The organism is Streptomyces sp. NPDC049597 (assembly GCF_040675505.1).
Lineage (GTDB): Bacteria > Actinomycetota > Actinomycetes > Streptomycetales > Streptomycetaceae > Streptomyces.
Window position 1 is genome coordinate 1 of the sequence record NZ_JBFAOY010000027.1, and the last position, 56761, is coordinate 56761.

Genomic DNA, 56761 nt, shown 5'->3' on the forward strand with positions numbered 1-56761 from the left:
GGTTGATAGGCCGGATATGGAAGCCAGGTAACTGGTGGAGTTGACCGGTACTAATAGGCCGAGGGCTTGTCCTCAGTTGCTCGCGTCCACTGTGTCAGTTCTGAAGTAACGAACTCGCCTTGCCGGCTGGTAGTTCGGACATCTTCATAGAGTTTCGGTGGTCATTGCGTTAGGGAAACGCCCGGTTACATTCCGAACCCGGAAGCTAAGCCTTTCAGCGCCGATGGTACTGCAGGGGGGACCCTGTGGGAGAGTAGGACGCCGCCGAACAATCATTGTGGGAAAGCCCCGGAACACAGTTCCGGGGCTTTCCTGCGTTCACGGTCCTGCGCAGACCAGGTCCGGGTCCGACCCCTGTGCTCAGAGCCGGAGCGACTGCCGGTAAGGTCGGGGAGCATCGTTGGTACGTTTCCCACAGGAGGCCCCCGGGTGGAGGTCCAGGAGACCCGCGTCCAGACGGAGCGGGTGCTCACCATCCCCAACATCCTCAGCATGGCGCGGCTGGTCGGGGTGCCGCTCTTCCTGTGGCTGATTCTTCGCCCCGAGTTCGGCGGGCCCAAGAGCGACGGCTGGGCATTGCTGGTTCTGATGCTGAGCGGAGTGAGCGACTATCTCGACGGGAAGCTCGCCCGCCGGTGGAACCAGATCAGCAGCCTGGGCCGCATCCTCGATCCCGCCGCCGACCGGCTCTACATCCTGTCCACTCTCGTGGGCCTGACCTGGCGCGAGATTCTCCCGATCTGGTTGAGTGCTGCACTTCTCGCTCGGGAACTGATGCTGCTGGTGATGGTGTACATCCTTCGCAGGCACGGTTATCCGCCGCCGCAGGTGAACTTCCTGGGCAAGGCGGCCACCTTCAACCTCATGTATGCCTTCCCCTTGCTGCTCCTGAGTGACGGAACGGGATGGCTTGCGTCACTGGCTGCGATTTTCGGATGGGCGTTCGCCGGATGGGGTACAACTCTCTATTGGTGGGCAGGGATCCTCTATGTGGTTCAGGTCCGCCGACTCGTCAAGGCGGACGCAGAGGCCGATTGACCCCGAGGACACGGTGACCGGCAGTGTCGCCGGCCGTGGATGCACCTGAAGGTTGTTGCGCGGGTGAAGTCGGCTGGACCGTCATCTCTTCAAGGAGGACGCTTCCGACATGAAGGCCGTCGTGATGGCTGGTGGCGAAGGAACGCGACTTCGCCCCATGACCTCGAGCATGCCCAAGCCGCTCCTGCCGGTGGCCAACCGGCCGATCATGGAGCACGTGCTGCGGCTGCTCAAGCGGCACGGGCTCACCGAGACCGTCGTTACCGTGCAGTTTCTCGCCTCACTCGTCAGGAACTACTTCGGTGACGGCGAAGAGCTCGGAATGGAGCTCACCTATGCCAACGAGGAGAAGCCACTCGGCACCGCGGGGAGTGTGAAGAATGCCGAGGAAGCGCTGAAGGATGATGCGTTCCTCGTCATTTCCGGTGACGCCCTCACCGATTTCGATCTCACCGATCTGATTTCCTTCCACAAGGCGAAGGGTGCCCTTGTCACCGTCTGTCTGACACGGGTGCCCAACCCTCTGGAATTCGGCATCACCATCGTCGACGAGGAGGGAAAGGTCGAGCGGTTCCTCGAGAAGCCGACGTGGGGGCAGGTCTTCTCGGACACCGTGAACACGGGCATCTACGTCATGGAGCCCGAGGTCTTCGACTACGTCGAGGCCGATGTGCCCGTGGACTGGTCGGGAGACGTCTTCCCGCAGCTCATGAAGGAAGGCAAGCCGATCTACGGCTATGTCGCCGAGGGCTACTGGGAGGATGTCGGCACGCACGAGAGCTATGTGAAGGCGCAGGCCGACGTTCTCGAGCGGAAGGTCGACGTCGAGCTCGACGGGTTCGAGATCTCTCCCGGCGTGTGGGTCGCCGAAGGAGCCGAGGTGCATCCCGACGCGGTGCTGCGGGGGCCTCTGTACATCGGCGACTACGCCAAGGTCGAAGCCGGAGCCGAGATCCGCGAGCACACCGTCGTGGGCTCCAACGTCGTCGTGAAGTCCGGGGCGTTCCTCCACAAGGCCGTGGTCCACGACAACGTCTACATCGGGCAGCAGGCCAACCTGCGAGGCTGCGTCATCGGCAAGAACACCGACGTCATGCGCGCCGCGCGCATCGAGGACGGCGCGGTGATCGGTGACGAATGCCTGGTGGGTGAAGAATCGATCGTCCAGGGCAATGTGCGGGTCTATCCGTTCAAGACCATCGAGGCCGGCGCGTTCGTCAACACCTCGGTCATCTGGGAGTCCCGCGGGCAGGCGCATCTGTTCGGCGCCAGGGGCGTCACCGGCATCCTGAACGTGGAGATCACCCCGGAGCTCGCGGTGCGCCTCGCCGGGGCGTACGCGACGACGCTCAAGAAGGGCGCCACCGTCACCACGGCCCGTGACCACTCCCGTGGTGCCCGTGCCCTGAAGCGGGCGGTCATCTCCGCGCTCCAGGCCAGCGCCATCGACGTCCGGGACCTGGAGAACGTGCCGTTGCCCGTGGCGCGGCAGCAGACGGCCAGGGGCAGTGCCGGCGGCATCATGATCCGCACGTCCCCGGGCGTGCCGGACTCCGTCGACATCATGTTCTTCGACGAGCGCGGAGCCGACCTGTCCCAGGGCGGCCAGCGGAAGCTGGACCGGGTGTACGCGCGCCAGGAGTACCGTCGTGCGTTCCCCGGCGAGATCGGTGACCTGCACTTCCCGTCGAGCGTGTTCGACTCGTACACGGGCTCCCTGCTGCGCAACGTGGACACGTCGGGGATCGCCGAGTCCGGGCTCAAGGTGGTCATCGACGCGTCCAACGGCAGCGCCGGCCTCGTTCTGCCGAGCCTCCTCGGCCGCCTCGGTGTCGACGCGTTGACGATCAACCCGGGTCTGGACGAGTCCCGGCCGACCGAGTCCGCGGACGCCCGCAGATCGGGGTTGGTGCGGCTCGGTGAGATCGTCGCCTCGGCGAGGGCCGCGTTCGGTGTCCGCTTCGACCCCGTCGGTGAGCGGCTGTCCCTCGTCGACGAGCGCGGGCGGATCGTCGAGGACGACCGGGCGCTGCTGGTCCTGCTGGACCTCGTGGCCGCCGAGCGGCGCAGCGGCCGGGTCGCCCTGCCGGTGACCACCACGAGGATCGCCGAGCAGGTCGCGGCGTACCACGGGACCCAGGTGGAGTGGACGACGACGTCGCCGGACGACCTGACCCGTGTGGGCCGGGAGGAGACCACGATCTTCGGCGGTGACGGCCGCGGCGGCTTCATCGTGCCGGAGTTCAGCAGTGTCTTCGACGGGGCTGCCGCGTTCGTGCGGCTCGTGGGGCTGGTGGCCCGTACGCAGCTCACGCTGAGCCAGATCGATGCCCGGATCCCGCGGGCGCACGTGCTCAAGCGGGATCTGGCCACGCCCTGGGCCGTCAAGGGTCTGGTGATGCGCCGGGTCGTCGAGGCCGCCGGCGATCGACATGTCGACACCACGGACGGGGTGCGCGTCGTGGAGGCCGACGGACGCTGGGTGATGGTCCTGCCCGACCCGGCCGAGGCGGTCACCCATCTGTGGGCGGAGGGCCCCGACGACGCCTCGGCGCAGGCCCTGCTCGACGAATGGGCGTCGGTCGTGGACAGCGCGGGTCGGTGAGGCACCCGCCGGTGTGCCGCCCGCCTTTCCGGGGCGGTGCCCGGCACACCGGTGGGGCCATTCGGCGGTAGCGGCTGCGACATGCGACGATGTGCGGCATGTCGCAGCAGCCCCCCGTTCGGAGCACAGGTTCTCCGCCCGCGCGTCCCGATGCGTCGATGTCGCTGCTGACGAACGTGATGGAGCACAGCCTCGACGACGGGTACGCGGAAGCGACCGCGCGCCGGGCCGAGGGCGGGGGTCTGCCCCGCACGCTGCGCGCCAAGCTCGGGCTCGCCGCCGGCCTGGTGCTGGCGGCCGCCGTGGTCACCGTGGGGGCCGCCGAGGCGCGTGTGTCGGCGCCGGTGCTGGCGAAGGAGCGCGAGGAGCTGATCGACCGCGTCCAGGCGCAGACCCAGTCCGTGGACGAGCTGGAGGAGAGCGTCGACGCGCTCCGCGACGACGTCCAGGAGCGCCAGCGCAGGGCCCTCAACACCCAGGGCGGCGACCAGGGCGCGCTCGTGGGTCTGCTGGCCGGCGCCACCGAGGTGTCCGGGCCGGGCGTGAAGCTCGTCGTGGACGATGCGAAGGACACCGACCAGGGCGGTGACGGGCCGCGTGAGAGCAGCGGGTTCTCCGACACGGGCCGGGTCCGCGACCGCGACATGCAGCGCGTCGTCAACGGGCTGTGGGAGTCGGGAGCCGAGGCCGTGGCCATCAACGGGCAGCGACTGACGGCCCTGTCGGCGATCCGCGCGGCGGGCGACGCCATACTGGTCGACAACAGGCCGCTGGTGCCGCCGTACACGGTGCTCGCGGTGGGGGACGGGAACAAGCTGAGCACCGCGTTCCAGGACAGTGCCGACGGCCAGTACCTGCACGCGTTGAAGGAGAACTTCGGTATCCGCTCCAGCATTTCCGACGAGCAGTCGGTGCGGTTGCCCGCGGCCCCCAGCTTGATCGTACGTACAGCAGAGCCGATGACCGCCGACGCCGACCGGGGCAGTGGGCCGGGGACGGCTGACACAGGGAAGGGCACATCGTGATCGCCGTACTGGGCCTCGTCGTCGGAGTCGTGGTCGGACTGTTGATCCGGCCCGAGGTGCCGGCGGTAGTCGAGCCTTACCTTCCGATCGCGGTCGTCGCCGCCCTGGACGCGGTGTTCGGCGGTCTGCGGGCCATGCTCGACGGGATCTTCGTCGACAAGGTCTTCGTCGTCTCCTTCCTGTCGAACGTGGTGGTGGCCGCTCTGATCGTCTTTCTCGGCGACAAGCTCGGCGTCGGTGCGCAGTTGTCCACCGGCGTGGTCGTCGTCCTCGGTATCCGGATCTTCTCCAACGCCGCCGCGATCCGCCGGCATGTCTTCCGGGCGTGACGAACATGAACAGCGAAGAGAAGCCCCACCGCAGCTCGCCGGAGCCCAGGCGCGAGCCGCTGCCGCCGCTCGCCCCGCCGCCGGCGCAGCAGCCGGAGTCGCCCGCGGACGAGGGTCCCTCGCAGACGGGACGGCAGCGGCTGAGTGCCGCCGTATGGCCGCCTCGGGTGACGCGCGCCCAACTCATCGTCGCGCTGCTGCTGTTCGTACTCGGTCTGGGCCTGGCCATCCAGGTGCGTTCGAACAGCGACGAGAGCGCGTTGCGCGGGGCGCGCCAGGAGGACCTGGTGCGCATCCTCGACGAGCTCGACAACCGGTCGCAGCGCCTGGAGGACGAGAAGCAGCGCCTGGAGGACCAGCGCACCGAGCTGGAGAACAGCTCCGACCAGGCCGAGGAGGCGCGCAAGCAGACGCTCCAGAAGGAGCAGCAGCTCGGGATCCTCGCCGGCACGGTGGCCGCGCAGGGTCCTGGCATCACGCTGACCATCGGGGATCCGGCGGGCACGGTGGAGCCCGACATGCTCCTCGACGCGATCCAGGAGCTGCGGGCCGCCGGCGCGGAGGCGATCCAGGTCAACGGGGTCCGGGTCGTCGCGGACACGTTCTTCTCCGGCACGGCGGGCGACATAGAGGTCGACGGCAAGCGCGTCAGCCCGCCGTACACCTTCAAGGTCATCGGCAAGCCGCAGGACCTGGAGCCCGCGCTGAACATCCCCGGTGGTGTGGTGCAGACGCTGGAGAAGGAGCAGGCCACGGCGACCGTGGAGCGTTCGGAGAAGATCATCGTCGACGCCTTGCGACCGGCGGAGCGGCCTGACTACGCTCGGTCGTCATCGCAGTGAAACGGGGGAGCATGAGGTCTGCCGGGGCAGGGCGGAGGATTGCAGGGGGGCGACGCACCGGATCAGCGGTGCGTGGTGGAAACTGTCCGGTGGTCACGGACGTTGTGAAGATGTCCGGGTCGGCAGGTGTGTTGGTACAGGGTTCGTCCTGCCCCACGGGCGGGTCTATTTCGGTCAAGGGGAAACGCCCGTGAAGTTGTTTGGGAAGTTGTTCGGCAAGAGCGCACGTGAGGACGGCAACGCCCGTCATCGCGCGCCGCGCCACGGCCAGAGCGAGGAGCAGGGCGCCGAGCGGCCGCTGTTCCGCGACGAGGTCGCCGGTGGCGACAATTCGGGCGGACAGGGCGCGTCGTCTGTTGACCCTGCCGGTGCCGGGCGCATAGGTTTCGGGGAACCATCAACCTCAAGTACGGGTGGAGGGTTTGCCCCCGATCCGTATGCGACCAATCCCCACGCGGGACAACCGCGGCAGGAGGATCCCTCCATGGCGGGTCTGCCGGTTTGTACGAGGTGCGGCCACCGGAACACCGAGGCCGGTCGGTTCTGCTCCAACTGCGGTGCGCCGCTTCGCGGTGGTGCTCCGGCCGAGCGCGCCTCCGAGACGACGTCGACCATCTCGATCTCCGGGATCGAGGCGTACGACTCCGAGGTCACCGGGCAGACCGCCCTGCCCTCGCTGTCGCCCGAGGCTCAGGCGGCGGTCGACGCCCTGCCGCTCGGCTCCGCCCTCCTGGTGGTGCGCCGCGGTCCGAACTCGGGCAGCCGCTTCCTGCTGGACGGCGACCTGACGACCGCGGGGCGGCACCCGCAGAGCGACATCTTCCTCGACGACGTGACGGTCTCGCGCCGCCATGTGGAGTTCCGCCGAGGTCCGGACGGCAGTTTCAGCGTCTCCGACGTCGGCAGCCTCAACGGCACGTACGTGAACCGCGAGCGGATCGACTCGGTGGTCCTGGCGAACGGTGACGAGGTCCAGATCGGCAAGTACCGGCTGGTGTTCTACGCGAGCCAGCGGGGCGTGTGACCGTTCCCCCCGCTCCGCCGGGGGGACTCCCACAGGGAAGGTACATGCTGCGTACACCGACGGGCGGTGCCGGACACGGCGCTGCCGGCCCGGGCGACCGGCTGATGAGCATCGGCGCGGTGCTGGCTCGGCTGCGCGACGAGTTCCCCGAGGTGACGATCTCCAAGATCCGTTTCCTGGAGGCCGAGGGGCTCGTCGAGCCGAGCCGGTCCCCGTCCGGGTACCGCAAGTTCAGTGCCCAGGACGTCGAGCGCCTGGCCCTCGTCCTGCGCATGCAGCGCGACCACTACCTCCCCCTCAAGGTCATCCGTGAGCAGCTGGACGCCCTCGAGCGGGGCGAGCAGATCCAGCTGCCCGTCCAGGGGGCGCAGCGCGAGCTGTTCGAGGGCGGTGAGGGGGCCGAGAGCGGCCGCCGTACCGCCCGGCGGCTCGGCCGGGCCGAGCTCCTGGCCGCCGCCGAGGTGGCCGAGGAGGATCTGGCCGAGTGGGAGTCGTACGGGCTGCTCACGGCCGACGCGAGCGGCGGTTACGACGCCGAGTCGGTGACGGTGGCCAGGCTCGTCTGCGAGCTCGGCAGATTCGGGCTCGAGCCGCGCCATCTGCGGGCGATGAAGGCGTCCGCCGACCGGGACGCCGGGCTGGTCGAACAGATCGTCGCACCGCTGCGCAGACACCGTAATCCGCAGACGAGAGCGCATGCGGAGGCCACCACGAGAGAGCTGGCCGCGCTGTCCGTGAGACTGCACGCTGCCCTGGTCCAGAGCGCTCTCGGAGTGCGGCTCCACTGATCTTGGCCCAGCCCGACTACCCAAACCTCGTCCGCACGTCCTAGGGTTGCTGTGTGAACGAGCTCGACGTTGTGGGTGTCCGGGTCGAAATGCCCTCGAACCAACCGATCGTGCTCCTGCGTGAAGTGGGAGGCGATCGGTACCTCCCCATCTGGATCGGACCGGGGGAGGCGACCGCGATCGCCTTCGCGCAGCAGGGGATGGCCCCCGCCAGACCCTTGACGCACGACCTGTTCAAGGACGTCCTCGATGCGGTGGGCCAGGAGCTCACCGAGGTCCGCATCACCGACCTGCGCGAGGGCGTGTTCTACGCGGAACTGGTCTTCGCCAGCGGTGTCGAGGTGAGCGCCAGGCCGTCCGACGCCATAGCGCTCGCCCTGCGCACGGGGACCCCGATCTACGGCAGTGACGGTGTGCTCGACGACGCGGGGATCGCCATCCCGGACGAGCAGGAGGACGAGGTGGAGAAGTTCCGCGAGTTCCTCGACCAGATCTCGCCCGAGGACTTCGGTTCCAGCAGCCAGTGAGGCCGTCACGGGCGGTGAGCACCCGACCGTACGGCATCGGCGCATTCGAGTAGCCTTTCCCCGGATCGGGGCACGAGAAACCACTCTCAGGGTGATTATCACTCGGCGTGCCGAGTGTGGCGATCGTTGACGCACCCCTGGTGACTCCCTACCTTCGAGGTGGCAGGTCAAGGACGGAGGTCGGCGTGAGAAGCAGCGGCGACAGTACGGCTGGGGGCGGCCCCGGAATCAGTCCGGTGGAAGGCGGGCCGTATCCGCTGCACGACAGCGCGGCCGATCCCTCGGCGGACACCATCGGATACCGCGGACCGACCGCGTGCGCGGCGGCGGGGATCACCTATCGGCAGCTCGACTACTGGGCGCGTACGGGCCTGGTGGAGCCGAGCGTGCGGCCGGCGTACGGATCCGGCACCCAGCGGCTCTACAGCTTCCGGGACGTGGTCGTCCTCAAGATCGTGAAGCGGTTCCTGGACACCGGCGTCGCGCTGCAGAACATCCGCGCCGCCGTCCAGCATCTGCGTGCCCGGGGCTTTCGCGACCTCGAGCGGATGACGCTGATGAGCGACGGGGCGACGGTGTACGAGTGCTCGTCGCCCGACGAGGTCGTCGACCTGCTCCAGGGCGGTCAGGGCGTCTTCGGGATCGCGGTGGGCGTCGTGTGGCGGGACGTCGAGACGGCCCTGTCGCAGTTGCACGGAGAACGCGTCGACACGGGCGAGACCCTGATCGGCAACAACCCCGCCGACGAGCTGGCGAGGCGCAGGCGCGACCGCGCGGGGTGATGCGGCGGTCCGGCGGACCGGGACGGACAGGCGTCGTCGCGCTGCTCGTGCGGCGACGTTGTCAGTGGCGTAGGGCAGCATCGATGGTGTGAGATCCGCGCCGACGATCCTGCATCTGGACATGGATGCCTTCTACGCCGCCGCCGAGCAGGCGGCGAAGCCTTCGTTGCGCGGGAAGGCCGTGGTGGTCGGGGGGCTGGGGCCGCGCGGAGTGGTCGCCACCGCGTCGTACGAGGCGAGGCGTTTCGGCGTGCACTCGGCGATGCCGATGGCGCAGGCCAGACGGCTCGCACCGAACGCGGCGTACCTCGTGCCCCGATTCACCCTCTACCGCTCGGTCAGCGAGCAGGTCATGGAGCTGCTGGGGCGGCTGTCGCCGCTCATGGAGCCGCTCAGCCTGGACGAGGCCTTCGTCGACCTGGAGGCCGGCGGTGCCGCCGACGACTCGGCCTCGGCCCGTGCGACGGGAGAGCGGCTGCGGGCCGACATCCGGGCGGTGACGGGGCTGACCGCGTCCGTCGGCCTGGCCGGCTCCAAGATGCTGGCCAAGATCGCCTCCGAGCAGGCGAAGCCGGACGGACTCGTCCTCATAGAGCCCGGCTCCGAAAGAGAGCTGCTCGGGCCCCTGTCCGTGCGGACACTGCCCGGCGTCGGTCCCGCCACGGGCGAACATCTCCGACGGGCGGGGATGACCACGGTCGCCGACCTCGCGGAGGCGGGCGAGGACGAGCTCGTACGCCTGCTGGGCAGGGCACACGGCACCGCGCTGTTCCGGATGGCGCTCGGGCACGACGACCGGCCCGTGGTCGCCGAGCGGGACGCGAAGTCGGTGTCGGTGGAGGACACCTTCGACGTGGACCTGCACGACCGGGTGCGGGTGCGGATCGAGGTGGAGCGGCTCGCCGAGCGCTGTGTGCAGCGGCTGCGGGCGGGCAGGCACTCCGGCCGGACGATCGTCCTCAAGGTCCGGCGCTACGACTTCTCCACGCTCACGCGCTCGGAGACGCTCAGGGGGCCGACCGACGACCCGGCCGTGGTGCGCGAGGCCGCAGGCCGCCTGCTGGAGTCCGTGGACACCACGGGCGGCGTCCGGCTGCTCGGGGTCGGGGTCACGGGGCTGGCCGACTACACGCAGGAGGACCTTTTCGCGCAGGCCGCGGCCGAGGAGGCCGCGGCCTCGGCCGCGTCGTCGGGCGAGGCCGGTGAGCCGCCGGAAGGGGCCGAGCGCGAGGAGGCGCCGGTGGAGCCCGGGCCGGCCGGGCCCTCCGCTCGGCACTGGTCCGCAGGGCAGGACGTCCGGCATGCCGTGTACGGGGCGGGCTGGGTGCAGGGCAGTGGCGTGGGGCGCGTGACCGTGCGCTTCGAGGAGCCGGGGTCGCCGCCGGGCCGGGTGCGCACGTTCCGTGTGGACGACGAGGACCTCCAGCCGTCGGACCCGCTGCCGCTGGTACCGGCGGTCTCTTCGCGGACCGAGGCGTCGGGGGAGGAGACGGCTGCCCCGGGGGAGCCGGAGGCGGTCGCCTCGGGGGAGGCGGGGGCCGAGGGGCCCGGAAGAGACGCGGCCGATTCGGGTGGGGCGGGCGGTGGGCCCCTTCACGTGATCGCTCGGCCGGGGCCTGAGGCACCGGGTGAGCCTTCCCCGGGACCGGCGGAGGGGAGCGCGTCAGGTCGGGGCGGCGACGAGCACCCGGTCGCGCCGAGCGCGTGACGGCCGGGGAGCTCCGCGGATCGCGGGGCTCCCCGGGAGCGGAGGGCACTCACCGGGCAGGGCGGTGCGGGCGCTCGCGTAGGAGTGCCATGGCTCGCGGGCTGCCCGGCGGGGGGCTGAGGGGGCTTCGGGAGGTACCGGTGCCGGTGCTCCTGACGGGTCACGGCGGCACGGCGTCGATGCGGGATGTCGCGGCTCGTGGCAGGCCCGGAGAGGGCGCAGGTGGGAGGGGAGGCGGCGTTCAGTCCTCCTGGCCCGTGACCTTGCCGAAGGAGCGGTCACCGGCGGACGGGGCAGGCGTCGGAGGAGCGGAGAGGTCGAGTCCGTAGTGGTGGTAGAGCTGAAGCTCCTGCTCCGGGGAGAGATGGCGGCCGACACCGAAGTCGGGTGCGTCCTTGATCAGGGCGCGCTCGTAGGGGACGTGGAGTGCGTTGTCGACGACTTCGCTCGGCTCCAGGGGCACGAAGGCGTCCCGGCTGAACAGTCCCGTGCGTACGGCGGCCCACTCGGGCTCGCCCGTGGCGTCGTCCAGGTAGACCTCGTCGACGGTGCCGATCTTGTGGCCGTCGCGGTCGAACGCCTTACGGCCTATGAGGCTGCGCGGATCGATATCGGTCTGCACGGTCCCTCCAATGGGTCGCACTGCTCTACAGTCACTACAAAAGTGCACATCTCGGGTGACGGCCACTTGAAGGTTCGTCATAGGAACGCGCTGGTACCCTGGCAATCGGCTGTTGACCCTGTGCGGGAGAGTCCACCGGTGATCCCACCGGCGGCGCCGAAGGAGCAAATCCTCCCCGGAATCTCTCAGGCCCCTGTACCGCACGGACGAGGTCACTCTGGAAAGCAGGGCGGGCGTCGGACGGCATCCGCTCTCACCGACGGTGAAAGCCGGCGCGTCGAGCCATGGCGCCCGGTGAAGCTCTCAGGTTCGAGATGACAGAGGGGGAGGCCGTCCGGGCATCCGCGCCGCGGTGCCCCTCGCAGGTCGCATAAGACCAGGAGGCCTCCCACATGACCACCAACCGCATTCCGCTCTCCCAGCTGGAGCGAGGCACACCCTTCGAGCAGCGACACATCGGCCCCGACGCCGCTGCCCAGGCGAAGATGCTCGCGCAGGTGGGGTACGGATCGCTCGACGAGCTGACCGCCGCGGCGGTGCCGGATGTGATCAAGAGCGCCGAGGCGCTGAACCTCCCCGACGCCCGCACCGAGGCCGACGTCCTCGCCGAGCTGCGTTCGCTCGCCGACCGCAACCAGGTGCTCGCGCCCATGATCGGCCTCGGCTACTACGGCACCTTCACGCCGCCGGTCATCCTGCGCAACGTCATGGAGAACCCGGCCTGGTACACCGCCTACACGCCCTACCAGCCGGAGATCTCCCAGGGACGGCTCGAGGCCCTCCTGAACTTCCAGACCGTCGTCGCCGACCTCACCGGCCTGCCCACCTCCGGCGCCTCCCTGCTGGACGAGGGCACCGCGGCCGCCGAGGCCATGTCGCTCGCCCGCCGGGTCGGCAAGGTCAAGAACGGCGTCTTCCTCGTCGACGCCGACGTCCTGCCGCAGACCATCGCCGTGATCGAGACCCGCGCCGAGCCCACCGGCGTCGAGGTCGTCACCGCCGACCTCAGCGAGGGCATCCCCGCCGAGATCGCCGAGCGCGGCGTCTTCGGCGTGCTGCTCCAGTACCCGGGCGCCTCCGGTGCCGTACGGGACCTGAAGCCGGTCATCGAGCAGGCGCACGGGATCGGCGCGATCGTCACCGTCGCCGCCGACCTGCTGGCGCTCACCCTGCTGACCTCGCCCGGCGCGCTCGGCGCGGACATCGCCGTCGGCACGACCCAGCGCTTCGGCGTCCCGATGGGCTTCGGCGGCCCGCACGCGGGCTACATGGCGGTGCGCGACACGTTCGCCCGCAGCCTGCCCGGGCGCCTCGTCGGCGTCTCCGTGGACGCGGACGGCAACAAGGCCTACCGGCTCGCGCTCCAGACCCGTGAGCAGCACATCCGCCGTGAGAAGGCCACCAGCAACATCTGCACCGCTCAGGTGCTGCTCGCCGTCATGGCGGGCATGTACGCCGTCTACCACGGCCCCGACGGTCTGCGCGCCATCGCGGAGCGCACCCACCGCTACGCCACCGTCCTGGCCGACGGGCTGCGGGCCGGCGGCGTCGAGGTCGTGCACGGCACCTTCTTCGACACGCTCACGCTGCGCGTGCCCGGCAAGGCCGCCGACGTCGTCGCGGCCGCGCGTGAGGGCGGCGTCAACCTGCACCTCGTGGACGCCGACCACGTCTCCGTCGCCTGTGACGAGACCACCGGCCGTGACCAGCTGACGGCCGTGTGGTCCGCCTTCGGGGTCCAGGGCGACGTCGAGGCGCTGGACGCGGCGAGCACCGACGGCCTGCCGGCCGCGCTGCTGCGCTCCGACGCCTACCTGACCCACCCGGTCTTCCACCAGCACCGCTCCGAGACCGCGATGCTGCGCTACCTGCGCAGGCTCGCCGACCGCGACTACGCGCTGGACCGCGGCATGATCCCGCTCGGCTCCTGCACGATGAAGCTGAACGCGACGACGGAGATGGAGCCGGTCACCTGGCCGGAGTTCGGCCAGATCCACCCCTTCGCGCCCGTCGAGCAGGCCGAGGGCTACCTGACGCTCATCCACGAGCTGGAGGAGCGTCTCGCCGAGGTCACCGGCTACGACAAGGTCTCGATCCAGCCCAACGCCGGGTCCCAGGGCGAGCTGGCCGGTCTGCTCGCCGTGCGCGCGTACCACCGCGCCAACGGCGACGAGCAGCGCACCGTGTGCCTGATCCCGTCCTCCGCGCACGGCACCAACGCCGCCAGCGCCGTGATGGCCGGCATGAAGGTCGTCGTCGTGAAGACCGCCGACGACGGCGAGGTGGACGTCGAGGACCTGCGCGCCAAGATCGAGCAGTACCGCGACCAGCTCTCCGTGCTGATGATCACCTACCCGTCGACGCACGGCGTGTTCGAGGAGCACGTGGCCGACATCTGCGCCCAGGTGCACGACGCGGGTGGCCAGGTCTACGTGGACGGCGCCAACCTCAACGCACTGGTCGGCCTCGCCAAGCCGGGCAGGTTCGGCGGCGACGTCTCGCACCTGAACCTGCACAAGACCTTCTGCATCCCGCACGGCGGCGGTGGTCCGGGCGTCGGCCCGGTCGGCGTGCGGGCGCACCTCGCGCCGTACCTGCCGAACCACCCGCTGCAGCCGTCCGCGGGCCCCGAGACCGGCGTCGGCCCGATCTCGGCCGCCCCGTGGGGCTCGGCGGGCATCCTGCCCATCTCCTGGGCCTACGTCCGTCTGATGGGCGGCGAGGGTCTCAAGCGGGCCACGCAGGTGGCCGTTCTCGCGGCGAACTACATCGCCAGGCGCCTGGAGCCGCACTACCCGGTGCTGTACACGGGCCCCGCGGGTCTGGTCGCCCACGAGTGCATCGTGGACCTGCGGCCGCTGTCCAAGGCGACCGGTGTGAGCGTCGACGACATCGCCAAGCGTCTGATCGACTACGGCTTCCACGCGCCGACCATGTCGTTCCCGGTGGCCGGCACGCTGATGATCGAGCCGACGGAGAGCGAGGACCTGGCCGAGCTCGACCGCTTCTGCGACACGATGATCGCGATCCGTGCCGAGATCGAGAAGGTGGCGTCGGGCCAGTGGCCCGCGGACGACAACCCGCTGTGCAACGCCCCGCACACCGCGGCGGCGCTCGGTGGCGAGTGGAACCACGCCTACAGCCGTGACGAGGCGGTCTTCCCGGCGGGTGTGAGCGCTGCGGACAAGTACTGGCCGCCGGTCCGCCGTATCGACGGCGCATTCGGCGACCGCAACCTGGTCTGCTCCTGCCCGCCGCTGGACGAGTACGACAACTGACGTCCCGCGCACATGGATCGGGGCCGGTACGGAGGACTCTCCGGCCGGCCCCTGTTCGTGTCGGTGACCGGCTAGGCGGCCGTCATCACCTGGCCGGTCTCACTCGGCCGGTGCGGGGCGATGATCTGCCCGTCGGGCAGCAGTTCGCCGGTGTCCTCGAAGAGGAGCACACCGTTGCACAGGAGGCTCCAGCCCTGCTCCGGGTGGTGCGCCACCAGGCGTGCCGCCTCCCGGTCGGCTGAGTCGGGCGTGGGGCAGGCTGGCTTGTGCTGGCACATGGATGGGTTCTTTCGCTGCGATGTGGTGAATGTCCTGCGGCTCGATGAGCTGTTCATGGCCGCCCCCGTATCTGTCGGTCGGTCCCAGTGTTCCCCCACGGGCGTCGTTCCGCAGGGATTTCACAGCAGCTCTTCCTACTGATTCATGACGCATCACCCGCGCGAGCGGTTCAGCACAACCCGCCTGTCCTTTCGGGTGGTTCGCAGTGACCCGGCAGGGCTAGTCCGGCCGGGCCATGCGCTGCTCAGCAGTACGCCCCGCGACCGGCCGGTCGCGGGGCGTACGGGAGGCGTGCCGGGTCAGGCGGCCGGTGAGTCGAGCAGGGGCTGCGGTGTCAGCCGCAGGGTCAGCACGGGCAGTAGATCGGCGACCTGGTGCGGCCGGTGAGCCGCGATGCCGGGCGGGGCCGGTGCCAGCGGCACCAGAACGTCGGTCGGCTGAGGAGTGCCGGCGGACGCGTCGGCCTTGATGTCGCGGTGCAGCCAGAGCGTGAGCATGTACAGCTCCGGTACGGACAGCAGCCGCGGCTGGAAAGGTCCTCCCATCGCCTCTGCCTGGCGCAGCGCACGTTCCGTGGAACCGAGATAGGGCCCCTCGAAGAAGTGGGAGAAGGCCCAGCCGTTCGGCGTCAGCCTGGTGTCCGCCGCGGCGACCGCGCGATCGCCGTTGCGGATCAGGAAACGCCAGCCGGTGAGCCGGGTGTACGGGGCCCCGGCGGTCGGGACGACACGGTCCAGGACGTGGACCGGAAGCGGCAGTTCGGGGCTCAGAGGTCCCTGGACGGACCGCAGAGCGGGGGTCGGCGCCTCACGGACGGCCGTGGGGGAACCGAGTGCTGCGAGAACGCTGCGCAGGGCGGGCGCGGGGGCCGGGGGAACATGCAGCGGCATGATGGGTCGCCTCTCACTCAAGAGACACGGTGATGCGGGGAGATGCAGACGGCACTGTCGGCGTACGGGCCGCGCGGGGCCGGAAAGACCACCTGGCGCCGAATCCCGGCCCATCCGCAGAGTTTATACGACCCGTGTTCATTGATTGTTTCCGCTAGCCGTCGCGAAGATTTTTCGCAAGGTGAATACCGGACCGTCCGGGCGTGGGTTTCCGGCGTGTTCTCCGGGGAGCGGGGACGTGGCCTGCGGTTTCCTTCGCGGCGTGGTAGGCCGAATCCGTACGGTGTTTCTGCCCCGGCCCGGATCCGGAAAGTGACCGTCGCAACACACCGCGGGAAGTGCCCGGTGAATGTGCCCCGTGCGTACCTGCTCCAGCCTATCCGGAGCGGACCTGCCGCGCGGGCGTTACGGATCAAAGAGTCTGGGCATTATCGTCCGTGACGCGAGCGGCCCACGCTGCGTGGCTGCCCACTCGAGGAGGGACGCTTCGATGGGGGAGAAGATCGTGGCAGGCGGGTTCGACCTGTCCGATCGTCAACGGTACCGGCGCAAGCTCCAGCAGTGCCTCGCGGGACTGGGGCGGCTGCTGGCGGAGAAGAGGTTCGACCGGCCCAGGAATCTCATGGGGCTGGAGATAGAGCTGAATCTCGCGGATGCGGACGGGGTGCCGAGGATGATGAATGCGGAAGTACTCTCCCGCATCTCGAGTCCTGATTTCCAGACCGAACTGGGAATGTTCAATCTGGAAGTGAACATCGTCCCGCACCGGCTGGACGGGCACGTTTTCGATCAGTTGGCAGAGGAGTTGCGGACCGGTCTGGGATATGCCGACCGCAGGGCCGCTGAAGTGGGCTCCGGGCTGGTGATGATCGGAATTCTGCCCACCTTGCGGCAGCAGGATCTCATCTCCGCCAATCTCTCCGACGTCGACCGCTACACCCTGCTCAACGATCAGATCGTCGCCGCACGGGGCGAGGAGTTCACGCTCGACATCGAGGGCGTCGAGAGGCTGACCTGCACCTCGTCGTCGATAGCCCCGGAATCGGCCTGCACGTCGGTCCAGCTGCACCTGCAGGTGACACCCGCCCGGTTCGCCGATGTGTGGAACGCGGCGCAGGCTGTCGCGGCCGTCCAGGTCGCCGTCGGCGCCAACTCGCCCTTCCTGTTCGGCAGGGAGCTGTGGCGCGAGTCGCGGCCGCCGCTGTTCCAGCAGGCCACCGACACCCGTCCGCCCGAACTCCAGGCGCAGGGAGTGCGGCCGCGCACGTGGTTCGGCGAGCGCTGGGTGAACTCCGCGTACGACCTCTTCGAGGAGAACCTGCGCTATTTCCCCGCGTTGCTGCCGATCTGCGACGACGAGGACCCCCTGCGGGTGCTCGACGACGGCGGGGTCCCCCGTCTCCAGGAGCTCGTCCTGCACAACGGCACCGTGTACCGGTGGAACAGGCCGGTGTACGCCGTCGTCGACGGCGTGCCGCACCTGCGTGTGGAGAACCGCGTCCTGCCCGCCGGCCCCACCGTCGCCGACGTCGTCGCGAACGCGGCCTTCTACTACGGACTGGTGCGGGCACTGGCCGAGGAGACGCGGCCCGTGTGGACCCGGCTGCCCTTCGCGGCCGCCCATGAGAACTTCGAGGCCGCCTGCCGGCACGGCATCGACGCCGAACTGCTGTGGCCGCGCCCCGGCCGCGGCGGAGGCGTCACCCGCGTGCCCGTCACCAAGCTCGTGCGCGACGAACTGCTCCCGCTCGCCGCGGCCGGTCTCGACGCGTGGAACATCGAGCCCGCCGACCGCGACCGGTACCTCGGCATCATCGAGGAACGGTGCAGGCGGCGCACGAACGGCGCCTCGTGGCAGGCGGACACCTTCCACCGGGCACTGGAGGCCGGACTCGAACGGGACGCGGCGCTCGCGGCGACCACGCGCCGCTACTGCGAGCTGATGCGCGCGGGGGAGCCGGTGCACACCTGGCCGGTGGGATTCCCCGGCGCGGGCTCGTGAGCCTGCCCGGCGTCAGTCGGCCGTGCCGTCCTTCTGCGCCACTGCCATGATCGCCTTGAGGATCACCGCCGTGATGTCCGCGGGGTCGCTGACCTCGTAGCCCATGCCGCCCGTCGCCCTGGCGATCTCGTCCAGCTCCTGCAGGTCCGCCTCCGCGCCGATGGCGATGGCGATCATGGGGACCGGGGTGTTGGGATTGCTCAGCTGGTTCAGCTCGGAGACCAGGTTGCTGCGCGTGATGCTGAACCGGTCCTGGTTCGAGCCGTCGGTGAGCACCACGAGCGCGTTGAACTTGTCCTTCACATACGTGTCCTGGGCCTTCCTGTAGACCGCGAGCGTGGTGTCGTACAGGCCGGTCGCCCCGTTGGGGACGGCGGCGAGGCCGGCGAAGGCCTCGGAGAGCCGGGCGCGCTGTGTGCCCGGCCTTCCCGCCGGACCGAGCGGGTCCGTGGGCACGACCTCGCGGTAGTCGTTCGGGCCGTCGAGCCCCGTCGCGAACTCCCACAGCCCCATCTCGTCCTTGGACGTGAACTGGTCGAGCGCCTTCTGCAGTGCCGCCCTGGTGACGTCGATCCGGGTCCGGCCGCCCCGCCCCGGCACCGGCGTCTGCATCGACCCCGAGACGTCGACGACCGTCGTGAGCCGGGCGCTCTGCACGGTGATGGTCCACATGCCGAGCGTCTGCTGGACCGCGTCCGCCGGGAGGGGCTCGGCCGCCGTGCCCTCGGCCGCGAACGGCTGCGGAGCCCGGCCGCCCGCCGCGCGGACCAGCCCCGCGTCCGCGGGCCTGTCCGGCACCCGGAACCCCTGCCGCGCGAGCGCCGTGCGCGAGCGCGGCTCGTCCAGCAGCGCCATGAAGCGGGTGGCAGCCCGGCTCTCGTCAGTGGACAGGTCGGTCTCGTCGACGAGTTCGTAGGGGTAGTCCAGCATCGGGCTGCCGTCCTCGGGATAGAACAGCCGCAGGTCGGGGATGCCTTCGCCGGCCGACGCGTTGTACGCGAAGGCGGCCTGCTCCGTGAGGAACACGGCCTGGTTGCGGGCCGGATCGCCGGCGGCCTCGCCCGCGTCCGCTCGTGCCAGGGTGCTCGCGGCCTCCGTGTCCGTGGCCGACACCCGCTGGGACAGCAGCCTGGCCGTCGCCGCGACGCCGGTGTCCGCCTCCGGGTCCGTTCGCTGCGCGGAGCGGGACACGCTCGTGAGCGCGAGCAGCCCGGTGGCGCTGCGGGCCGGATCGGCCGAGCCGAGGCGGACGTCGTCCGTCGCCGTCGCGGCGTCCGTGAGCTCGGACCAGGTGTACGTCTTGTGCGGCCAGCCCAGTTGTGCGCCGGCCGACGGCACGGTGGCCAGGGTCACGGGTGTGCGGGCGACGTTGCCGGCGGGCGTGAGCGGTACGCCGTCGCCTGTGCTGCGGACGCGTTCGGCCCAGACCTCGGAGTCCGGAAGCCAGACCTCGTAGTCGGGGCTGTTCGACCCCGTCGCGAGCAGGTCCGCCACCTCGTGGTTCTCGCGGGAGACGACGTGCACGTCCATGCACTGGCCGTCGGACCTGATGCCCTCGTCGCGGGCCCGTGCGGCGATCTCCTCGACCACGGGGGCGATGTCCGGGGACGCGGCCACATCGATCCTGACGGCGGAGTCCCGGCAGGAACCCGCGAAGGAGAGCAGCCCGCTCTGCACGGCCGCCCCGCTCCCGGCTGCGACGCCGAGCACGAGAGCGGTGGCGACGACGGTCGTACGACGGCGCACGCGTGGACGGGACCTGCCTCCCTCCGTCGCCTCGGCGTCGGGCAAGCTGTGGTGTCCCATGCGGTGGTGCCCCTCCTTGTGCCGGTGTGCAAGGAAAAAGGGGACCGCGTCATCGTGATGACGTGTGTCCCCCGGCCTGTCGCGCGCGATCTTCGTACCTGCATTCGAGACATTAGCGGGGCGGGGACGGGGACGAGACGGGATTGGCGAACTGGAGGCAGTTGTGCAGGCGGAGCCCGGAGGCGTGACCGGATCTCTTCCCCACGAGGGCGCGTCGCGGAAGATCTTGCGGTCCGAGACGGTGCTGGTCCTCGCGCTGTCGCTGGGCGCGAGCGCGGTCTCGTCCCTGATCAGCTTCGTCGGATCGCTGACGAAGCCAGGGGGGCTCAAGGACCAGGCCGCGATGCTGAACCAGTCGGCCGCACCGGGGCGGCCGTGGCTCGATCTCGCCTGGCAGCTCTTCGGCATCACCACCGCTCTGGTGCCCGTGCTGCTCGTCGCGCACTTCCTGCTCCGGGAGCGTGCCGGACTCGGGGCGATCGGCTTCGACCGGAGCCGCCCGTGGTCGGACCTGGGCAGGGGCGCACTCGTGGCGGCGGGTATCGGAAGCGCCGGACTGGCCTTCTACCTCGTGGCGCGCGCGGCCGGGTTCAATCTCACCGTCGTACCGGAATCGCTGCCGGACGTCTGGTGGAAGTACCCGGTGCTGGTCCTGTCGGCGATCCAGAACTCCGTTTTGGAGGAAGTGATCGTCGTCGGCTATCTGCTGCGCCGGCTCGGGCAGTTGGGATGGACGCCGACGGCGGCGCTGGTGGCGAGTTCGCTGCTGCGCGGCTCGTACCACCTCTACCAGGGGGTCGGCGGGTTCGTCGGCAACATGGTGATGGGTGTGGTCTTCGTGCTCCTGTACCGCCGCTGGGGCCGGGTCGGGCCTTTGGTGGTGGCCCACGCGCTGCTCGACATCGTGGCGTTCGTGGGCTACGGGCTGCTGGCCGGCCACGTGTGCTGGCTGCCCACGCCGACAGGCAGCGAGAGCTGCTGACCCGGGGGGCGTACGGCACCGGCCGCACGCCCCCGCGTCGGGTCAGGGCGCCGTCAGCAGCTCCCCGTCGATGACGGTCACGGCACGGCCGGTGAGCAGTGTGCGCTCGCCGCGGAGCGCGGTGCGGACCAGGCCGGAACGGGCGGACGCCTGCAAGCCGGTCAGTTCGTCGCGGCCCTTGCGTGCGGACCAGAACGGTGCGAGCGCGGTGTGCGCGCTGCCCGTGACCGGGTCCTCGTCGATGCCGAGGCGGGGGAAGAAGCCGCGCGACACGAAGTCGTATCCCGCCGACGGGTCCGCGGCGGCCGCGGTCGCGATGACGCCCCGCCCGGAGTGCGTCACCAGGGCCGCGAAGTCCGGGGTCAGGGAGCGGACCGTCGCCTCGTCGGACAGCTCCACCAGCAGGTCGCCGACGTGTTCGCCGGTGTCGTGTGCGGACAGGACCTCGGCGCCGAGTGCCTTGGCGACGCCGTCGGGAACGGGGACGGGGGTGAGCGGCGCGGTGGGGAAGTCGAGCGTGATGGCTCCGTCCTCGTGGGCGGTCGCGGTCAGGATGCCGCAGCGTGCGCTGAAGCGCACGGTGCCGCTCGCGGTGCCGGTGCTGTGCAGGACGTGGGCGGTGGCGAGGGTGGCGTGTCCGCACATGTCGACCTCGGCGACCGGCGTGAACCAGCGCAGCGCCCAGTCGGCCTCGCCCCCGCCGGGCAGCGGGTGGGCGAAGGCGGTCTCGGAGAGATTCACCTCCTCGGCCACGTCCTGGAGCCATGCGTCGTCGGGGAATCCGCCGGAGTCGAGCAGCAGGACTCCGGCGGGGTTGCCGGCGAAGGGACGGTCGGTGAAGGCGTCGACGATTCGAATCCGCATGCCGTGACCGTAGAGCCCGCGTAAAGCCGCAGGCCAAGGCCAATCCGACAGAGCTGGACCTGACGGGCATTGCCATGCGCCAGTTATCGATATATCGTTGAAGCATCGCGACAGGTCAACGATGGAAGGAGCGTAGCGATGCGTTCACATGGACACGGTCAGGAAGGCGAACACGGCCGAGGTCGTGGGCACTGCGGGCCCGGCCATCAGGGTCGGGGTGAATGGGAGGGCCGGCGCGCGGCGTTCGGGCCCTGGGGGCCTCCGTTCGGCGGACCCTTCGGTGGCGGACGCGGGCGCGGCGGCGGCCGGGGGAGGGCGCGGCGCGGTGATGTGCGCGCCTCGATCCTGGCGCTGCTCAGGGACCGGCCGATGCACGGCTACGAGATGATCCAGGAGATCGGCGAGCGCAGCGGCGGGGCGTGGAGGCCCAGCCCCGGCTCGGTCTACCCGACGCTCCAGCTGCTCGAGGACGAGGGGCTGATCGTCTCCGAGAGCGAGGGCGGCAAGAAGCTGTTCACGCTCACGGACTCCGGCCGCGCCGAGGCCGAGACGGGGCCCGAGGCCCCGTGGGAGCAGGTCGGGCGCGGCGTCGACTGGGACACGGTCAACGAGATCCGCCAGGCCGGCTTCGGGCTGATGGAGGCGTTCGGCCAGGTCTGGAAGACGGGCAGCGCCGAGCAGCGGCAGAAGGCCGTGGCGGTCATCAACGATGCCCGCAAGAAGCTCTACCTGATCCTCGCCGACGAGCACTGAGCCGCCCGCCGGCATCGAGGGGCCCCGCGCCGCGGGGCCCCTCGCACGTGCTCAGGCGACCAGTCCGCCCAGTTTGCGCAGCGACTCGTTGAGCGCCGCCGTGGCCGAGTCCCTCAGCTTGCCGGCCATCAGGGAGACCGCCGCGCCCGTGAACTCGCCGTCGATGCGCACCGTCGTCGCCGAGCCGTCCGGGACGAGTTCGTAGCGGGTGCCGACGTCGACGGACATCGGCCCCTTGCCCCTGATGGCGAGCACGCGTTCCGTCTCCAGCTCCTCGACCGTCCAGGTCACCTCCGCGGGGAAGCCCATCAGCTTCATGTTCTCGGTGAACGTGGCCCCCCTCTCCAGCGGTTCGGGGCCGCCCCTCGGGAAGCTGGTGTGCGTGGCGTTCCAGCGGCCGTACGAGGCGAAGTCCGTCAGCTGGGCCCAGACCTTCGCCGTCGGCGCCTCGATACGTGCCTCCGCGCTGACCTCGGCCATGCGGCCACCCCTTCCAGTCGGGTTACGGTGCCGCGGAACGTAGCTCCGGGGGCGTGAACATTCAAGACTGACGGATCGTCAGATCGGGTTGCCCGGCCGGGACGAGGCGGCGCGCCGCCGGAGGGGCGGTTGTCGCGATCTCATCCGTAAGGAGGAGAAACGGGCAGGGGGTGCCCGACCTCCGTGGGATGCGCACATGCTCCCCGGCGGGGACGCTCCGGCCGTCGGCTCCTGATGAGGTGGGACCTGTGCAAAGCCCCATGCCGCGGGTGCCTCCGCAGCCCGCCACCGCCCGTTGCGAGATCGAGGCCTCGCTCACTGTCGAGCCGGCCTCCGTGGTCGCGGGCGCGCGCCGCAGGGCGGTGCGCGACGGTGACCGGCAGATCGACACGGCCCATCTGCTGCACTCGCTGCTGGAGTCGGACGCGGAGGCGCGCACGGCGGTCGGTGACGGGGCGCAGGTCGCCCGCGTCCTGGGCTACCTCGTGCAGCGCACCATCGGCTACGGGCTGCGCTGGCAGGGGTCGGTCGAGGACTCCGGGGCGCGCCGCCCGGCGCAGGCGGCCGCCGTGCCCGGCTGGTCTCCGTCGGCCGGAGCCGTCATGACGGGCGCCCTGGCCCGGGCGCAGATGCGCGGCGATCTGCGGGCCCGGGGCATCGACGTGCTCGCCCTCGTCGTCATCGATCCCGAGTGCCGCGCGGTCGAGGTCCTGCGCCGTGCGGGCATCGACCCGGTGCAGGTCGGCCAGCGGATCGCGGCAGCGTCTCGACATGCGTCACGGGGGTGACGGTCCTGACGCGCGCTGACATGATGGCCCGATGCGCACGTCTTCGGGAAGAAGCGCCGGCCTGGGCATCGCCCTCGGGTCGGCCTTCGCGTTCGGTGGGTCAGGAGTCGCGGCCAAGCCGCTGATCGAGGCGGGGCTCGACCCGCTTCATGTGGTGTGGCTGCGGGTGGCGGGCTCCGCCCTCGTCATGCTGCCGCTGGCCTGGCGTCATCGCGCCCTCGTGCTGCGCAGGCCGGCGCTGCTCGCCGGCTTCGGCCTGCTGGCCGTCGCGGGCGTGCAGGCCTGTTACTTCGCGGCGATCTCCCGCATTCCCGTGGGCGTCGCGCTCCTCATCGAGTACCTGGCGCCGGCCCTCGTGCTCGGCTGGGTCCGCTTCGTGCAGCGGCGTCCGGTCACCCGCGCCGCGGTCGTGGGCGTCGTCCTCGCGGCCGCGGGACTGGCCTGCGTCGTGGAGGTCTGGGCCGGGCTGAGCTTCGACGCCCTCGGTCTGCTGCTCGCGCTCGGCGCGGCCTGCTGCCAGGTCGGCTACTTCGTCCTGTCCGACCAGGGCGGCGACAGCGACGACGCGCCCGACCCGCTCGGCGTCATCGCCTACGGCCTCCTCATCGGCGCGGCCGTGCTCACCCTCGTCACCAGGCCCTGGGGCATGGACTGGTCACTGCTGGCGGGCAGCGCAGGCATGAACGGCACCCAGGTGCCCGCGGCGCTGCTGCTCGGCTGGATCGTGCTGATCGCGACCGTGCTCGCCTACGTCACGGGCGTCGTCTCGGTCCGCATGCTCTCCCCGCAGGTGGCCGGTGTCGTGGCCTGCCTGGAGGCGGTCATCGCGACCGTACTGGCGTGGGTGCTGCTCGGCGAGCACCTGTCCGCCCCGCAGATCGCCGGCGGCGCCGTGGTGCTGATCGGTGCGTTCATCGCCCAGTCGCAGGCGCCCAAGGCGCCGTCGGGGCCGGTCGCCGAGGGCGGACGGGACGCCGTCCGCGGCGGCGGGCACGTCGAGGAGTTGTCCGCAGGACACCCTGCGCCGTAATGTGGCGATCATGCATTCGACCGTACTTCCGCCGCCTGCCGCTTAGCGCGGGCGGCCGTTTCCCGACGAGGACCGGGCTCGGGGTGCTCCCGAGCGGTTCGCCGCTGCCCGCGTGACGGAGCCGAGCGACCCCATCCCCTGTCCTCCACACGGAGAAGTCACGTGTCGAATTCCTCAGCAGCTCCCATCGGCGTTCCCGTCGGACGGAGCCTCGTCTATCTCGTCTTCGCCGGCGTCGCCTGGGGCACCGCCGGCGCGGCGGCCTCCCTCGTCTTCGCGGTGAGCGACCTCGGTCCTCTCTCCCTGTCCTTCTGGCGCTGCGCGGGCGGACTCCTGCTGCTCCTCGGCGTCCTGGCCGTACGTGCCCGCAGGCGTGCGGCGGCCCCCGTGCGCGGTGCCGTCGCCGAGTCCCGCGGGCGGAAATACCTGCGCATCGTCGGTACCGGTGTCGGCCTGACCCTCTTCCAGAGCGCGTACTTCGCAGCCGTGGAGGCGACCGGTCTCGCCGTGGGCACGGTCGTCACGCTCGGCGCCGGCCCCGTTCTCATCGCCGTCGGCGCCCGGCTCACCATGGGCGAGCGCCTCGGGCGCGGCGGCACGCTCGCGGTGGCCGGCGCGCTCACCGGGCTCGGCGTGCTGGTGCTCGGCGGCGAGGGCGGCACGGTACGGCCCGTCGGCGTCGCGCTGGCCGTGCTGGCCGCCGCCGGGTACGCGGCGATCACCCTGCTGACCCGGTGGCTGGGCCGGGAGGGCGGAGGCGGCGACTCGCTGTCGACGACGGCGTGGGCGTTCGCGATCGGCGCGGCCGGCCTGCTGCCCATGGCGTTCGCCGAGGGGCTGCTGCCGCACACCGCGGACCCCGTCCGCGTGGTGTGGCTGCTCGTCTACGTCGCCGCCGTTCCCACGGCGCTCGCGTACGCGCTGTACTTCGCGGGCGCGGCCGTGGTCCGCGCCGCCACCGTCTCCGTGATCATGCTGCTGGAGCCGGTCAGCGCGGCCGTCATCGCGGTGACACTGCTCGGCGAGCGCCTGACGGCGGCGACGGTCGTCGGCACCCTGCTCCTGCTGACCGCCGTGGCCGGGCTCGCGGTGGCCGAGGCGCGCGTCGCCGCCGTCCGCAGGCGGGCGATGGCCACGGTGTGAGCGGCGGGGCGGGGCGGCCCGGCCCCGCCCCCTCCCGCCGTGCCGTGCGGGTCAGCCGAGCGCGGTCAGGTAGTCCGGCAGGGCCACCGACTCCGCGAGGTCCGCCGACGGGACGGGTGCGCCGTACACCGGAGCCACCGGGAGGACACCGGCCCAGTGCGGGAGCGCCATGTCCTCGGGCTCGTCGTTCGGGCCGCCCGCGCGGGACTTGGCGGACACCTCGGCGAGGTCGACACGGATCACGGCCGTCGCCGCCAGCTCCTTGGCGTTCGCCGGCCGCGAGTCCGCGGAGCGGCCCGCGACCACGTGGTCGACCAGGGCGTCGAGGGCCATGCGCTTCTCGTCCTCGTCGGTGACCTGGTACGCCGTGCCGTGGATCACCGCCGACCGGTAGTTGACGGAGTGGTGGAAGGCGGAGCGGGCCAGCACCAGGCCGTCGATGTGGGTGACCGTCAGGCACACGTCCAGGCCCGGGTCCTCCTGGCCCGCCATCCGCAGCGGCCGCGAACCGGTCGAACCGTGGACGTACAGCGTCTCGCCGACGCGCGCGTACAGCGTCGGGAGCACGACCGGCGCGCCGTCCCGGACGAAGCCGAGGTGGCAGACGTAGCCGCTGTCGAGTATCGAGTGGACGAGCTCGCGGTCGTACGAGGCCCGGTCCCGGCCCCGCGTGGGAACCGTGCGGCCGGTCGGCTCGTACGCGGGGGCGGTGTCCGGCTCGGCGGTGTGCGACATTGCGGAACTCCATTGCACTAGTGCATAATGTGTTTTGTGCTAGGAGACTATCGGATCACTGGGCGGCGTGCATCGGAGATTGCCGCGAGCGTCGAGCGCGCGGTGGGTGCGGGCGACCTCCAGCCGGGGCAACTGCTGCCCCCCATGCGGGAGTTGGCGACCGACCTCGGGGTCAATCCCAATACCGTGGCCGCCGCCTACCGCACCCTGCGCGAGCGCGGCGTCATCGAGACCGCCGGCCGCCGGGGGAGCCGAGTGCGCCCGCGCCCCGCGAGTACGCCCCGCAACGCCATCCGGGTCGAGGCGCCGCCCGGCGTGCGCGACCTCAGCGCGGGCAATCCCGACACCGCCCTCCTGCCGCCGCTCGACGAGGCGCTGGCCGTGGCCGCCCGTCATCACGCGGAGCGCCCGACGCTCTACGGTGACGGGCCGCTCGACGCCGAGTTCGCGCGCCTCGCCAGGGCCTGCCTCGACGCCGACGGCGTCCCCCACGGGTCGCTCGCCGCCACCTCCGGCGCACTGGACGCCATCGAGCGCGTGCTGGCCGCCCACCTGAGGCCCGGAGACACGGTCGCGGTCGAGGATCCGGGGTGGGGAAGTGTGCTCGACCTGGTCCCCGCCCTCGGGCTCAAGGCGCTGCCCGTCGGCCTCGACGACGACGGGCCGATCCCCGCCGACGTCGAACACGCCCTCGCGGCCGGGGCCCGCGCCGTCGTCGTCACCGACCGGGCGCAGAATCCCACCGGCGCGGTCCTGACGGCCGAGCGGGCGGCGGAACTGCGGTCCGTCCTCGGCCGGTTCCCGCACGTCCTCCTCGTCGAGGACGACCACGGGCACGCCATCGTCGACCAGCCGCTCCACCCACTGGCCGGCGCCACCACGCACTGGGCGTTCGTGCGCTCGGTGGCCAAGGCGTACGGACCGGACCTGCGCGTCGCGGTCCTCACCGGTGACCCGGTCACCGTCGACCGGGTGCTGGGGCGCCTCGGGCTCGGCCCGGGCTGGGTCAGCACGCTGCTGCAGCGTGCGGTCGCCCACCTGTGGGCGTCGGGGGCGGTCGACGCCCCGGCCGTGGCCCGCGCGTACGGCGAACGGCGCGAAGCCCTGATCGGGGCGCTGGCTCGCCGTGGTGTCCCGGCGTACGGGCGCAGCGGGATGAACGTGTGGGTACCCGTCCCCGACGAGACCGGTGCGGTGACGCGGCTCCTGAACGCCGGATGGGCCGTGGCACCTGGGGCCCGGTTCCGGATGTCCGCGGCGCCGGGCGTGCGCATCACGGTCTCCGCGCTCACGCGGGCGGACATCGAGCCGATCGCCGAGGCGGTGGCCGCGGCGATCGGCCCGGTGCCGACGCGCAGTTACGGCTGAGCGGCGCGAGAGGGGGTGGCGGCGGGCGAGGCGGCTTTGGGTGCGACGCCGGCGGGCGTGGCCGGTGATGCGGGTTCCGGTGCGACGCCGGCCGGGGCCGGTGAGACCCCTTCGCGGCCCGCGTCCGCGGCGGTACGCGCGCTCCTGCCCCGGCTCTGCGTGAGTGCTGCCCCCGCCAGCACGATCAGCGCGCCGACGGGCGTGTTCCAGGCGAGCTGTTCGCCCAGCAGCGTCACACCCGCCGCGGTGGCGATGACCGGGATGAAGTACGTGACCATCTGCGCCGTGGTCGGACCCACCTCGGCGACCAGCCCGTACTGCATCAGCAGCGCAAGTCCCGTCCCCAGCGCGCCGAGTGCGACGACGGCGAGCAGCGGAACGAGCGGGAACGAGGCCGGCATGCTCGTGAACAGCGGGGTGACAACGCCCAGTTGGACGGTGGCGAGCCCGAGCTGAGCGCCGGTGAGCGACAGATGGGAGTGGCTCGACCCCGCGAGCGTGCGGCGCACGTAGATCCAGCCGACCGGGTAGCTGAGGGAGGCGAGCAGCGCCATCGCCGTGCCGCGGACGTCGAGGCCCGAGAAGCCCTGCCAGGCGCCGAGGACCGTCAGCACACCGAGGAACCCGATGCCCAGTCCCGCCACCCGCCGCCGGGTCGGCCGGTCCTCGGACAGCGCGACCAGGGACAGCACCATGCCCCACAGCGGCGACGTGGCGTTGCAGATGCCCGCGAGCGTCGAGGGGATCGTCAGCTCGGAGTAGGCGAAGAGAGAGAAGGGCAGCGCGTTGAGGAGGAACGCCGCGACCGTGAGGTGGCCCCAGGTGCGCACTCCGCGCGGCAGCCGGTCCCGCCGGAACGCCATGGCCACGGCCAGGACGGCGGTGCCGAAGAAGAGCCTGCCGAAGGTGACCTGGAACGGCGCGTACGCCCCGGTGCCGACCTTGATCAGGAGGAAGCTGAAACCCCAGACCGTCGAGAGCACCGCGAACCGGATGCGCCAGTCGACGGTGCGGCGGCGGGTCACGACGGAGGGACGGGACGGACGGGCGCGGCCGGACGATGCCGGAGCCGGGGCAGCGGTGGTCATGTACTCAACGATCCCGGCTACGACCCCTTAGAACAAGCGAGAAATGTTGGACCGTTTCGCTTAGCATCACTTACATGTTGAACCTGGAGCGCCTGCGTACCCTCGACGCCCTCGCCCGGCACGGTTCCGTGAGCGGCGCCGCCGACGGACTGCACGTGACGACCTCGGCCGTCTCCCAGCAGATGGCGAAGCTGGAGCGGGAGGTCGGCCAGCAACTGCTGGCCAAGAACGGGCGCGGGGTGCGCCTGACCGACGCCGGCCGGCTCCTCGCCGACCACGCCGCGCGCATCCTGTCCCAGGTGGAGCTGGCGCAGTCCGACATCGAGGCGCAGCGCGGACAGGTCGTGGGGGAGGTGAGGCTCGGGGCCTTCCCCACCGCCGCCCGCGGCCTGTTCCCCGCCGCCGTCGCCGCGCTCCGCGGCGACCACCCCGACCTGCGGGTGCGGACCCGCGAGCTGGAGCCCGAACTGGGCATCCGCGCGGTCATCCGCGGGGACCTCGATCTCGCGGTCGTCCTGGACTGGAGCAACAAGCGCCTGCCCGTGCCCGGCGGTCTCAGCCAGGCCCGGCTGCTCGACGACGTGCCCGATGTCGCCATGCCGGCCGGCCACCCCCTCGCGGACCGCGACGAGGTGGACCTGGAGGAGTTCGCGGACGACGAGTGGGTCTCCTGGCCCGAGGGGGAGTTCTGCCACGACTGGCTGGTGTTCACCCTGCGTGCCAAGGGGTTCGAGCCCCGGATCGCCCACCTCGCGGGCGAACACCACACCCAACTGGCGCTCATCGCGGCCGGTCTCGGTGTGTGCGTCGCCCCCCGGCTCGGCCGGGGGCCCGTGCCCGAGGGCGTCGCGCTCGTCCCCGTACGGCAGAGGATGCGCCGCCACGTGTACGCGGTGTGGCGCACCGACGCCGACCGCAGGCCGTCCATCAGGGCGGCCGTCGACGCGCTGCGTACGGCCGCGGGGTCAGAGGGCTGACAGTTTCCTGAAGTCCCAGGAGGCGATCGTGTCGGGCGTCAGTCGCAGCCAGGCGTGCCGGCCGTCGTGAGGCATCGCCTCCAGGCCGAAGTTCTTGCGGGCGAACAGGGCCTCCGGCGCCCGCAGTTCGCGGCAGTCCACGCCCGTTCGCGGGGCCTCGCCGACGAACACGGCGGTGCCCGCGAGCTCGACGCCCCTGAGCTCCCCGTACTCCTCGCCGTCGTCGACCACCGCGGCGATGCGCGGGTCGCGGCGCAGGTCGGCCCAGCGGCGGCTGCGGGTCAGCGAGTACAGCCACAGCGACGTGCCGTCCCAGGCGAACCACAGGGCGCTCACGTGCGGGCGGCCGTCCGCCGAGACGGTGGCCACCCGGCAGGTGCGCCGCTCGGCGAGGAAGGCGTCCAGCTCCTCGGGCGTCATCATGATGCGCCGGCCGCGGCGCTGGGTGACGGCCATCGACGCTACCCCTCCCATGCGCTGACGGTATGTCAGAAGCATGGCCGCACTTCCTCCCTCGCGCAATGGCGGCTACTCTCGCGCGCCCCGGCACAGCGAGGAAGGGACACACACGATGGCGTCCAGGGAAGAGCCCGCCGGTCAGCTGGACCCCGCCACCACCGTGCTGCTCACCGTCGAGTGCCAGGAAGGCGTCGTCGGAGCCGGGGGAGCACTGCCCGAACTGGCCGCGCAGGCCCGCTCCTCAGGCGCGCTCCACAACATCGCACGGCTGGTGGACGCGGCGCACGAGGCGGACGTGCAGGTGATGCACGCCGTCGCGGAGCGGCGGCCCGACGGGCGCGGGGCCAACGGCAACGCCCGGCTGTTCCGGTCCGCGGCCCGGCTCCCGGTCCAGCAGCACTGCGGCTCGGCCGCGGTCCGCGTCGCGTCGCCGATCGCCGTGGCGGACGAGGACATCGTCGTGCGCAGGCTGCACGGCCTGTCTCCCGTGGCGGGCACCGGGGTCGATCCGATACTGCGCAACCTCGGCTGCCGCACCCTGCTCGTCACCGGCGTCTCGGCCAACATCGCCGTCCCCGCCGCCGTGTTCGACGCCGTCAATCTCGGCTACACCGTCGCCGTGGTGGCGGACGCCATCGCGGGGGTGCCCGCCGAGTACACCCCCGCGATGATCCGCAACACGCTGTCCCTGGTGGCGACGATCGTGACCACCGACACCGTGCTGGGTTGCTGGAAGCGGCCGCGCCGGACCCTGCGCGCCTGACCGCGCGCACGCCCCGGGCCCGGCCCGGCCCGCCTCCCACGCGTGACCCCTGAGGCGGTTCCGGCGCCTGACCCCGTACACCGGAACCGGCCCATCACGCGAGCTTGATGGAGTCCCCTTCCACGGTGATCTCCGCCGGGGGCAGCGGCGAGGTCGCGGGACCCGCCTTGACGCTGCCGTCCGACGCGTCGAACGCGCTGTTGTGGCAGGGGCATGTGATGACTCCGTCCGCCACGTCCTTGACCGCGCAGCCCTGATGCGTGCACTTGGACGAGAACGCCTTGAACTCGCCCGCCTTGGGCTGCGTGATCACCACGTCCCCGACGACCTTCCCGCCGCCCTCCGGGATCTCGGTGGTCCGCGCGACCACCGAACCGCCGCCCGAACCGCCCGTCGTCCCGCCGCTCTGGCCGGCGGGCTTGTCGGACACCGACCCGGCCGAGTCGTCCGAACCGCCGCAGGCGGTCAGGGCGACGGCGAGACCGGCGCCGCCCGCCGCGGCGACGACGGTACGGCGCGCCACGGTCCGTGCGGTCCCCTGCGATCCGGTCATGTTGGCTCCCTCTCCACGGCCGGCCCTCTTCCGGCCGGTTCGTGATGGTGTACGGGCCACGTGCCGTCGATGTTCACCCCTTCCCCGGATTTTCCCGGGCGAATGCTCTGCGCGGTCACCGTGCGGCGGAACGTCACACCCGTGTCCGGGAGCGTGGCTTCTCAGCTCTTGACCGCACCCAGCGTGAGTCCCGCGACGATGCGGCGCTGGAGGAGGAGCGTGAGCAGCACGACGGGAATCGAGTAGACCGTGGCCAGCGCCGTCATCGACCCCCACTGCAGTCCGAACTGCGTCTGGAACCCGGCGATGACCAACGGAGTGGTCTGCGCCGTGACCCCGGTGAGGAGGAGCGCGAACAGGAACTCGTTCCACGAGGCCAGGAAGGCGAAGATCGCTGTGACGGCCAGGCCGCCGGAGACCACGGGCACGACCACGCGCAGCATCGCTTCGAGCCGGTTGCAGCCGTCGACCTCGGCGGCCTCCTCCAGTTCGCCGGGAACGGCTTCGAGGAAACTCGTCATGAGCCAGATCGACAGCGGCAGCGACACGGTGGTGTGAGCCAGCGCCAGCCCGAAGGGGGTGTCGGTCAGATGGAGCGTCTTCATCATGCCGACGAGCGGCACGCCGATGGCGACCGGCGGCACCATCCTCGTCACCAGCGCGGCGAGTATGAAGACCCGCCCGCTCGGGGTCCTGAACCGCGTGACGGCGTATGCGGCCGGAACCGCGAGGACCAGGGAGAGCACCGTGCTGATGGTCGCGGTGCTGATGCTGTTGACGAACGAGGCGAGAACACCGGACTCGGCGAAGGCGTATCTGTAGTTCTCCCAGCTCCAGGTGCTCGGCACAAGCGTCGGGGGAACCGAGATCGCCTCGCTCGGGCTCTTGAACGACGTGAGGACGAGATAGGCGAAGGGGAACGCGTACAGCACGATGAGTGCGGTCAGCAGGGCCCACAGCAGCGTGCGGGCCGATGGCCGCCGGGCGTCAGGGCTGCTCATGCTCACCCTTTCCCGGGCGCCAGATCGTGGCGACCGCGACCAGAGCGACGGCGAGCATCGCCAGGAGATAGAGGGTTCCCATGGCCGAGGCGAGTCCGGGATCGCCGAAACGGACCATCGTCCGGTAGATCAGCAGGCTCAGCGTCTGCGACGCGTTCTCGGGCCCGCCGTTGGTCTGGATGAGGATGACGTCGAAGGCGCGGGCCGCGTCGATTCCCCGGACGACGAGGGCCACGGCGATCACGGGACGCAGGAGCGGCAGGGTGATCCGCAGGAGCATCTGCACGGGGTTCGCCCCGTCGAGACGGGCCGCTTCGAGGACGTCGCCCGGAAGGTTCTGCAGACCGGCGAAGAGGACGAGTGCCATGAAGGAGGTGGTCAGCCAGATGTCGGGAAGGGCGACCGAGAACAGGACGATGTCGGGATCGCTGAGCCAGCCGATGGCATCAGGGTCGTCGATGAGGCCGAGCCCGGTGAGCAGCTCGTTCACGATGCCGAAGTTGTCGATCATCAGGAAGCGCCACAGCAGACCGGCCACGACCGGCGCGATCATGAGCGGGTAGAGGAACACCGTGCGCAGGACCCGCGAGCGCCGGCCGAGGGCATGGAACAGGAGGGCCGCCGCCAGGCCGAGCACGAACTCGGCGCCGACGACGAGGAGTGTGTAGAGCACGGTGCGCACCGATGCGCCGACGAACTCGGCGGATGAGAAGGCCTCGCGGTAGTTGTCCACTCCGGTGAAGCGGCGTTCACCCGCCATCGGGGAGATGTCGTAGAAGCTGTCGACGACCAGGCTCGCCAGCGGCCAGAGGACGAACGCCGCGAGGAAGACACCGGCCGGCGCCATGAGCACGAGGGCGAATCCGCGGTCGGTGAGCCGCACGGCACGGGGCCGTGGACGACCGGGATCGCCGGGGGTGTGCCCGCAGCGGGGCAGGCCGGTCCGGCCACGCTCGCGGCTAACCGACGAGACGCTCGACATCGGAGCGGGCCCCCTTCAGCAGCGCCTCGTAGTCGGCTCCGGGGGTCAGCGACTTCTGGATCGTGGGGACGAGCACCGTGTCGACGATCTGCTGCCACTTCGGGGTCGTGGGGCGCGAGCGTGTGGCGGGTGAGGACAGGGTCTGCACCAGCGGCGTGAAGTGCTCGTGACCGGGCTTGTCCTGGTACTCCTCGAACGCGGAGACGCGGGCGGCGAGTCCGAGCGAGGACTGGATGCCGAGCGCGTTGTTGTCGTAGCAGAACTGGACGAACTCCGTCGCCAGGTCGGCCTTCCTGGTCGCCTGCGGCACGGACAGATACCAGGGCCCCGGTACGCCCGCGATGCCCGCGGCACCGGCGATCATGGGGGCCGCCCCCACCTTCCCGTGGACCGGCGAGTCCTTGGGAACCAGCGGGAAGGCATGCGCCCAGAACCGCATCATCGCCGTCCTGCCCTGGTTGAACAGGTTCTGCGCGCCGCCCCAGTCGAGCTGCTTGGCACCGGGGGGAGCGACCTTGGCCCTGTTGCTGAGATCGCTGTGGAAACGAAGGGCGTCCAGGTGCTGTTGGTTGTCGACGATCACCTTGCCCTGGTCGTCGAGAACCGCCCCGGGCGATCCTGCCTGCAGGACATGGGAGAGCCATTCGGTCTCGACCGCGCCCTTCACGTCCGTGCCGTACAGGGGGTTCCTTCCCTTGGTGTCGCGGGTGAAGAACTCCGCCGCGTCGGTGAACTGGTCCCAATTCGTGGGCGGGGCGAGCGGATAGCCGTACCTCTTCAAGAAGGCGGCCTGCTCCTTGGAGTCCTCGAACAGATCCTTCCGGTAGAACAGGATCTCGGAGTTGGTCCAGGCCGGCATGCCGAGATACCGTCCCTTCACCTGCGCCCCTTGGACGAGGGAGGGAAACAGGTCCTTCTTCACCGCCTCGGTGAACAGGTCGTCGAGAGGGCGCAGAACGCCTTCTGCGAACGCGGGAAGCCAGATCGCGTCGAGGGCCGCGACGTCGAAGCTCACCGCTCCCGAACTGAACTCGCCGAGCAGCCGGTTGAACAGTCCGTCGTAGGGGAGCTCGACGAACGTCACCGAGGTGCCGGTCTTCTTCTCGAACAGCTCGGCGATCTTCAGCAGTTCCTGCTTGCCACCGGCTTCGCACAGCACGCGCAGTGAGCCCGGGCCGCCCGGCGAATCGGCCGCGGTGCCGCCGGCGCCGCAGCCGGTCGCCGTCAGCAGACCGAGCCCGGCCAGACCTCCCAGCTTCAGAACGTTCCGGCGCGGCAGCCCCGCGGCACCGGGTGCTGGACTCCACTTGTTCATGACGTGCTCCAGTTCGGGGTGAACGACATTGCTGGGAATTCGGAACGGTGGGACGAACGGGGAACCGGGGGCGGAGAGTCCCTCCACCTTCCTCAGGCACAGGCCGCCGGAATCCGGTATTTCCGGACCCCGTGCCATGGGGCGACGCGGAATGCGTCGAGGAGCGCTGCTGTGCCGAGGGCACAGGGAAACGCCGTACGAGTGCTGTGCGGGAATGCGGCGAGACGGAGACAAGGGTGTGCCTGCCGGCCGGCGGTCCGCGGCCGGCCGCCGGGCAGAGCCTGCCCGCCCGTCACCGCAAGGCGATCACTTCGACGGATGCACGGCTCAGGGGTGGGAGCCGCACGAGCGGCGAATGCGCAGACGGGGCTCGGCAAGGATCCTGGAGAGCGCCCGGTCGGGCTCGGCGATACGTGCGAAGAGCAGCTCCGCCGCGGTCCGCCCGATCTCCTCGATCGGCTGTGCGGCGACGGTGAGCGGAGGTTCCAGAAGGTCGAACAGGGGAAGGTCGTCGAAGCCCACCAGTGCGATGTCCTGCGGGATGCGCACGTCACGCTCGCGCAGGGCACGCACCACTGCCTCCGACAGGAGGTTGTTCCCGCAGAACAGCGCCGTGGGTCGTTCGTCGCCGTCCATGTCCAGCAGTTCGGCGACCACACGCCGGCCCAGGTCGAGAGTCCGCGCCACCCCGATCGCGTCCTGCGGTTTGCCCTCACAAACCGTCAGGCGCGCACCGGAGCGGCCCTCCAGCGCCTCCCGGCATCCGGCCAGCCGCTCCCGGGTGGGGGTCGCCGTGGTGGTGCCGACGACTGCCGCGATGTGCCGGTGACCGTGATCCAGGAGGTGGTCGACCAGAGCGCGGGCTCCGGCCCGGTGGTCGACCGTCACCGAGTCGAACAGGTCCCCCGACACCCACCGGTCCACGGTCACCGTCGGGGTGCTCGTGTCGACCAGCTTCCCGAGTGACGCCGGGTCCTCGGTGGAAGGCGCGATGATCACACCTGCCACACTTTCGGCAATCATCAGGTCGAGGTAGAGATCCTCCTGCTCGAGGCGCTCCGCGGTGTTGCACAGCAGCACCGCGTAGCCCCGGTCGGCGGCGACGGCCTCCACGGCCCGCGCCACCGACGCGAAGAACGGGTTCTCCACATCCGAGATCAGCAGGCCGACGGCGTCTGCCCGTTGGGTCCGCAGGGCACGTGCCGCCTTGTTCGGACGGTAGCCGAGTTCCGCGGCGCTCGCCCGCACCCGCTCGGCCAACTCCTCCCTCACGAAGTCCCGTCCGGCCAGGACCCGGGACACCGTGGCAGTCGACACGCCGGCGTGCCGGGCGATCTCCTGGTAGGTGATCCGGGCCATGGAAGGCTCCTGAAATGGATTACGTAATGGATTACTCGACTGGCTCGGCACAGGTATAGCGGCGGCTCGACGAGGGCGTCAAGGTTGCTGCCAGGACGGTCTTGTGACGATACGTCAGCCCGTTGGCAATGCCGTCCGGAGTATTGACGCCGGGGGAGTGGAAGCCCATGCTCTCCCCACCGTCCGCCCTCCCACTCCACGCACCGTGACCTCAGGCCGTTGCACACCGCTCCGGCGGGTTCGTCTCCGGAGCAGGACGTCGCGTTCACGGATTCTCACGGCCGCGTGGACGAGCGGATGACACAGCGCCGCTGTTTCCCCCTGACAGGCATGGATCACCAGGTCTCATACGGCGACGCACTCACCCATGTGCACCACCTGTGCACGTTTCCTCCCTGCCCAGGAGGTCGTCCTGTGACGATGAGCCGCATCCGAAAAACCCTCGTCGTGCTCCTGGCACTGACGCTGACGTTCCTCGTGCCTCCGTCGGCGTCCGCCGGCGAGACCGCGGATTATCCGGAATTCCCCTACGCCCCCACCGACTACACCGAGCCCTACCGGGGACAGTTCCATTTCAGCTCCCGCGGGGGCTGGATGAACGACATCAACGCGCCCCTGTACTACAAGGGCGAGTACCACCTCTTCTACCAGCACAACCCCCACGGCCTGGTCTGGGACGAGATGCACTGGGGTCATGCGACCAGCAAGGACCTGGTGCACTGGGTCCAGAAACCGATCGCCCTGGAGCCCGGCGTCCACCCGGGGGACCTGTGGTCGGGCGCGGGCGTCGTGGACGCCCGGAACACCTCGGGGCTGCGTACCGGCCCGGAGGACCCGATCGTGGTCTTCACCGGCAAGAACGGGGTGCGCATCGCGTACAGCAACGACGCCGGCCGGACGTTCCAGAGCTACAACAACGGCCAGGTGGTCGTGCCTGCCAACGGGACGACGGTGAACAGGGACCCCAAGGTCTTCTGGCACGCACCGACGAATCGGTGGGTCATGGTCATCTGGTCGGACAACGACGGAAACGGCGTCGAGGGAAACCGGCAGGCGGGAAACGGGATCGACATCTACACGTCCTCGGACCTGCTGAAGTGGGATTTCCGGGACCGCTTCCCCGCGTCCTGGCTGTACGAGTGCCCGGATCTCTATCCGCTGGCCGTGGACGGCGACCCGGCGAACACCAAGTGGGTCCTGAACGACGCCGAAGGGGAGTACGTCGTCGGCGAGTTCAACGGCACGACCTTCTCCACCAACTGGGCGGCCCAGGAGCGCATGGACAAGGGCCGGACCACGTTCGACAACGGGACCTTCTACGCCGGCCTGACGTTCAATCACCTGCCGGACGGACGCGTCGTCCAGATGGCCTGGATGCCGGCGAACAGGGGCAGCAGCTGGAGCGGCAGCGCGACAGTCCCCGCCGAACTCCGGCTCAAGACCTTCCCCGAAGGCGTGCGCATCACACGCAACCCCGTCACCGAGCTGTCCGGTCTCCGCACCGGCACCACCTCATGGACCGACCGGACGATCACCAGTGATCCGTCGACGGATCCGCTGACCGGCGTCTTTGCCGATACGTACGAGATCGAGGCGGAGTTCGACCTCGCCGGGGCGACGGCATCCCGCTTCGGGTTCGCACTGCACGCCCGCAGCGACGGCACGTCCGACCGGACCGTCCTGTACGACCGCACGGACCAGACGCTCTACGGCGCACCCCTGGCGCCCGTCGCCAACCGGGTGACGATGCGCCTGCTCGTCGACCGCGGACACCTCGAGATCTTCGGCAACGGCGGGAAGCTGTCCTACTCCGACAACGTCAACTTCGACTCGTCACAAGGCAGTCAAGGGGTCCGTCTCTTCACCGAGAGCGGCAGCGTCCGGCTCGTCTCCCTGAAGCTCCACCGCATGGGATCAGGCTGGGGGACGGGCCAGTCCACACTGGAAAGCAACCTCACCGGGCCCTGGCAGGCGGTGAACGGCACATGGACGGACACAGCGGCCGGCAAGCGTGGAGTGCACTCCGGTGATGCGTTCTACCTGAGCCAGAGCAGCGCTGCGGATTTCACCTACCAAGGCGACCTGAAGGTCGTGAACGGCACGGCGGCGGCGTTGACCTTCCGTGCCAATGCCGATGCGACGCAGCACTACAGTGCCAACATCGACACGAACGGGCTGCTCAAGCTGTGGCGGCCGGGTCGTGTCATCGCCACGTATCCCACGACCATCACGCTCGGACGCACGTATCACCTCAAGGTGGTCGCGGCCGGCTCGAACATCAAGGTGTACCTGAACAACAGCGCCACGCCGGTCATCGATGCCACCGACACGGCGTACGCGTCGGGCCGGCTCGGCATCAACTCCTTCAACAGCACCAGCGAATTCCAGAACGTGTACCTCGACACAGGAGGCTTCCGCACGAACATCCCGACGGGCTGGCAGGCGGTGAACGGCACGTGGACCGATCCGGCGGGCGGCAAGCGCGGAGTGCACTCCGGTGATGCCTTCTACCTGAGCGGCACCACGGCGGCCGACTTCACCTACGAAGGCGACCTCAGGGTCCTGAACGGCACGGCGGCGGCGTTGACCTTCCGTGCCAATGCCGATGCGACGCAGCACTACAGTGCCAACATCGACACGAACGGGCTGCTCAAGCTGTGGCGGCCGGGTCATGTCATCGCCACGTATCCCACGGCCATCACGCTCGGACGCACGTATCACCTCAAGGTGGTCGCGGCCGGCTCGAACATCAAGGTGTACCTGAACAACAGCGCCACGCCGGTCATCGATGCCACCGACACGGCGTACGCGTCGGGCCGGCTCGGCATCAACACCTTCAACGGCACCAGCGAATTCCAGGACGTCAACGTCTTCATCGGGTGATGCACGGTTGAGGCGCCCAGGAGTGCTCCCGGGCGCCTCACCGAACGCGTGGAGCTGCCCGGCCGCCGCACGACGGCCGGGCAGCTCCGTCTCCGCTAGCCCGGAGTCGCCACCATGAAGTGGTTGGTCGTGAAGGCCTGCAGCTGGGCGGTCGTCGCGCTGTGCAGCACCTTCGTGGCCGTGGTGGTCGAGTCGAGGACGACCTTGGCCGCCACGTTGCTGGTGATGTGGTTCGACGCCAGGTAGTTGCCGTCACCACTCTTGACCAGCACGATCGTCGGGTCCTGGCCCGCGGGCGTGATGTTCTGCGCCGGCACGTCGAAGGAGAACTGGTTGGCCGTCACCGTGTTCTTGTTCCCGGCGATGTGCACCATGCCGAACTTGTCGTCGAAGCGGGTGCTGGTGCCGTCACCGTGGACGCGCCGGAAGTGATTGGCGGATATCAGGTTCTCGGAGCTGTTGTTGAGCAGGGCGATCTGGCTGGGGAAATTGCTGAGGAGCTTGTTGCCGGTGATGGAGGCGCGGTTCCCGGCGGACAACGTGATGTTGCAGGCCCACAGGACGGTGTTCCCGGAGATGTGCGGCCCCTCCGCGTTCTCCGCGTAGATCGAGTAGCCGCCCCAGGCGCTGATCAGGAAGTTGTTGGTGATCTTGGCGACCTGTGACGCTCCGGTCAGTTCGATGCAGTTGCCGCACTCCGCGATGAAGTTGTTGGTGATGTTCGGGGCGTCCGCGCCCTTGATGATGATGGCGTGTTCGAGGTACACGAAGCCCATGCCCTCGATGCGGACCGCGTCGTTGTCCGACTGGAACGAGATTCCGATCTTCTGGTTGCCCGGCGTGTAGGGCTTGCTGGAGGACACTCCGTCGAGGCAGAAGTCCTGGAAGACGATGCTGTTGAGACGGCCGACCGTCGTGGGGGAGCCCGCGCGGCTGACCAGGAAGGCCTCCTTGTGGCCGTCGTTGTTCCTCACCCGGATGTGACTGGCCCCCGGGAGGGTCTCGACCCAGGACCCCGTCTGCGACTCGTCGCGAATGGCCTCGGACAGGAAGCCGTGGCCGGAGCCCTTGATCTGCAGGAAGCTGATGTCGACGACCACCCGGGTGAGGAGGTCGTAGTGGCCGGGCGGGATGTAGATGACCGCGCCGGGTCTGGTGGTCTGCGTGGTCTGCTTCGACTTGATGTCGGCGATGATCTGGTTGATCACGGCGCCGATGTCCACGTACGGGGAGACCGTCGCTCCGGCCCACGTCGTGACGTCGTAGACAGTGTCTGCCATGTCGGTCCTTCCTTCAGGTCTGGTGTGAGTGCGGTGCGGGCTTGGTGCTGGGCCCGGTCCGGCGGATCAGGGCCGGACAGGCCCTAGAGCAGGCCGACGATGGAGTGGTAGGGCGACGGCTGATGCGGGGGACGTGGGACGGACGGCGGTGCCGTGGCGGCCCGAGCGGTGCTGTGCTGCGCGGTGTTGAGGGACACCGCCGCGGTCAGGACTCCGGTGAGCCCTGCGAGCACACTGCGACGTGAGATCCGCGGCTTTTCCTGATGCATGGCGGCTCCTGGACTGAGGAAAGGGGTGGTGTCCGTGTGCCGCGGTGCGGGCACTCCCGCCCGCACCGGCCGGAGCACACGGTCGTGCGGATCAGCTCCTTCCGACGGATCGGCTCCTTCGACGGCTCAGCGGATCGCGAGGTTCAGCGGATCGCGCCGGCGGTCATGCCCGCGATGACCTGACGCTGGAAGACCGCGTAGATGATCAGCTGAGGGATGAGCACGAGGGTGGCGGACGCCATCATGGCGCCGTAGTTGACGCTGTAGACGCCCTGGAACTGGGAGATCCCGAGCGAGATCGTCGTCAGCTCCGGCTTGTTGATCAACGTCACCGCGAAGGGGAACTCGTTCCACACGTAGATGACGTTGAGGATGGCGAGGGTGGCGACGACCGGGCGCATCAGCGGGAAGACGACCTTCCACGCCATCGACCACAGTCCCACCCCGTCGATGACCGCCGCCTGCTCGATCTCCTCGGGGAACTCACGAAGGAACCCGGTGAGGAGAAGGATGTTGAACGGGATCGAGACGGCGATGTACGGCAGGATCAGCGCTGCATGCGTACCGAACAGACCCAGCGCGATGTCGAGCCGGTACACCGGGAAGAGCAGGATGTACACGGGTACGGCCAGGCCGGCCAGGAGGTAGTACCTCGTCGCGTTCTGGACGCCGCGTCGTCCGCTGCGGAAGACCATCCGCGTCAGAGCGAAGGCGGCCATGTAGGAGATGACCAGGCCGATGGTCACGGAGAACACCGCCAGGATCAGCGTGTTCTTGTACATGACCATCAGATCGAGCGTTTCCAGCGCCTGACGGTAGTTGGCCAGGCTGAGGTCCGACAGGGAGAACGGGTGCGCCAGGATGTTCTCGTTGGTCTGGAACGACAGGAGCATGATCCACAGCAGCGGCAGCAGGATCACGAAGGTGATCAGATAGGCGAGGGCCGAGGCGATGATGCGGCCGCGGCGCGGGCGCCGGCCCGGCAGCGATGTGGCGGACAGGGGTGTGGTGGGCACGGGCTTGGCGTGCGATGCGGTGCGTCGGGTGCTCGTCTTCACGCCGCAGCCCTCCTCTTGAGGCCGAACAGGGTGGCGACGGCGGCGACGACGCCGATGACGAACACCACGACCGCCAGCGCCATGCCGTAGCTGTACTGCAGTGTGGTGAAGGTGACGTGGTACATGTAACTCACCATGACCTCGGACAGATGGACCGGGCCGCCGCCGGTCAGGGCGTAGACGAGCTCGAAGATCTTGAAGACGCCGGTCACGACGAGGGCCGTGCAGATTCCGAACGACTCCCGCAGCATCGGCACGGTGATGTACCGGAGTTGCTGGAAGCGCGTCGCACCGTCGAGGGTGCTGGCCTCCATCACGTCACGCGGCAGCATGCGGATGGCGGCGTAGAGAATGGTGACGATGAAGCCGATCTGCTGCCACAGATAGACGAACGCGATGGAGTAGGGGCTGAGGGTGCTCCCTCCGATCCACTGCGGCTGGACGGCTGCGCCGACCGCCTGCAGTACCGCGTTGACCAGTCCGATCTCGGGGTCGAGGATGAAGATCCAGATCAGACCGACCAGGATCGGGGCCACGATCGCCGGGGCGAAGACGAGTGGCCTGAGCACCGAGCTTCCCTTGACGTCGCCGCTGAGCAGGACCGCCAGGAGGAACGCCAGGGGGACCAGCAGCGTGACCGCGACGCCGAGGATGATTCCGGTGTTCTGGACCGAGGTCCGGAACACCGTGTCCTGCGCCATCTCGCGGTAGTTGTCGAGTCCGGTGAACGTCGCCGGTGAGACGCCGTCGTAGCTGGTGAAGCTGTAGTAGACCGAGTACAGGATCGGGTAGACCATGTAGACGGTGTAGAGGAGCAACGCCGGCGCGATCATGAGGGTGAAAGTCCGGCGTGTGGTGAGCCAGTTCATGCTGTCCTTGCCATTCGGACCAGGGTGGGCGGCCCCGGTCGTCTCCGGACGGCGTTCGCCGTCGGCTGCCTTGTGCCGTCGGCTACTTGAAGGTCCGCTGAACGAGCTGGACGGCTTCCTTCGGGCTCATCGCACCGGACATCACGCCGTAGAGGCTGTCGTACATGGCGTTGGCGGTCTCGGCCGAGACGACCAGGTCCGGCTGTGCCTTGGGGCTCGACAGATCCTGCCGGGCGGCCTCCTCGAGCACGGCCCGGAACACGGAGGACTTGGTCTTGTCCACGACCGGCACGTAGGTGGTGACGGGCGGCTGCGCATTCTCGACCAGGATCTGCTGGCCCTCGTCGCTGTAGTAGAACTGGAGGAACTTCTTGACGGTCGCGTACTTCTTCGGGTCCTCCTTGACCTTGGCGCTGGCGACGAGCGGCGCCGACGGGGCGTTCATCACCAGGTTCTGGTTGCCGACGCCGTCGGAGAAGGTGGGACCTGCCCAGAACCCGACGTTCTTGCCGACGGGGCTCTCCTGGATCTTCGCGGCGTCCCAGACCCCGGAGTCGAGGAAGGCGGCCTGTCCGGAGGTGAACGAGGCGACGGCCTGCGTGTAGGTCTGCGTCGTCATGTTCGGCGGGAAGGCGCCGGCCTCGGCCAGGTCTTCGATGTGCCCGTACAGGCGCAGGAAGTTGGGGTTGTCGTAGCTCTGCTTCTTGTCGAGGATCGCCTGGTACTTCTCCTCGTACCCGAAGCGGTCGAGCATCGTGAGGAAGGCCCACACGCTGAACGAGGAGTTGTTCGCGCCCTGGGCGATCGGTACGACGCCCTTGGCCTTCAGCTTCTTCACGGCTGCGAGCAGGTCGTCATGGGTCTTGGGGACGGGAACGCCGTGCTTGTCCAGGATGGCCTTGTTGTAGTAGAAGCCGGTGACCAGCGCCTGGTAGGGGACGCCGTACTGGACGTTCCCCTGCTTGAAGCCCGAGAGCATATGGGGGGCGAACTTGGCGTCCAGCTTCTTCTCGGCGAGGATCGGCCGCAGATCCAGCAGGTCTCCGTTCTTGGCCATGTTCTTCGCCAGCGCGTTGTAGACCCAGAAGACCTCGGGAAGGGTGTCGCTCTGCGCCGCGATCGTCATCTGCTGCTGGTGCTGCTCCATCGGCCGGCCGACGAGCTTGATCTTCGACGTCGGGTTCTTCGCGTTGAACGCCTGGACGAGTTCGTACGTCGCGGGGTCCTGCTGCTGGATGTTCGGGTTGTGCATGGCCAGGGTGATCGCCCCGTCGGCGGAGGCGCCACCGGAGTCCGAGCCGCATGCCGTCACCATCGCGGCGGCCAGGGCCGTCGCCGTGACACCGCTTCCGAGCCGACGTATCCGCGGGGAGCGGGATCCCTCGGCCTTGCGTGTCATCGTTGACATAGTGCTGCACCTTTCACTGACATCTTCTGAGGCGGGGTCTGCTGACTGCACCGAGAGGAGCAGCCCGGATCGGCTGCTGGAGATGGCTTGGTGACGGCCGGCGCGGGGCTCCGATGAGCGGTGGCCCGCCGGGCGGGGCAAACGTTTCGATGAAAGATACTCGGCCGGATTCGCGTGTCAAGACTGTGTACCAACGGGATTTCCCGCCCTGCGGGGATACGGCTTCCTGTGCCCACGGGGAGACGTCCGGCGGGCGCTGATCAACGGCTCTCGCGCCCGTTGACGGCGCTGCGGCGGCGTGCCATCTTTTGCGTAAACGTTTCGATTACGTAAGGCGGAGATGGGCGAGTGGCAACGATCGTCGACGTCGCGCAGATGGCGGGCGTCTCCACGTCCACCGTGTCTCATGTCCTCAACGCGACGCGCCCCGTCCGGGAGGACACCCGAGCGCGCGTCGAGGCGGCGATCCGGGCCACGGGATACCGGCGCGACAGCGTGGCCCGGGCCATGCGCCGGTCACGGACCGACTCGATCGGCCTCGTCGTGTCGGACGTGACCCAGCCCGCCTTCGCCGAGATGGTCCGGGGCGTCGAACACGAGGCGGCCGCCGCCGGCCTCACGCTGCTGCTCGCGAATTCGGGCGAGGACCCCGCGCGCGAGCGGCGTGCGCTGGAAGTGCTGACCGAGCGCCGGGTGGACGGCCTGATCATCGCCCCGGTCGGCCGCTCGCACCGCAAGGAGATGGCCGACATCCAGCAGCGGGGCACCCCTTTGGTCCTCATGGACCGGCTGGGAGGCATCCGCGCCGATCAGGTGGGGGTCGAGAACACCGCCCCCATGCGCGACGTGGTCCTGCACCTCGTCGAGCACGGTCACCGGCGCATCGCGCTGGCGGCCGGCGACGCCTCGGTCCCGACCATCGCCGAGCGGCGGCAGGGCTACCTGGACGCCCTCGACGAGGCGGGCATCGAGACCGACGACTCGCTGATCCTCATGGGCAGCGGTCTCGCGGCCGACACCCGGCGCGGTATGACCGGGCTCTTCCAGGAACCGGACCGCCTGACGGCCGTGGTGGCGGTGAGCACCGAATCCGCCGTCGGCGTGCTGGAGGCGGCACGGGCGCTGGATCTGCACACCCCGCGCGACTTCGCGTTCGCCGCCTTCGACGGCTTTCCGAACGCGGACCTGTTCCGGCCCAGGATCAGCACCATCACACAGCCCGCGTACGAAATCGGCAGTACAGCCATGCAGCTCCTGCTCGGCCGCCTGGAGGACGACTCCAACAGCTACCGCTCCGTACGGCTGGCGCCCGAGATCACCTACCGGGAGTCGTGCGGCTGCCCGGACTGACCCGGTGCCACCGACCGGACGCCGCATCTTCGGTGGGGCAGACGTGCCGGCGGCGGTGCGGAGCGTCAGGCGGCGGGAGAGGCCAGTCCCCCGCCCCTTGCAATCAGCGACTGACACAGCACTGAAAGGCAGATTCTCATGCCCTCACCTCCGGTCACGCCTGCCCCTCTTGCCGATCCGGCACATCGTGCCGGTCCGACGCACCGGACCGCGCCCTGCGGGCCCTTGCCGCCAAGCGCCACGAGATGACACGGGCCGTCTCCCTGCGTGGCGTCAGCAAGACCTACGCTCGCGCCGCCACTGCCGTCGACCGGTTCTCGCTCGACATCGCACCGGGAGAGTTCCTGGTCCTGCTCGGTCCCTCGGGCTGCGGCAAGTCCACCGTCCTGCGCATGATCGCGGGCCTGGAGGACATCACCGAGGGCGAGCTGCTGCTGGACGGCGTGTACGCCAACGACGTGCCACCACGCGAACGCGGCATGGCCATGGTGTTCCAGAACTTCGCGCTCTACCCGAACATGACGAACCGGCACAACATCGGCTTCCCCCTCAAGCTGCAGCATCCGCACGAGGACCACCGTGCGCGCATCGAGGAAACCGCCCGGATGCTCGGGATCGACGGCACCCTGGACTCCTACCCGAGTCAGCTGTCCGGCGGCGAGCGCCAGCGCGTCGCCATGGGCCGGGCCATCTCCCGGCGGCCGTCCGTCTTCCTGATGGACGAGCCGCTGTCGAACCTGGATGCCAAGCTCCGCAACCACCTGCGCGCCGAAATAGCCAAGCTGACCGCCGATCTGGGGGTCACCACGGTGTATGTGACACACGATCAGGCCGAGGCGATGTCGCTCGGCGACCGGGTGGCGGTGATGCGCGCCGGTGTGCTCCAGCAGGTGAGCACTCCGCGCGAGACGTATGCGCTGCCCGCGAACGTGTTCGTCGCCGCCTTCATCGGCACCCCTCGCATCAATCTGCTCCAGGCTGTCGTCCACGCGCCGCTGGGGGAACGGATGTGTGTCGATCTCGGCCGGCAGAGACTGCCGCTGGCCGAACCGCTCAGCGGCGACCACCAGTTGCTGCGCATCCAGCAAGGGCGGCCGGTCGTCGTCGGGCTGCGCCCCGAGGCCGCCCGCATCGCCCCGCCCAGCCACGCCCGGCCCGGCGAGGTCCCGCTGACCGGCGTCGTGGAACACACGGAGTACCAGGGCCACGAGGCCCTGGTGCATCTGGACACGGGCTCGCACCGGGCGGTGGTGCCCGATCTGGAGTCGGCACGGCCCGGTCCAGGCCGTCGGAGCCGTACGCCCGGCCGTCTCGGACGGATCAAGGAGCGCGCCAGGGCGCACGCGAAGGTTCGGGCGTCCGCGCCGGACGGGGGAGAGGACCGGGTGGCCGGCTCCCAGGCCGCTGATCGGGGCACGATCACCGCCGGGGACCTGGTGCTGCGAACGTCACCGGACGTACGGCTGCGGGCGGGCGCGCAGGTGCCGCTGCTGGTCGACCTCGGGCAGCTGTACGTCTTCGACCGCCGGGGCCGCCGCATCTGCCCCGCTCCGACCGAGATTCCGGGGCTGTACGAGTCCGAGTAGGGCGGGGCTTGTGAGACCGCTCCGTCCCCGCAGACCCATGGGGTGGACCCTGCGTGCCCCGGCGGGCTCCGACAGGGAAGGTCACCTCCGCAACGGACAAGGGAGTTGAGGCATCCGATGCCTTGACACCCGTCGCGGCACGGGACAACAATCGGCGCAAACGTTTCGCGCAAACGTTTCGATGAAGGGAGGTGACGTGGCGACCATCGTCGATGTGGCGCTGCTCGCCGGGGTGTCCACCTCGACGGTCTCCCATGTCGTGAACGGCACCCGGCCGGTGGCCGACCGGACCCGCAGGCGGGTGCTGAAGGCGATCGAGCAGACCGGGTACCGCCAGGACACGCTCGCCCGGTCGCTGCGCCGCGCCCGCACCGACTCCATCGGACTCGTCGTCTCCGACGCCGGCCAGCCCACGTTCGCGGACATGGTCCGGGGCGTCGAGCACGAGGCTGCCCAGGCGGGATACACACTGCTCCTCGCGCACTCGGGCGAGGATCCGGCCCAGGAGACCCGATCGGTCCAGGCACTGGCGGCCCGCCGGGTGGACGGCCTCATCGTCGCCCCGGCCGCACGGTCGACGGGCGGAGAGACCGAGGCGGTGCGCCGCGGCGGGACGCCCGTGGTGATCCTCGACCGGATCGGCGAACCCGGGACCGGCGACCAGGTCGGCGTGGACAACACCACGCCGATGCGCGAACTCGTGGAACATCTGCTCGGGCACGGCCACCGCCGCATCGCCCTTGCCGCCGGAGATCTCGCGGTCTCCACCATGGGCGAGCGCCACCGCGGCTACGCGCAGGCGCTGCGGGCAGCGGGCATCGAAGCGGATCCCGAACTGGTGATCACCGGGTCGGGACTGGCCGCGGAGACCCGTGCCCTGGCCCTGCGCATGCTCAGCGGCGAGCGGAGACCGGAAGCGGTCGCCTGTGCCAGCACGGAGACAGCCGTCGGCGTCATGGAGGCCGCCGCGGAGATCGGCCTGCGCATCCCGAGGGACCTCAAGCTCGCGGTCTTCGACGGCTTCCCGCAGTCCGGCCTCTTCGAGCCCCGCATCACCACTGTCGTCCAGCCGGCGTTCGACGTGGGAGCCACCGCCATGGCCCTGCTGCTGCGACGGGTGAACGGCGACACCAGCGACGCGGGCGAGACCATCCGCCTCACGCCGCGCGTCATCTACCGCACTTCGTGCGGCTGCACTGCGTAACTCCTCAGCGGGCGGTGGCGGAGGCCAGTCCCCACCTTCCCAACGATCCGACATCAGCGACTGACATCACCGAAAGGCATTTCCCCATGTCTGCTCCTCTTGGCGACCTGACCCGCCGGAAGGCGGCGCGCAGCGCCCGTACGTCGAGCTGGGACCAGCGCGGCCGCAACCAGGACTACTGGACGACCCCCGCGCACTCCAGCCGCGTCCTCGCCGACCTCCAGGGTCCGGGCCAGATCACACACATCTGGATGACGCAGTTCTGCCGGAAGACGCTCGGCCCCGGTCTGATCGACCCGCTGGAGGCGGACACCGTCGCACCGGTCATGGAGATCCACAACGCGCTTGGCGTCAACTGGGAGGAGCCGGACCCCGACTACTACCGCAAGGTCCTGATCCGCATCACCTGGGACGACGAGGACGAGCCGGCTGTCCTCGTGCCGCTCGGAGACTTCTTCGGCGTGGGCCACTGCATGCCCAACAGCTACCAGTCCGCGCTCTTCACCGTCTCGGCCAAGCCCGAGGAGTCACTGATCTTCGGCGGCAGCGCGGCGCTGAACTGCTGGGCGCCGATGCCGTTCAACAGGCGGGCCCGCATCGAGCTGGTCAACGAGAACGACCTGCCGATCCAGCAGTACTTCTACATCGACTACGAACTGTTCCCCGAGGAACTGCCCGAGGACACCCTCTACTTCCACGCCCGCTGGAACCGCAACAACCCGTGCAACGGCTGGGCCCCGGACATCCAGACCAACAGCCCCGAAGTCAACATCGTCGACGTCACCGGCGAGGACAACTACGTCATCCTCGACACCGAGGGAACAGGCCACTACGTCGGCTGCAACCTCTCCGTCCACCACCGGCAGGGCAGTTGGTGGGGGGAGGGCAACGACATGATCTGGATCGACGACGACTTCCTGCCCGACGGCTCCACCGTCTGGCCGCCCTCCCTGCACGGCACCGGCACCGAGGACTACTTCAACCACGCCTGGGGGATGCAGAAGAACGCCTACCTCTACCACGGAGCGATCCTCCACGAGGCCGACGTCCCCGGCTACTCCGTCAACTACCGCTTCCACGTGACCGATCCCATCCGCTTCGAGGAACGCATCAAGGTCTCCATCGAGCACGGCCACGGAAACCACCTGAGCGACGACTGGGCCTCGACCGCCTACTGGTACCAGACCCTCCCCTCGCCCACGGCATCCATACCGCCCCTCGAACAGCGCCTGCCGGTACGGCCCGCCGGCCGGCCGATGCCCGCCCCGGCGCCCCGCGCCGGCGCCGTCGCCGAGGAGATCGCCCAGATGCGCGAGCGTTACCGGGCCCGGTTCGAACGGCACATGGAGAACCTCGCCGAGCGCACCCGCCTGCGCGGGGAGCGTTCGCTGCAGGAGTCCGAGGCCAACACCAAGCAGGCCGCGGACGTACGCCACCGCTACGACGAGCGCACCCGTGGCTGAGCCCGTGGACGCCGTCGAACGGCCCCCTGCCGTGTCCGGCCCGCCGGGGGACCCGCATTTTCCGGTGCTGCACCTGCGCCCGCCGCACAACTGGCTGAACGACCCCAACGGGCTGGTCTTCCACGACGGCCACTACCACGTCTTCTTCCAGTACAACCCAAAAAGCGCCCGCCACGCCGACATGCACTGGGGGCACTTCCGCAGCACCGACCTGATCGAGTGGGAACTCCTGCCCATCGCCCTGGCCCCCACCCCCGGTGGCGAGGACACCGAAGGAGTGTGGTCCGGCAACGCCGTCGACGCGGACGGCGAGCTGGTCGCCTTCTACTCCGCCAAACACCCCGACCGCTGGTACCAGCCGGTCGCCCGGGCGGTGTCCCGGGACGGCGGTCTGAGCTTCACCAAGGACGACCGGCTGCTCGTTCCCCGACCGCCCGCGGGAACGACCATGTTCCGCGACCCGTACGTGTGGCGCGACGGCGACGGCTGGCGCATGCTCGTCGGGGCCGCCCTGGAGGACGGTCGCGGCGCGGCCGTGCAGTACTCCTCCACCGACCTGATCGCGTGGGAGGACCGGGGCGTCTTCCTGGCACGCGCGCCCCAGCCGCTGCCCGGAGGCGGCAACACCGAGGAGGGCTGGGAGTGCGCCCAGTACGCGTACCTCTCCGACGGCCGCGGTGTGGTGCTGGTCAGTGCCTGGGACCCCGGCGAAGGGGCGCTGTGCACGGCGGCCTGGCCCGGACACGAGGAGAGCGGGGCGTTCGTCGCCGGCTCTCCCCACCGTCTCGACCACGGACCGGACTTCTACGCACCCGCTGTGCTGCCCGCCCCCGACGGCCGCTGGCTGATGTGGGCCTGGATCTGGGAGGCGCGAGACGAGGAACGCGTCGGCGCCCCCAGCGAATGGACCGACGAGGTGGGATGGGCCGGGATGCTGTCCCTGCCGCGTGAGCTGAGCCTCGGCGACGACGGGGAAATTGTGCAGCGTCCCGCCCGGGAGGTCGACCGGCTGCGCCGGGACCGCCGTCTCGACGCGATCGGTGAGGCGCGCGCCGACCGGCCCGCCGACCTGGGTGGGATCGGCCCCGCCTGCGACATCACCGCTCGCCTCGACACCGGGGGAGGACTGCGGCTGATCACCGACGCGGCCGGCGGCGAGTACCTGGACGTCGTCCGCGACCCGGCAACGGGAGAAGTGGTCGTCGACCGGTCCCACGCCTCGCTGGACCCGCGGGCCAAGGGCGGCAGTTGGCGGCTGCCCGCCCGGCCGGGGCCGGTGGACATCCGCGTCGTACTCGACCACTCCGTCGCCGAGGTGTTCACCGCCGACGGCCATGCGCTCAGCCTCCGCTTCTACCCCGTCGGCGGCGCCCCGTGGCGCCTGCGGGCGACGGCGACGGGCCCGGATCCGGCTCATTACGCCGTCGAGGCCTGGGACCTCGCCGGCGTGCGGATCCACGACAAACAGCCGGAGCACGACACGCCGGACGGCGACAGGCGGCCGGAAACGGAGCGGGCGTCATGACCGCCGTCGTCATCGGCGAGTCGCTGGTCGATCTCGTGTGGCGCAGCGGAGGCACAACCATCGCCCCCATCCCCGGCGGCAGCCCCGCCAATGTCGCGGTCGGCCTGCACCGTCTGGAGCGTCCCGTCCGCCTCACCTCCTGCTGGGGCGACGATCCGCCCGGCACACTGGTGCGCGACTACCTGTACGCCACCGGTGTGCCCATCGACCGTACGGAATCCGCCTCGGGCCGCACCACCGTGGCCCTGGCCTACGTCGACGACGCCACCGGTGCCGCCACGTACGACTTCCTGGCCAACTGGGATCCGCTGCTGCCGGAGTTGCCGTCCGACGCCACGCTCCTCCACACCGGTTCCCTGGCCATCGTGGTGGAGCCCGGTGCCGACCGCGTCGTGCGGGCCTGTCGCGCGATCCGGTTGCGGCCCGGCGGAGCAGTCGCCGTGGATCTGAACGTCCGTCCCGGTGTCCAGCCGGACCGGGCCGCCTACCGGCGTGCGGTCGAGCGGATCGTGGCGACCGCCGATGTGGTCAAGGCGAGCGACGAGGATCTGGTCTGGCTGTATCCGGACCGGCAGCCGGTCGACGCCGCCCGCGACCTGCTCGGCATGGGCCCCCGCCTGGTGGTGACCACGATCGGCGCCGACGGCGCCCGTGGTCTCCTCGCCGGCGCCGAGGTCACGGTGGCGGCGCCACCGGTGAAGGTCGTCGACACCATCGGCGCGGGCGACGCCTTCCAGGCGGCGCTGCTCGCGGGGCTGCTCCGGCCCCGCGAGGACGGCACCCACCTGGTGCACCTGCCCGAGGACCGTCACGCCCTGGAGCAGCTGCTGCGCCAGGCCGTGACCGCCGGCGCGCTCGCCTGCGAACAGGCCGGCGCCCAGCCGCCCACCCGGGCACAGCTGGACGCCGCTCTCGGCGTCGCTCCGTAGCGCCGCCGGCTGCGGACCTCCCGTACGGCGGGCAGTCCTCGACGGACGGCCCGCCGTACGGGGTGAGCCGCCCCTTGGGGACATGCGGCGGACCGGGCCACGACGCCGGCCCCGGTCCGCCGCACCTCCCTCGCCTTCCCCACCACGTGACCGGGAGACGCATGCCCATGTCTGTACCCTCCTTCGCCCTCGGTGACGACCTGCTCGGCCGGGCCGCCAGGCGCCGCCGGGCCCGCTCGGCGCGTGTGGCCAGCTGGGACCACACCGGCCTGAACGAGGACGCGTTCGTCGTCATGCCGGGCGAGACGGCGGTCCTGGCCGACCTCGAAGGTCCCGGGGCCATCACCCACCTCTGGTTCGTCCAGGGCTGCCGGCTCGTTCTCGGTCCCGGCCTGTTCGACGCCCGGCAGGCCGGCACCGCGATGGTCGAGTTCAACAACGCCCTCGGCTACAACTGGGAGGTCAACGACCCCGACTACTACCGCAAGGTCGTCATTCGCATGTACTGGGACGACCAGGAGCACCCGAGCGTCGTCGCACCGCTCGGCGACTTCTTCTGCGTCGGCAACTCCCTGCCGGCGACCTTCCAGTCGTTGCCCTTCACCGTCTCCGTCAAGGAGGACTCCGAGCGCAGGTTCGGCGGTCCGGCGGCCTTCAACTGCTTCCTGCCCATGCCGTTCAACTCCCGGGCGCGTATCGAGGTCGAGAATCAGGGAGACGCGGCGTACATGCAGTACTTCTACGTCGACTACGAGCTCTACGCCGAGGACCTGCCCGAGGACACCCTCTACTTCCACGCCCAGTGGCGCCGCGACGACCCGTGCGACGGCTGGGGCCCGGACCTCCAGGTCAACAGCCTGGAGACGCAGGTCCCCAACCTGGACGGCGAGGACAACTACGTCATCCTTCAGACCGAAGGCGCCGGCAACTACATCGGCTGCAACCACACCGTCACCCACTTCACGGGGACGTGGTGGGGCGAGGGCGACGACATGATCTGGATCGACGACGACTTCCTCGCCGACGGCAGCACCCGCTGGCCGCCCAGCATGCACGGCACGGGAGGGGAGGACTACTTCAGCCACGGCTGGGGAATGCAGAAGATCAACTACCCCTTCCACGGCACGATCGTCCACGAGGACGACGTCCCCGGCTACCAGATCAGCTACCGCTGGCACCTGGCCGACCCCGTCCGCTTCGAGGAGCGCATCAAGGTCACCATGGAGCACGGCCACGCCAACCATCTGTCGGACGACTGGGCCTCGACCGCGTACTGGTACCAGACCCTCCCCGGCCCCCGCTTCGACGTCCCACCGGTGGCGCTGCGTCTCCCGCGCCGCCCGGGCACCCCGTCGACGAAGGACCTCCCGCCCCCCGACCGCGGCCGTCTCGACGCGCTGCGCAACGCGATGTACGAACAACGCGACGCCCGGATGGCCGACTTCGCGGCGCAGCGCCGGGAATGGCTGGAGCGCCGCGCGGAGGAGTCGCGGCAGCGGTCGGCGGCCAACGCGGAGTACGCACGCGAGGTACGGCGCCGGTTCCTCAGCCGAGCGGGTTCAGGAATGTGAGCACGGACTCCTTCTCCTCGATCAACGGCTGGAGCTCCTTGTTGAACGGCGGGCCGTAGGGTGCTGCCAGATGGGCCCGGAAAGCGGCCTCGTCCTCGTACACCTCGAAGATCCAGTACGCCCGGGGATCGGACTCCTTGGTGTACACCTCGAACGCCAGGTTCCCGGGCTCTTCACGCACGCGAACGGCGTACTCCTTGACCAGTTCGGCGACGCGTTCCTCGCTGCCGGGGCGCACGGTGAACTCGGCCAGCAGAGTCTTCTTCATGTCCAGGTTCCTGTCTCTCGCCGGTGACACCGGGATGGCGGACATGCGGGGCGGGGGTGTCGGAACCGGCACCCCCGCCCCGCACCGTCAACGTACCCGCAGGGGCGGTCGGTCGTCCGCTGCTCTCCAACTCCAGCGCCCCCGCCGCGGTCGGGGATTTCCAGGGGGCCTGGCCGGATAGCCTGGGCCAATGCTCTCCGAAGTCACAGCGACCCGCTACGTCACGCCCTTGCGTGAGGGCGGTTCGCTTCCCGGGATCGTCGAGGCCGACGATCTCGGTACCTACGTCATGAAGTTCACGGGCGCGGGGCAGGGCCGCAAGACCCTGGTCGCCGAGGTCGTCTGCGGGCAGCTCGGGCGGCGCCTGGGGCTGCGGGTGCCCGACCTCGTCGGCATCCAGCTCGACCCCGTCATCGGACTCTCCGAGCCCGACCAGGAGGTGCAGGAGCTGCTCAAGGCCAGCGGCGGCCTCAACCTCGGCATGGACTTCCTGCCCGGATCGCTCGGCTTCGACCCGCTCGCCTACGAGGTGGACGCGCGGGAGGCGGGCAGGATCGTCTGGTTCGACGCCCTGATCAACAACGTCGACCGCTCCTGGCGCAACCCCAACATGCTCGTCTGGCACGGGGACCTGTGGCTCATCGACCACGGCGCCACCATGATCTGGCACCACAACTGGCCTGGCGCCGCCGCATCCGCCGCCAAGCCGTACGACGCCTCCGACCACGCGCTGGCCCGCTTCGGCCCCGACATCGCCGCGGCCGCCGCCGAGCTCGCGCCCCGCGTCACCGAGCAGCTGCTGACCGAGGTGGCGGCCGACGTGCCCGACGAGTGGCTGGTCGACGAGCCCGGCTTCGACTCCACGGACGCCCTGCGCCGCGCCTATGTCGAGGCGCTGCTGCCGCGCGCGGCGAGCATCCACGAGCGCATCACGCTGGGGGCCCCCGCCGCGCCCAGGCAGCCGCAGCCGCCCGGCTGGCTGACCGAGCACCTGCCGCAGTGGCCGCACCCGACCAGGAAGAGCAAGGACGGCGACCGGTGAGCGAGCGGGACGTGTTCGAGTACGCGCTGCTGCGCGTGGTGCCCCGGGTCGAGCGCGGGGAGTGCTTCAACGCGGGTGTCGTCGTGTACTGCCGGGCGAGGTCCTTCGTGGCGGCCCGCACCCATTTGGACCTGGCCAAGCTCAAGGCTCTCGACCCCGACGCCGACGTCACCGGCGTGCGCGCCGCGCTGCACGCCGTCGAGGGCGTCTGCCGGGGCGGCGCGGACGCGGGACAGGCGGGGGGCGACGACGCCGGGCGGCGCTTCCGCTGGCTGATCGCGCCCCGGTCCACCGTCGTCCAGCCGGGCCCCGTGCACACCGGTCTGACGCTCGACCCCGAGGCGGAGGTGGAGCGGCTGCTGGACCTGCTGGTGCGCTGAGAACCCGTCCGAGCCGGTGTGATGTCCGACGCCCGGCCCTGGTGCCGTTGACACCGGGTGCCAGGGCTTCTAGCGTCCTTCCTGCCGAGGTACTAAGCGGTCGCTCAGCGTGTGAGCCGGAAGCGGCCGCGGGACCCGGCTCAGGCATTGACGGGCTTCAAGGGCGAGGAGAACCAGAATGTCCACCACCGAGCAGCGCGTGGCTGTCGTGACCGGAGCCGCGCGCGGCATTGGCGCCGCCACTGCCGTCAGGCTGGCGGCCGAGGGCCGTGCCGTGGCCGTACTCGACCTCGACGAGGCCGCGTGCAAGGACACCGTCGAGAAGATCACCGCGGCCGGCGGCAAGGCCGTCGCCGTCGGCTGCGACGTCTCCGACGCCGCACAGGTGGAGGCCGCCGTCGCCCGCGTCGCCGAGGAGCTCGGTGCGCCCACGATCCTGGTCAACAACGCCGGCGTGCTCCGCGACAACCTGCTGTTCAAGATGAGCGAGTCCGACTGGGACACGGTGATGAACGTGCACCTCAAGGGCGCGTTCCTGATGGCCAAGGCGTGCCAGAAGCACATGGTGGACGCCGGCTTCGGCCGTATCGTCTCGCTCTCGTCGTCCTCCGCCCTGGGCAACCGGGGCCAGGCCAACTACTCCGCCGTCAAGGCCGGTCTGCAGGGCTTCACCAAGACCCTTGCCAAGGAGCTCGGCAAGTTCGGCATCACCGCCAACGCCGTCGCGCCGGGCTTCATCGTCACCGAGATGACCGCCCAGACCGCGGCCCGCGTCGGCATGGGCTTCGAGGAGTTCCAGGCCGCGGCGGCGAGCCAGATCCCCGTCCAGCGGGTCGGCCGCCCCGAGGACATCGCGAACGCCATCGCCTTCTTCACGGGCGACGACGCCGGCTTCGTCTCCGGCCAGGTCATGTACGTGGCCGGCGGCCCGCTCAACTGACACGGGGTACGAGGGACATGGCAGAGGTACACGGAGCAGGGGAGCGGCAGGTGCTGGACAGCGGAAAGGTCGCACTGGTCACCGGTGCGAGCCGGGGCATCGGATACGGCATCGCCGAGGCGCTCGTCGCCCGCGGCGACCGGGTCTGCATCACCGGGCGCGGTGAGGAGGCGCTCAAGGAGGCCGTCGAGCGGCTCGGCGCCGACCGGGTCATCGCGGTGGCGGGCAAGGCCCACGACGAGGCGCACCAGGCGGCCGCGGTCGAGCGCACCATGGAGGCGTTCGGCCGGGTGGACTTCCTGGTGAACAACGCGGGCACGAATCCGGTCTTCGGCCCCATCGCCGATCTCGATCTGAACGTGGCGCGCAAGGTCTACGAGACCAATGTGATCTCGGCGCTCGGCTTCGCCCAGCAGACCTGGAAGGCCTGGCAGAAGGAGAACGGCGGTGCGATCGTGAACATCGCCTCCATCGCCGGCGTCTCCGCGTCCCCGTTCATCGGCGCCTACGGCATGAGCAAGGCGGCCATGGTCAACCTGACCCTCCAGCTG

The 56761-nt window shown here is 70.1% G+C and carries 52 protein-coding genes, 1 rRNA gene and 1 riboswitch (1 of these 54 cut by a window edge); of the genes, 33 read left to right on the forward strand and 20 right to left on the reverse strand.

Going from position 1 to position 56761, the window contains the following annotated elements; translation table 11 throughout:
• Positions 1-153 precede the first annotated feature (153 nt).
• The 11 genes from rrf to AB0K02_RS26140 all read left to right on the forward strand — a co-directional run bounded on the left by rrf (position 154) and on the right by AB0K02_RS26140 (position 10668).
• Positions 154-270 (forward strand): 5S ribosomal RNA (gene rrf / locus AB0K02_RS26090).
• A gap of 159 nt (positions 271-429) precedes the next feature.
• A complete protein-coding gene (locus AB0K02_RS26095; RefSeq protein ID WP_365994951.1) occupies positions 430-1038 on the forward strand; it encodes a CDP-alcohol phosphatidyltransferase family protein in 609 nt (202 codons plus the stop codon).
• 109 nt (positions 1039-1147) lie between these two features.
• Positions 1148-3643 (forward strand): mannose-1-phosphate guanyltransferase, encoded by a 2496-nt coding sequence (locus tag AB0K02_RS26100; protein ID WP_365994952.1) that lies wholly within the window; start codon positions 1148-1150, stop codon positions 3641-3643.
• Positions 3644-3741: 98 nt separating this feature from the next.
• Positions 3742-4668 (forward strand): DUF881 domain-containing protein, encoded by a 927-nt coding sequence (locus AB0K02_RS26105; protein ID WP_365994953.1) that lies wholly within the window; start codon positions 3742-3744, stop codon positions 4666-4668.
• Entirely contained in the window at positions 4665-4997 is a 333-nt protein-coding gene (locus tag AB0K02_RS26110) for a small basic family protein (RefSeq protein WP_010469069.1), read from the forward strand. Before AB0K02_RS26105 ends, AB0K02_RS26110 begins: the two co-directional genes overlap by 4 nt.
• Positions 4998-5002: 5 nt before the next feature.
• On the forward strand, positions 5003-5839 hold the full coding sequence (locus AB0K02_RS26115) for a DUF881 domain-containing protein (RefSeq protein WP_365995031.1): 837 nt from the start codon (positions 5003-5005) through the stop codon (positions 5837-5839).
• A gap of 61 nt (positions 5840-5900) precedes the next feature.
• Positions 5901-6863 carry an FHA domain-containing protein gene (locus tag AB0K02_RS26120; protein ID WP_365995032.1) on the forward strand — a complete coding sequence of 321 codons (963 nt, stop codon included), beginning with the start codon at positions 5901-5903 and terminating at the stop codon, positions 6861-6863.
• 44 nt (positions 6864-6907) lie between these two features.
• Positions 6908-7651: a MerR family transcriptional regulator gene (locus tag AB0K02_RS26125; protein WP_365994954.1), complete on the forward strand. Its 744-nt coding sequence runs from the start codon at positions 6908-6910 to the stop codon at positions 7649-7651.
• A 53-nt stretch (positions 7652-7704) separates the two neighbouring features.
• Positions 7705-8178, forward strand: coding sequence for a bifunctional nuclease family protein (locus AB0K02_RS26130; RefSeq protein ID WP_177152903.1), 474 nt, complete (start codon positions 7705-7707; stop codon positions 8176-8178).
• 236 nt (positions 8179-8414) lie between these two features.
• Complete coding sequence (locus AB0K02_RS26135; RefSeq protein WP_365994955.1) at positions 8415-8960, forward strand: MerR family transcriptional regulator; 546 nt, start codon at positions 8415-8417, stop codon at positions 8958-8960.
• Between the two features lie 88 nt (positions 8961-9048).
• Positions 9049-10668 (forward strand): DNA polymerase IV, encoded by a 1620-nt coding sequence (locus AB0K02_RS26140; RefSeq protein WP_365994956.1) that lies wholly within the window; start codon positions 9049-9051, stop codon positions 10666-10668.
• A gap of 241 nt (positions 10669-10909) precedes the next feature.
• Here AB0K02_RS26140 and AB0K02_RS26145 read toward each other — a convergent pair whose 3' ends face one another.
• Positions 10910-11302 (reverse strand): PRC-barrel domain-containing protein, encoded by a 393-nt coding sequence (locus tag AB0K02_RS26145; protein ID WP_365995033.1) that lies wholly within the window; start codon positions 11300-11302, stop codon positions 10910-10912.
• 101 nt (positions 11303-11403) lie between these two features.
• A riboswitch (glycine riboswitch) is annotated at positions 11404-11501 on the forward strand.
• 181 nt (positions 11502-11682) lie between these two features.
• Between AB0K02_RS26145 and gcvP the strand changes: the two genes are divergently transcribed.
• Positions 11683-14568 carry an aminomethyl-transferring glycine dehydrogenase gene (gcvP, locus tag AB0K02_RS26150; protein WP_365994957.1) on the forward strand — a complete coding sequence of 962 codons (2886 nt, stop codon included), beginning with the start codon at positions 11683-11685 and terminating at the stop codon, positions 14566-14568.
• A 71-nt stretch (positions 14569-14639) separates the two neighbouring features.
• On the opposite strand, the gene AB0K02_RS26155 is transcribed toward gcvP, so the two are convergent.
• Together AB0K02_RS26155 and AB0K02_RS26160 are read right to left on the reverse strand one after the other, a co-directional pair.
• On the reverse strand, positions 14640-14846 hold the full coding sequence (locus tag AB0K02_RS26155) for a DUF5999 family protein (RefSeq protein WP_365994958.1): 207 nt from the start codon (positions 14844-14846) through the stop codon (positions 14640-14642).
• A gap of 300 nt (positions 14847-15146) precedes the next feature.
• Positions 15147-15737, reverse strand: a complete 591-nt coding sequence (locus AB0K02_RS26160) for a hypothetical protein (RefSeq protein ID WP_365994959.1) — start codon at positions 15735-15737, stop codon at positions 15147-15149.
• Positions 15738-16227: 490 nt separating this feature from the next.
• Between AB0K02_RS26160 and AB0K02_RS26165 the strand changes: the two genes are divergently transcribed.
• Positions 16228-17739: a glutamate-cysteine ligase family protein gene (locus AB0K02_RS26165; RefSeq protein ID WP_365994960.1), complete on the forward strand. Its 1512-nt coding sequence runs from the start codon at positions 16228-16230 to the stop codon at positions 17737-17739.
• A 12-nt stretch (positions 17740-17751) separates the two neighbouring features.
• Here the strand turns inward: AB0K02_RS26165 and AB0K02_RS26170 are convergent, their stop codons facing one another.
• A complete protein-coding gene (locus AB0K02_RS26170) occupies positions 17752-19545 on the reverse strand; it encodes a substrate-binding domain-containing protein (protein ID WP_365994961.1) in 1794 nt (597 codons plus the stop codon).
• Positions 19546-19729: 184 nt separating this feature from the next.
• On the opposite strand from AB0K02_RS26170, the gene AB0K02_RS26175 reads away from it, so the two are divergent.
• A complete protein-coding gene (locus AB0K02_RS26175; RefSeq protein ID WP_365994962.1) occupies positions 19730-20527 on the forward strand; it encodes a type II CAAX endopeptidase family protein in 798 nt (265 codons plus the stop codon).
• A gap of 42 nt (positions 20528-20569) precedes the next feature.
• Here the strand turns inward: AB0K02_RS26175 and AB0K02_RS26180 are convergent, their stop codons facing one another.
• Entirely contained in the window at positions 20570-21391 is an 822-nt protein-coding gene (locus AB0K02_RS26180; protein ID WP_365994963.1) for a PhzF family phenazine biosynthesis isomerase, read from the reverse strand.
• Positions 21392-21529: 138 nt separating this feature from the next.
• Here AB0K02_RS26180 and AB0K02_RS26185 point away from each other — a divergent pair, with 138 nt between their 5' ends.
• Positions 21530-22144, forward strand: coding sequence for a PadR family transcriptional regulator (locus tag AB0K02_RS26185; protein WP_365994964.1), 615 nt, complete (start codon positions 21530-21532; stop codon positions 22142-22144).
• A gap of 51 nt (positions 22145-22195) precedes the next feature.
• Here AB0K02_RS26185 and AB0K02_RS26190 read toward each other — a convergent pair whose 3' ends face one another.
• On the reverse strand, positions 22196-22624 hold the full coding sequence (locus AB0K02_RS26190; RefSeq protein WP_365994965.1) for an SRPBCC family protein: 429 nt from the start codon (positions 22622-22624) through the stop codon (positions 22196-22198).
• Positions 22625-22872: 248 nt separating this feature from the next.
• Here AB0K02_RS26190 and AB0K02_RS26195 point away from each other — a divergent pair, with 248 nt between their 5' ends.
• The 3 genes from AB0K02_RS26195 to AB0K02_RS26205 all read left to right on the forward strand — a co-directional run bounded on the left by AB0K02_RS26195 (position 22873) and on the right by AB0K02_RS26205 (position 25585).
• Positions 22873-23412, forward strand: coding sequence for a Clp protease N-terminal domain-containing protein (locus AB0K02_RS26195; RefSeq protein WP_365994966.1), 540 nt, complete (start codon positions 22873-22875; stop codon positions 23410-23412).
• 31 nt (positions 23413-23443) lie between these two features.
• Complete coding sequence (locus tag AB0K02_RS26200) at positions 23444-24442, forward strand: EamA family transporter (protein ID WP_365994967.1); 999 nt, start codon at positions 23444-23446, stop codon at positions 24440-24442.
• Positions 24443-24604: 162 nt separating this feature from the next.
• Positions 24605-25585 carry a DMT family transporter gene (locus AB0K02_RS26205; protein ID WP_365994968.1) on the forward strand — a complete coding sequence of 327 codons (981 nt, stop codon included), beginning with the start codon at positions 24605-24607 and terminating at the stop codon, positions 25583-25585.
• A gap of 51 nt (positions 25586-25636) precedes the next feature.
• Here the strand turns inward: AB0K02_RS26205 and AB0K02_RS26210 are convergent, their stop codons facing one another.
• Positions 25637-26320 carry a pyridoxamine 5'-phosphate oxidase family protein gene (locus AB0K02_RS26210; RefSeq protein ID WP_365994969.1) on the reverse strand — a complete coding sequence of 228 codons (684 nt, stop codon included), beginning with the start codon at positions 26318-26320 and terminating at the stop codon, positions 25637-25639.
• Between the two features lie 36 nt (positions 26321-26356).
• On the opposite strand from AB0K02_RS26210, the gene AB0K02_RS26215 reads away from it, so the two are divergent.
• The gene (locus AB0K02_RS26215) at positions 26357-27688 is read left to right on the forward strand and encodes an aminotransferase class I/II-fold pyridoxal phosphate-dependent enzyme (RefSeq protein ID WP_365994970.1); all 1332 of its coding nucleotides are present in this window, start codon (positions 26357-26359) and stop codon (positions 27686-27688) included.
• Here AB0K02_RS26215 and AB0K02_RS26220 read toward each other — a convergent pair.
• Positions 27679-28776, reverse strand: a complete 1098-nt coding sequence (locus tag AB0K02_RS26220; RefSeq protein WP_365994971.1) for an EamA family transporter — start codon at positions 28774-28776, stop codon at positions 27679-27681. The genes AB0K02_RS26215 and AB0K02_RS26220 overlap by 10 nt on opposite strands.
• A 74-nt stretch (positions 28777-28850) precedes the next feature.
• On the opposite strand from AB0K02_RS26220, the gene AB0K02_RS26225 reads away from it, so the two are divergent.
• Positions 28851-29753, forward strand: a complete 903-nt coding sequence (locus AB0K02_RS26225) for a LysR family transcriptional regulator (protein ID WP_365994972.1) — start codon at positions 28851-28853, stop codon at positions 29751-29753.
• Here AB0K02_RS26225 and AB0K02_RS26230 read toward each other — a convergent pair.
• On the reverse strand, positions 29742-30209 hold the full coding sequence (locus tag AB0K02_RS26230; RefSeq protein WP_365995034.1) for a pyridoxamine 5'-phosphate oxidase family protein: 468 nt from the start codon (positions 30207-30209) through the stop codon (positions 29742-29744). The genes AB0K02_RS26225 and AB0K02_RS26230 overlap by 12 nt on opposite strands.
• A gap of 115 nt (positions 30210-30324) precedes the next feature.
• On the opposite strand from AB0K02_RS26230, the gene AB0K02_RS26235 reads away from it, so the two are divergent.
• Positions 30325-30975: a cysteine hydrolase gene (locus AB0K02_RS26235; RefSeq protein ID WP_365994973.1), complete on the forward strand. Its 651-nt coding sequence runs from the start codon at positions 30325-30327 to the stop codon at positions 30973-30975.
• Between the two features lie 94 nt (positions 30976-31069).
• Here AB0K02_RS26235 and AB0K02_RS26240 read toward each other — a convergent pair whose 3' ends face one another.
• The 5 genes from AB0K02_RS26240 to AB0K02_RS26260 form a co-directional block, all read right to left on the reverse strand.
• Positions 31070-31528 carry a Rieske (2Fe-2S) protein gene (locus tag AB0K02_RS26240; protein ID WP_365994974.1) on the reverse strand — a complete coding sequence of 153 codons (459 nt, stop codon included), beginning with the start codon at positions 31526-31528 and terminating at the stop codon, positions 31070-31072.
• A gap of 161 nt (positions 31529-31689) precedes the next feature.
• Complete coding sequence (locus AB0K02_RS26245) at positions 31690-32529, reverse strand: carbohydrate ABC transporter permease (RefSeq protein WP_365994975.1); 840 nt, start codon at positions 32527-32529, stop codon at positions 31690-31692.
• Entirely contained in the window at positions 32516-33412 is an 897-nt protein-coding gene (locus AB0K02_RS26250) for a sugar ABC transporter permease (protein ID WP_365994976.1), read from the reverse strand. The genes AB0K02_RS26245 and AB0K02_RS26250 overlap by 14 nt, the downstream gene beginning before the upstream one ends.
• A 76-nt stretch (positions 33413-33488) precedes the next feature.
• Positions 33489-34826, reverse strand: a complete 1338-nt coding sequence (locus AB0K02_RS26255; RefSeq protein ID WP_365994977.1) for a sugar ABC transporter substrate-binding protein — start codon at positions 34824-34826, stop codon at positions 33489-33491.
• A 327-nt stretch (positions 34827-35153) separates the two neighbouring features.
• On the reverse strand, positions 35154-36185 hold the full coding sequence (locus tag AB0K02_RS26260; RefSeq protein ID WP_365994978.1) for a LacI family DNA-binding transcriptional regulator: 1032 nt from the start codon (positions 36183-36185) through the stop codon (positions 35154-35156).
• A gap of 420 nt (positions 36186-36605) precedes the next feature.
• Between AB0K02_RS26260 and AB0K02_RS26265 the strand changes: the two genes are divergently transcribed.
• Positions 36606-39068 (forward strand): glycoside hydrolase family 32 protein, encoded by a 2463-nt coding sequence (locus AB0K02_RS26265; RefSeq protein WP_365994979.1) that lies wholly within the window; start codon positions 36606-36608, stop codon positions 39066-39068.
• Positions 39069-39163: 95 nt separating this feature from the next.
• Here AB0K02_RS26265 and AB0K02_RS26270 read toward each other — a convergent pair whose 3' ends face one another.
• The 5 genes from AB0K02_RS26270 to AB0K02_RS26290 form a co-directional block, all read right to left on the reverse strand.
• Positions 39164-40348 carry a right-handed parallel beta-helix repeat-containing protein gene (locus tag AB0K02_RS26270; protein ID WP_365994980.1) on the reverse strand — a complete coding sequence of 395 codons (1185 nt, stop codon included), beginning with the start codon at positions 40346-40348 and terminating at the stop codon, positions 39164-39166.
• Between the two features lie 83 nt (positions 40349-40431).
• Positions 40432-40617 carry a hypothetical protein gene (locus AB0K02_RS26275; RefSeq protein ID WP_365994981.1) on the reverse strand — a complete coding sequence of 62 codons (186 nt, stop codon included), beginning with the start codon at positions 40615-40617 and terminating at the stop codon, positions 40432-40434.
• A 143-nt stretch (positions 40618-40760) separates the two neighbouring features.
• Positions 40761-41675 (reverse strand): carbohydrate ABC transporter permease, encoded by a 915-nt coding sequence (locus AB0K02_RS26280; protein WP_365994982.1) that lies wholly within the window; start codon positions 41673-41675, stop codon positions 40761-40763.
• Positions 41672-42544, reverse strand: coding sequence for a sugar ABC transporter permease (locus AB0K02_RS26285; RefSeq protein WP_365994983.1), 873 nt, complete (start codon positions 42542-42544; stop codon positions 41672-41674). The genes AB0K02_RS26280 and AB0K02_RS26285 overlap by 4 nt, the downstream gene beginning before the upstream one ends.
• A gap of 82 nt (positions 42545-42626) precedes the next feature.
• Entirely contained in the window at positions 42627-43952 is a 1326-nt protein-coding gene (locus AB0K02_RS26290) for an extracellular solute-binding protein (protein ID WP_365994984.1), read from the reverse strand.
• Between the two features lie 348 nt (positions 43953-44300).
• Here AB0K02_RS26290 and AB0K02_RS26295 point away from each other — a divergent pair, with 348 nt between their 5' ends.
• The 7 genes from AB0K02_RS26295 to AB0K02_RS26325 all read left to right on the forward strand — a co-directional run bounded on the left by AB0K02_RS26295 (position 44301) and on the right by AB0K02_RS26325 (position 53580).
• Complete coding sequence (locus tag AB0K02_RS26295; protein WP_365994985.1) at positions 44301-45302, forward strand: LacI family DNA-binding transcriptional regulator; 1002 nt, start codon at positions 44301-44303, stop codon at positions 45300-45302.
• Between the two features lie 245 nt (positions 45303-45547).
• Entirely contained in the window at positions 45548-46888 is a 1341-nt protein-coding gene (locus tag AB0K02_RS26300) for an ABC transporter ATP-binding protein (RefSeq protein WP_365994986.1), read from the forward strand.
• A gap of 196 nt (positions 46889-47084) precedes the next feature.
• Entirely contained in the window at positions 47085-48092 is a 1008-nt protein-coding gene (locus AB0K02_RS26305; protein ID WP_365994987.1) for a LacI family DNA-binding transcriptional regulator, read from the forward strand.
• An 86-nt stretch (positions 48093-48178) separates the two neighbouring features.
• The gene (locus AB0K02_RS26310; protein ID WP_365994988.1) at positions 48179-49555 is read left to right on the forward strand and encodes a glycoside hydrolase family 172 protein; all 1377 of its coding nucleotides are present in this window, start codon (positions 48179-48181) and stop codon (positions 49553-49555) included.
• A complete protein-coding gene (locus AB0K02_RS26315; protein WP_365994989.1) occupies positions 49548-51080 on the forward strand; it encodes a glycoside hydrolase family 32 protein in 1533 nt (510 codons plus the stop codon). Before AB0K02_RS26310 ends, AB0K02_RS26315 begins: the two co-directional genes overlap by 8 nt.
• The gene (locus AB0K02_RS26320) at positions 51077-52009 is read left to right on the forward strand and encodes a carbohydrate kinase (RefSeq protein ID WP_365994990.1); all 933 of its coding nucleotides are present in this window, start codon (positions 51077-51079) and stop codon (positions 52007-52009) included. The genes AB0K02_RS26315 and AB0K02_RS26320 overlap by 4 nt, the downstream gene beginning before the upstream one ends.
• A 167-nt stretch (positions 52010-52176) precedes the next feature.
• The gene (locus AB0K02_RS26325) at positions 52177-53580 is read left to right on the forward strand and encodes a glycoside hydrolase family 172 protein (protein WP_365994991.1); all 1404 of its coding nucleotides are present in this window, start codon (positions 52177-52179) and stop codon (positions 53578-53580) included.
• On the opposite strand, the gene AB0K02_RS26330 is transcribed toward AB0K02_RS26325, so the two are convergent.
• Positions 53555-53848 carry an antibiotic biosynthesis monooxygenase family protein gene (locus AB0K02_RS26330; RefSeq protein WP_365994992.1) on the reverse strand — a complete coding sequence of 98 codons (294 nt, stop codon included), beginning with the start codon at positions 53846-53848 and terminating at the stop codon, positions 53555-53557. The two genes, AB0K02_RS26325 and AB0K02_RS26330, sit on opposite strands and share 26 nt — an antisense overlap.
• 190 nt (positions 53849-54038) lie before the next feature.
• On the opposite strand from AB0K02_RS26330, the gene AB0K02_RS26335 reads away from it, so the two are divergent.
• From AB0K02_RS26335 to AB0K02_RS26350, 4 genes are all read left to right on the forward strand, one after another.
• Positions 54039-54890 carry a HipA family kinase gene (locus tag AB0K02_RS26335; RefSeq protein WP_365994993.1) on the forward strand — a complete coding sequence of 284 codons (852 nt, stop codon included), beginning with the start codon at positions 54039-54041 and terminating at the stop codon, positions 54888-54890.
• On the forward strand, positions 54887-55270 hold the full coding sequence (locus AB0K02_RS26340) for a DUF3037 domain-containing protein (RefSeq protein ID WP_365994994.1): 384 nt from the start codon (positions 54887-54889) through the stop codon (positions 55268-55270). Before AB0K02_RS26335 ends, AB0K02_RS26340 begins: the two co-directional genes overlap by 4 nt.
• Before the next feature lie 178 nt (positions 55271-55448).
• On the forward strand, positions 55449-56210 hold the full coding sequence (gene fabG, locus AB0K02_RS26345) for a 3-oxoacyl-ACP reductase FabG (RefSeq protein ID WP_365994995.1): 762 nt from the start codon (positions 55449-55451) through the stop codon (positions 56208-56210).
• 17 nt (positions 56211-56227) lie between these two features.
• Positions 56228-56761, forward strand: partial view of an SDR family oxidoreductase gene (locus AB0K02_RS26350; protein ID WP_365994996.1) — the 5' portion only. 249 nt of this gene lie beyond the right edge of the window; only the first 534 of its 783 coding nucleotides appear in the window; the start codon lies at positions 56228-56230; its stop codon lies off the right edge, out of view.

What these genes read in the sequence shown, in the direction of transcription:
- AB0K02_RS26100 (WP_365994952.1), top strand. Translation starts at nt 1,148, where the DNA reads ATGAAGGCCGTCGTGATGGCTGGTGGCGAAGGAACGCGACTTCGCCCC.
- AB0K02_RS26105 (WP_365994953.1), top strand. Translation starts at nt 3,742, where the DNA reads ATGTCGCAGCAGCCCCCCGTTCGGAGCACAGGTTCTCCGCCCGCGCGT.
- AB0K02_RS26115 (WP_365995031.1), top strand. Translation starts at nt 5,003, where the DNA reads ATGAACAGCGAAGAGAAGCCCCACCGCAGCTCGCCGGAGCCCAGGCGC.
- AB0K02_RS26125 (WP_365994954.1), top strand. Translation starts at nt 6,908, where the DNA reads ATGCTGCGTACACCGACGGGCGGTGCCGGACACGGCGCTGCCGGCCCG.
- gcvP (WP_365994957.1), top strand. Translation starts at nt 11,683, where the DNA reads ATGACCACCAACCGCATTCCGCTCTCCCAGCTGGAGCGAGGCACACCC.
- AB0K02_RS26155 (WP_365994958.1), bottom strand. Translation starts at nt 14,846, where the DNA reads ATGTGCCAGCACAAGCCAGCCTGCCCCACGCCCGACTCAGCCGACCGG.
- AB0K02_RS26160 (WP_365994959.1), bottom strand. Translation starts at nt 15,737, where the DNA reads ATGCCGCTGCATGTTCCCCCGGCCCCCGCGCCCGCCCTGCGCAGCGTT.
- AB0K02_RS26165 (WP_365994960.1), top strand. Translation starts at nt 16,228, where the DNA reads ATGGGGGAGAAGATCGTGGCAGGCGGGTTCGACCTGTCCGATCGTCAA.
- AB0K02_RS26170 (WP_365994961.1), bottom strand. Translation starts at nt 19,545, where the DNA reads ATGGGACACCACAGCTTGCCCGACGCCGAGGCGACGGAGGGAGGCAGG.
- AB0K02_RS26180 (WP_365994963.1), bottom strand. Translation starts at nt 21,391, where the DNA reads ATGCGGATTCGAATCGTCGACGCCTTCACCGACCGTCCCTTCGCCGGC.
- AB0K02_RS26185 (WP_365994964.1), top strand. Translation starts at nt 21,530, where the DNA reads ATGCGTTCACATGGACACGGTCAGGAAGGCGAACACGGCCGAGGTCGT.
- AB0K02_RS26190 (WP_365994965.1), bottom strand. Translation starts at nt 22,624, where the DNA reads ATGGCCGAGGTCAGCGCGGAGGCACGTATCGAGGCGCCGACGGCGAAG.
- AB0K02_RS26200 (WP_365994967.1), top strand. Translation starts at nt 23,444, where the DNA reads ATGCGCACGTCTTCGGGAAGAAGCGCCGGCCTGGGCATCGCCCTCGGG.
- AB0K02_RS26210 (WP_365994969.1), bottom strand. Translation starts at nt 26,320, where the DNA reads ATGTCGCACACCGCCGAGCCGGACACCGCCCCCGCGTACGAGCCGACC.
- AB0K02_RS26220 (WP_365994971.1), bottom strand. Translation starts at nt 28,776, where the DNA reads ATGACCACCGCTGCCCCGGCTCCGGCATCGTCCGGCCGCGCCCGTCCG.
- AB0K02_RS26225 (WP_365994972.1), top strand. Translation starts at nt 28,851, where the DNA reads ATGTTGAACCTGGAGCGCCTGCGTACCCTCGACGCCCTCGCCCGGCAC.
- AB0K02_RS26230 (WP_365995034.1), bottom strand. Translation starts at nt 30,209, where the DNA reads ATGGCCGTCACCCAGCGCCGCGGCCGGCGCATCATGATGACGCCCGAG.
- AB0K02_RS26235 (WP_365994973.1), top strand. Translation starts at nt 30,325, where the DNA reads ATGGCGTCCAGGGAAGAGCCCGCCGGTCAGCTGGACCCCGCCACCACC.
- AB0K02_RS26240 (WP_365994974.1), bottom strand. Translation starts at nt 31,528, where the DNA reads ATGACCGGATCGCAGGGGACCGCACGGACCGTGGCGCGCCGTACCGTC.
- AB0K02_RS26245 (WP_365994975.1), bottom strand. Translation starts at nt 32,529, where the DNA reads ATGAGCAGCCCTGACGCCCGGCGGCCATCGGCCCGCACGCTGCTGTGG.
- AB0K02_RS26255 (WP_365994977.1), bottom strand. Translation starts at nt 34,826, where the DNA reads ATGAACAAGTGGAGTCCAGCACCCGGTGCCGCGGGGCTGCCGCGCCGG.
- AB0K02_RS26260 (WP_365994978.1), bottom strand. Translation starts at nt 36,185, where the DNA reads ATGGCCCGGATCACCTACCAGGAGATCGCCCGGCACGCCGGCGTGTCG.
- AB0K02_RS26265 (WP_365994979.1), top strand. Translation starts at nt 36,606, where the DNA reads ATGAGCCGCATCCGAAAAACCCTCGTCGTGCTCCTGGCACTGACGCTG.
- AB0K02_RS26270 (WP_365994980.1), bottom strand. Translation starts at nt 40,348, where the DNA reads ATGGCAGACACTGTCTACGACGTCACGACGTGGGCCGGAGCGACGGTC.
- AB0K02_RS26275 (WP_365994981.1), bottom strand. Translation starts at nt 40,617, where the DNA reads ATGCATCAGGAAAAGCCGCGGATCTCACGTCGCAGTGTGCTCGCAGGG.
- AB0K02_RS26285 (WP_365994983.1), bottom strand. Translation starts at nt 42,544, where the DNA reads ATGAACTGGCTCACCACACGCCGGACTTTCACCCTCATGATCGCGCCG.
- AB0K02_RS26290 (WP_365994984.1), bottom strand. Translation starts at nt 43,952, where the DNA reads ATGTCAACGATGACACGCAAGGCCGAGGGATCCCGCTCCCCGCGGATA.
- AB0K02_RS26300 (WP_365994986.1), top strand. Translation starts at nt 45,548, where the DNA reads ATGACACGGGCCGTCTCCCTGCGTGGCGTCAGCAAGACCTACGCTCGC.
- AB0K02_RS26310 (WP_365994988.1), top strand. Translation starts at nt 48,179, where the DNA reads ATGTCTGCTCCTCTTGGCGACCTGACCCGCCGGAAGGCGGCGCGCAGC.
- AB0K02_RS26320 (WP_365994990.1), top strand. Translation starts at nt 51,077, where the DNA reads ATGACCGCCGTCGTCATCGGCGAGTCGCTGGTCGATCTCGTGTGGCGC.
- AB0K02_RS26325 (WP_365994991.1), top strand. Translation starts at nt 52,177, where the DNA reads ATGTCTGTACCCTCCTTCGCCCTCGGTGACGACCTGCTCGGCCGGGCC.
- AB0K02_RS26330 (WP_365994992.1), bottom strand. Translation starts at nt 53,848, where the DNA reads ATGAAGAAGACTCTGCTGGCCGAGTTCACCGTGCGCCCCGGCAGCGAG.
- AB0K02_RS26335 (WP_365994993.1), top strand. Translation starts at nt 54,039, where the DNA reads ATGCTCTCCGAAGTCACAGCGACCCGCTACGTCACGCCCTTGCGTGAG.
- fabG (WP_365994995.1), top strand. Translation starts at nt 55,449, where the DNA reads ATGTCCACCACCGAGCAGCGCGTGGCTGTCGTGACCGGAGCCGCGCGC.